58 protein-coding genes (2 of these 58 only partly in view) are annotated in these 55,518 nt (G+C 67.4%); 27 read left to right on the top strand and 31 right to left on the bottom strand.

What is annotated here, in order from left to right:
• A protein-coding gene (locus HCX50_RS08265) for an ABC transporter substrate-binding protein (RefSeq protein WP_167633746.1) crosses the window boundary here: on the bottom strand, positions 1-1,223 show its 5' portion. The gene continues 67 nt to the left of window position 1, outside the view; the window shows 1,223 of its 1,290 coding nt (coding positions 1-1,223); its start codon is at positions 1,221-1,223; its stop codon lies beyond the left edge, outside the window.
• Positions 1,224-1,361: 138 nt separating this feature from the next.
• Between HCX50_RS08265 and HCX50_RS08260 the strand changes: the two genes are divergently transcribed.
• Positions 1,362-2,078, top strand: coding sequence for a GntR family transcriptional regulator (locus tag HCX50_RS08260; RefSeq protein ID WP_140403328.1), 717 nt, complete (start codon positions 1,362-1,364; stop codon positions 2,076-2,078).
• Positions 2,079-2,136: 58 nt separating this feature from the next.
• Positions 2,137-3,639: a DUF4127 family protein gene (locus tag HCX50_RS08255; protein ID WP_167633744.1), complete on the top strand. Its 1,503-nt coding sequence runs from the start codon at positions 2,137-2,139 to the stop codon at positions 3,637-3,639.
• 34 nt (positions 3,640-3,673) lie between these two features.
• Here the strand turns inward: HCX50_RS08255 and map are convergent, their stop codons facing one another.
• Entirely contained in the window at positions 3,674-4,447 is a 774-nt protein-coding gene (gene map / locus HCX50_RS08250; protein ID WP_167633742.1) for a type I methionyl aminopeptidase, read from the bottom strand.
• Positions 4,448-4,515: 68 nt separating this feature from the next.
• Here map and HCX50_RS08245 point away from each other — a divergent pair, with 68 nt between their 5' ends.
• The 4 genes from HCX50_RS08245 (at position 4,516) to HCX50_RS08230 (ending at position 7,385) form a co-directional block, all read left to right on the top strand.
• Positions 4,516-4,794: a helix-turn-helix domain-containing protein gene (locus HCX50_RS08245; RefSeq protein WP_167633876.1), complete on the top strand. Its 279-nt coding sequence runs from the start codon at positions 4,516-4,518 to the stop codon at positions 4,792-4,794.
• A gap of 135 nt (positions 4,795-4,929) precedes the next feature.
• Positions 4,930-6,591: a glycosyltransferase family 2 protein gene (locus HCX50_RS08240; RefSeq protein WP_167633740.1), complete on the top strand. Its 1,662-nt coding sequence runs from the start codon at positions 4,930-4,932 to the stop codon at positions 6,589-6,591.
• Between the two features lie 93 nt (positions 6,592-6,684).
• Positions 6,685-7,173, top strand: coding sequence for a DUF2975 domain-containing protein (locus HCX50_RS08235; protein ID WP_167633738.1), 489 nt, complete (start codon positions 6,685-6,687; stop codon positions 7,171-7,173).
• Positions 7,173-7,385 carry a helix-turn-helix domain-containing protein gene (locus HCX50_RS08230; protein ID WP_029264006.1) on the top strand — a complete coding sequence of 71 codons (213 nt, stop codon included), beginning with the start codon at positions 7,173-7,175 and terminating at the stop codon, positions 7,383-7,385. The genes HCX50_RS08235 and HCX50_RS08230 overlap by 1 nt, the downstream gene beginning before the upstream one ends.
• Positions 7,386-7,494: 109 nt before the next feature.
• Here HCX50_RS08230 and panB read toward each other — a convergent pair whose 3' ends face one another.
• The 8 genes from panB to HCX50_RS08190 all read right to left on the bottom strand — a co-directional run bounded on the left by panB (position 7,495) and on the right by HCX50_RS08190 (position 13,755).
• Entirely contained in the window at positions 7,495-8,364 is an 870-nt protein-coding gene (panB, locus tag HCX50_RS08225; RefSeq protein ID WP_167633736.1) for a 3-methyl-2-oxobutanoate hydroxymethyltransferase, read from the bottom strand.
• Positions 8,361-8,753, bottom strand: a complete 393-nt coding sequence (gene panD, locus HCX50_RS08220; protein ID WP_167633734.1) for an aspartate 1-decarboxylase — start codon at positions 8,751-8,753, stop codon at positions 8,361-8,363. Before panD ends, panB begins: the two co-directional genes overlap by 4 nt.
• Positions 8,753-9,646 (bottom strand): pantoate--beta-alanine ligase, encoded by an 894-nt coding sequence (panC, locus tag HCX50_RS08215; RefSeq protein WP_167633732.1) that lies wholly within the window; start codon positions 9,644-9,646, stop codon positions 8,753-8,755. The genes panD and panC overlap by 1 nt, the downstream gene beginning before the upstream one ends.
• The gene (locus HCX50_RS08210; RefSeq protein WP_167633730.1) at positions 9,643-10,518 is read right to left on the bottom strand and encodes a Rossmann-like and DUF2520 domain-containing protein; all 876 of its coding nucleotides are present in this window, start codon (positions 10,516-10,518) and stop codon (positions 9,643-9,645) included. The genes panC and HCX50_RS08210 overlap by 4 nt, the downstream gene beginning before the upstream one ends.
• 222 nt (positions 10,519-10,740) lie before the next feature.
• On the bottom strand, positions 10,741-12,159 hold the full coding sequence (locus HCX50_RS08205; protein WP_167633728.1) for an MFS transporter: 1,419 nt from the start codon (positions 12,157-12,159) through the stop codon (positions 10,741-10,743).
• Positions 12,160-12,271: 112 nt separating this feature from the next.
• On the bottom strand, positions 12,272-12,838 hold the full coding sequence (locus tag HCX50_RS08200; RefSeq protein WP_167633726.1) for a TetR/AcrR family transcriptional regulator: 567 nt from the start codon (positions 12,836-12,838) through the stop codon (positions 12,272-12,274).
• A gap of 78 nt (positions 12,839-12,916) precedes the next feature.
• Positions 12,917-13,315, bottom strand: coding sequence for a hypothetical protein (locus HCX50_RS08195; RefSeq protein ID WP_167633724.1), 399 nt, complete (start codon positions 13,313-13,315; stop codon positions 12,917-12,919).
• A 137-nt stretch (positions 13,316-13,452) separates the two neighbouring features.
• A complete protein-coding gene (locus HCX50_RS08190) occupies positions 13,453-13,755 on the bottom strand; it encodes an ArsR/SmtB family transcription factor (protein ID WP_167633722.1) in 303 nt (100 codons plus the stop codon).
• Between the two features lie 82 nt (positions 13,756-13,837).
• Here HCX50_RS08190 and HCX50_RS08185 point away from each other — a divergent pair, with 82 nt between their 5' ends.
• Complete coding sequence (locus HCX50_RS08185) at positions 13,838-15,082, top strand: MFS transporter (protein ID WP_167633720.1); 1,245 nt, start codon at positions 13,838-13,840, stop codon at positions 15,080-15,082.
• 55 nt (positions 15,083-15,137) lie between these two features.
• On the opposite strand, the gene HCX50_RS08180 is transcribed toward HCX50_RS08185, so the two are convergent.
• Positions 15,138-15,653, bottom strand: coding sequence for a hypothetical protein (locus tag HCX50_RS08180; RefSeq protein ID WP_205828937.1), 516 nt, complete (start codon positions 15,651-15,653; stop codon positions 15,138-15,140).
• Between the two features lie 236 nt (positions 15,654-15,889).
• Between HCX50_RS08180 and HCX50_RS08175 the strand changes: the two genes are divergently transcribed.
• On the top strand, positions 15,890-16,813 hold the full coding sequence (locus HCX50_RS08175; protein ID WP_167633718.1) for a G5 domain-containing protein: 924 nt from the start codon (positions 15,890-15,892) through the stop codon (positions 16,811-16,813).
• Positions 16,814-16,924: 111 nt separating this feature from the next.
• Here HCX50_RS08175 and HCX50_RS08170 read toward each other — a convergent pair whose 3' ends face one another.
• Entirely contained in the window at positions 16,925-17,371 is a 447-nt protein-coding gene (locus HCX50_RS08170) for a hypothetical protein (RefSeq protein ID WP_167633716.1), read from the bottom strand.
• Positions 17,372-17,504: 133 nt separating this feature from the next.
• On the opposite strand from HCX50_RS08170, the gene HCX50_RS08165 reads away from it, so the two are divergent.
• On the top strand, positions 17,505-19,007 hold the full coding sequence (locus tag HCX50_RS08165) for a SulP family inorganic anion transporter (RefSeq protein ID WP_167633714.1): 1,503 nt from the start codon (positions 17,505-17,507) through the stop codon (positions 19,005-19,007).
• A 56-nt stretch (positions 19,008-19,063) separates the two neighbouring features.
• Here the strand turns inward: HCX50_RS08165 and HCX50_RS08160 are convergent, their stop codons facing one another.
• The 6 genes from HCX50_RS08160 to HCX50_RS08135 are packed head-to-tail and all read right to left on the bottom strand — an operon-like array spanning position 19,064 to position 25,607.
• The gene (locus HCX50_RS08160; protein ID WP_167633712.1) at positions 19,064-20,134 is read right to left on the bottom strand and encodes an ADP-ribosylglycohydrolase family protein; all 1,071 of its coding nucleotides are present in this window, start codon (positions 20,132-20,134) and stop codon (positions 19,064-19,066) included.
• Positions 20,127-21,125, bottom strand: a complete 999-nt coding sequence (locus HCX50_RS08155) for a carbohydrate kinase family protein (protein ID WP_167633710.1) — start codon at positions 21,123-21,125, stop codon at positions 20,127-20,129. The genes HCX50_RS08160 and HCX50_RS08155 overlap by 8 nt, the downstream gene beginning before the upstream one ends.
• Complete coding sequence (locus HCX50_RS08150; RefSeq protein ID WP_167633708.1) at positions 21,122-22,090, bottom strand: ABC transporter permease; 969 nt, start codon at positions 22,088-22,090, stop codon at positions 21,122-21,124. The genes HCX50_RS08155 and HCX50_RS08150 overlap by 4 nt, the downstream gene beginning before the upstream one ends.
• Positions 22,087-23,052 carry an ABC transporter permease gene (locus HCX50_RS08145; protein ID WP_105723017.1) on the bottom strand — a complete coding sequence of 322 codons (966 nt, stop codon included), beginning with the start codon at positions 23,050-23,052 and terminating at the stop codon, positions 22,087-22,089. The genes HCX50_RS08150 and HCX50_RS08145 overlap by 4 nt, the downstream gene beginning before the upstream one ends.
• Positions 23,045-24,580: a sugar ABC transporter ATP-binding protein gene (locus HCX50_RS08140; protein ID WP_167633706.1), complete on the bottom strand. Its 1,536-nt coding sequence runs from the start codon at positions 24,578-24,580 to the stop codon at positions 23,045-23,047. Before HCX50_RS08140 ends, HCX50_RS08145 begins: the two co-directional genes overlap by 8 nt.
• Complete coding sequence (locus HCX50_RS08135; RefSeq protein WP_167633704.1) at positions 24,564-25,607, bottom strand: autoinducer 2 ABC transporter substrate-binding protein; 1,044 nt, start codon at positions 25,605-25,607, stop codon at positions 24,564-24,566. The genes HCX50_RS08140 and HCX50_RS08135 overlap by 17 nt, the downstream gene beginning before the upstream one ends.
• A gap of 163 nt (positions 25,608-25,770) precedes the next feature.
• Between HCX50_RS08135 and HCX50_RS08130 the strand changes: the two genes are divergently transcribed.
• Complete coding sequence (locus tag HCX50_RS08130; RefSeq protein WP_167633702.1) at positions 25,771-26,475, top strand: UTRA domain-containing protein; 705 nt, start codon at positions 25,771-25,773, stop codon at positions 26,473-26,475.
• Positions 26,476-26,577: 102 nt separating this feature from the next.
• Here the strand turns inward: HCX50_RS08130 and HCX50_RS08125 are convergent, their stop codons facing one another.
• Positions 26,578-27,663, bottom strand: coding sequence for a type I restriction endonuclease (locus HCX50_RS08125; RefSeq protein ID WP_167633872.1), 1,086 nt, complete (start codon positions 27,661-27,663; stop codon positions 26,578-26,580).
• 96 nt (positions 27,664-27,759) lie between these two features.
• Between HCX50_RS08125 and HCX50_RS08120 the strand changes: the two genes are divergently transcribed.
• Positions 27,760-28,842 carry a hypothetical protein gene (locus HCX50_RS08120; protein ID WP_337749340.1) on the top strand — a complete coding sequence of 361 codons (1,083 nt, stop codon included), beginning with the start codon at positions 27,760-27,762 and terminating at the stop codon, positions 28,840-28,842.
• On the opposite strand, the gene HCX50_RS08115 is transcribed toward HCX50_RS08120, so the two are convergent.
• A complete protein-coding gene (locus tag HCX50_RS08115; RefSeq protein WP_337749339.1) occupies positions 28,832-29,242 on the bottom strand; it encodes a (deoxy)nucleoside triphosphate pyrophosphohydrolase in 411 nt (136 codons plus the stop codon). The two genes, HCX50_RS08120 and HCX50_RS08115, sit on opposite strands and share 11 nt — an antisense overlap.
• Before the next feature lie 70 nt (positions 29,243-29,312).
• Here HCX50_RS08115 and HCX50_RS08110 point away from each other — a divergent pair, with 70 nt between their 5' ends.
• The 4 genes from HCX50_RS08110 (at position 29,313) to drt3b (ending at position 34,886) form a co-directional block, all read left to right on the top strand.
• Positions 29,313-29,648, top strand: a complete 336-nt coding sequence (locus tag HCX50_RS08110; RefSeq protein ID WP_167633700.1) for a nucleotide pyrophosphohydrolase — start codon at positions 29,313-29,315, stop codon at positions 29,646-29,648.
• Positions 29,645-31,393 (top strand): DNA/RNA helicase domain-containing protein, encoded by a 1,749-nt coding sequence (locus HCX50_RS08105; protein WP_167633698.1) that lies wholly within the window; start codon positions 29,645-29,647, stop codon positions 31,391-31,393. The genes HCX50_RS08110 and HCX50_RS08105 overlap by 4 nt, the downstream gene beginning before the upstream one ends.
• Positions 31,394-31,465: 72 nt before the next feature.
• The gene (drt3a, locus tag HCX50_RS08100; RefSeq protein ID WP_167633696.1) at positions 31,466-32,851 is read left to right on the top strand and encodes an antiviral reverse transcriptase Drt3a; all 1,386 of its coding nucleotides are present in this window, start codon (positions 31,466-31,468) and stop codon (positions 32,849-32,851) included.
• Positions 32,844-34,886, top strand: coding sequence for an antiviral reverse transcriptase Drt3b (gene drt3b / locus HCX50_RS08095; protein WP_167633694.1), 2,043 nt, complete (start codon positions 32,844-32,846; stop codon positions 34,884-34,886). Before drt3a ends, drt3b begins: the two co-directional genes overlap by 8 nt.
• A gap of 148 nt (positions 34,887-35,034) precedes the next feature.
• On the opposite strand, the gene HCX50_RS08090 is transcribed toward drt3b, so the two are convergent.
• On the bottom strand, positions 35,035-35,643 hold the full coding sequence (locus tag HCX50_RS08090; RefSeq protein WP_167633692.1) for a MerR family transcriptional regulator: 609 nt from the start codon (positions 35,641-35,643) through the stop codon (positions 35,035-35,037).
• A gap of 70 nt (positions 35,644-35,713) precedes the next feature.
• On the opposite strand from HCX50_RS08090, the gene HCX50_RS08085 reads away from it, so the two are divergent.
• Positions 35,714-36,223 carry a DUF4188 domain-containing protein gene (locus HCX50_RS08085; protein ID WP_167633690.1) on the top strand — a complete coding sequence of 170 codons (510 nt, stop codon included), beginning with the start codon at positions 35,714-35,716 and terminating at the stop codon, positions 36,221-36,223.
• A 64-nt stretch (positions 36,224-36,287) separates the two neighbouring features.
• Entirely contained in the window at positions 36,288-37,226 is a 939-nt protein-coding gene (locus HCX50_RS08080; RefSeq protein WP_167633688.1) for a hypothetical protein, read from the top strand.
• An 86-nt stretch (positions 37,227-37,312) separates the two neighbouring features.
• On the opposite strand, the gene HCX50_RS08075 is transcribed toward HCX50_RS08080, so the two are convergent.
• Together HCX50_RS08075 and HCX50_RS08070 are read right to left on the bottom strand one after the other, a co-directional pair.
• Positions 37,313-37,471: a hypothetical protein gene (locus HCX50_RS08075; RefSeq protein WP_167633686.1), complete on the bottom strand. Its 159-nt coding sequence runs from the start codon at positions 37,469-37,471 to the stop codon at positions 37,313-37,315.
• A gap of 46 nt (positions 37,472-37,517) precedes the next feature.
• A complete protein-coding gene (locus HCX50_RS08070; protein ID WP_167633684.1) occupies positions 37,518-37,880 on the bottom strand; it encodes a hypothetical protein in 363 nt (120 codons plus the stop codon).
• Positions 37,881-38,486: 606 nt separating this feature from the next.
• Between HCX50_RS08070 and HCX50_RS08065 the strand changes: the two genes are divergently transcribed.
• On the top strand, positions 38,487-38,696 hold the full coding sequence (locus HCX50_RS08065; RefSeq protein ID WP_167633682.1) for a hypothetical protein: 210 nt from the start codon (positions 38,487-38,489) through the stop codon (positions 38,694-38,696).
• A gap of 60 nt (positions 38,697-38,756) precedes the next feature.
• Here HCX50_RS08065 and HCX50_RS08060 read toward each other — a convergent pair whose 3' ends face one another.
• Entirely contained in the window at positions 38,757-39,278 is a 522-nt protein-coding gene (locus HCX50_RS08060) for a TetR/AcrR family transcriptional regulator (protein WP_167633680.1), read from the bottom strand.
• A gap of 123 nt (positions 39,279-39,401) precedes the next feature.
• On the opposite strand from HCX50_RS08060, the gene HCX50_RS08055 reads away from it, so the two are divergent.
• Entirely contained in the window at positions 39,402-40,403 is a 1,002-nt protein-coding gene (locus tag HCX50_RS08055) for an SDR family NAD(P)-dependent oxidoreductase (RefSeq protein ID WP_205828935.1), read from the top strand.
• Positions 40,404-40,523: 120 nt separating this feature from the next.
• On the opposite strand, the gene HCX50_RS08050 is transcribed toward HCX50_RS08055, so the two are convergent.
• Complete coding sequence (locus HCX50_RS08050) at positions 40,524-40,817, bottom strand: hypothetical protein (protein WP_167633676.1); 294 nt, start codon at positions 40,815-40,817, stop codon at positions 40,524-40,526.
• A gap of 161 nt (positions 40,818-40,978) precedes the next feature.
• Here HCX50_RS08050 and HCX50_RS08045 point away from each other — a divergent pair, with 161 nt between their 5' ends.
• On the top strand, positions 40,979-41,362 hold the full coding sequence (locus HCX50_RS08045; protein ID WP_167633674.1) for a VOC family protein: 384 nt from the start codon (positions 40,979-40,981) through the stop codon (positions 41,360-41,362).
• Between the two features lie 15 nt (positions 41,363-41,377).
• On the opposite strand, the gene HCX50_RS08040 is transcribed toward HCX50_RS08045, so the two are convergent.
• Complete coding sequence (locus HCX50_RS08040; protein ID WP_167633672.1) at positions 41,378-44,044, bottom strand: ATP-binding protein; 2,667 nt, start codon at positions 44,042-44,044, stop codon at positions 41,378-41,380.
• Positions 44,045-44,119: 75 nt separating this feature from the next.
• Between HCX50_RS08040 and HCX50_RS08035 the strand changes: the two genes are divergently transcribed.
• Entirely contained in the window at positions 44,120-44,950 is an 831-nt protein-coding gene (locus tag HCX50_RS08035; RefSeq protein WP_167633670.1) for an alpha/beta fold hydrolase, read from the top strand.
• On the opposite strand, the gene HCX50_RS08030 is transcribed toward HCX50_RS08035, so the two are convergent.
• From HCX50_RS08030 to HCX50_RS08010, 5 genes are all read right to left on the bottom strand, one after another.
• Positions 44,933-45,856, bottom strand: a complete 924-nt coding sequence (locus HCX50_RS08030; protein WP_167633668.1) for a hypothetical protein — start codon at positions 45,854-45,856, stop codon at positions 44,933-44,935. The two genes, HCX50_RS08035 and HCX50_RS08030, sit on opposite strands and share 18 nt — an antisense overlap.
• A 97-nt stretch (positions 45,857-45,953) precedes the next feature.
• Complete coding sequence (locus HCX50_RS08025) at positions 45,954-46,112, bottom strand: hypothetical protein (protein ID WP_167381594.1); 159 nt, start codon at positions 46,110-46,112, stop codon at positions 45,954-45,956.
• 35 nt (positions 46,113-46,147) lie between these two features.
• Complete coding sequence (locus HCX50_RS08020) at positions 46,148-46,918, bottom strand: 3-keto-5-aminohexanoate cleavage protein (protein ID WP_237682405.1); 771 nt, start codon at positions 46,916-46,918, stop codon at positions 46,148-46,150.
• Entirely contained in the window at positions 46,915-47,142 is a 228-nt protein-coding gene (locus HCX50_RS08015) for a DUF2188 domain-containing protein (protein WP_167633666.1), read from the bottom strand. Before HCX50_RS08015 ends, HCX50_RS08020 begins: the two co-directional genes overlap by 4 nt.
• A 95-nt stretch (positions 47,143-47,237) precedes the next feature.
• Positions 47,238-48,425, bottom strand: a complete 1,188-nt coding sequence (locus HCX50_RS08010; protein WP_205828934.1) for a MalY/PatB family protein — start codon at positions 48,423-48,425, stop codon at positions 47,238-47,240.
• A 241-nt stretch (positions 48,426-48,666) separates the two neighbouring features.
• On the opposite strand from HCX50_RS08010, the gene HCX50_RS08005 reads away from it, so the two are divergent.
• The 6 genes from HCX50_RS08005 to HCX50_RS07980 form a co-directional block, all read left to right on the top strand.
• Positions 48,667-49,689, top strand: a complete 1,023-nt coding sequence (locus HCX50_RS08005) for a LacI family DNA-binding transcriptional regulator (RefSeq protein WP_167633664.1) — start codon at positions 48,667-48,669, stop codon at positions 49,687-49,689.
• Positions 49,690-49,793: 104 nt separating this feature from the next.
• Positions 49,794-50,675, top strand: coding sequence for an ROK family protein (locus tag HCX50_RS08000; RefSeq protein WP_167633662.1), 882 nt, complete (start codon positions 49,794-49,796; stop codon positions 50,673-50,675).
• Positions 50,672-52,510, top strand: coding sequence for a class I mannose-6-phosphate isomerase (locus HCX50_RS07995; protein WP_167633660.1), 1,839 nt, complete (start codon positions 50,672-50,674; stop codon positions 52,508-52,510). Before HCX50_RS08000 ends, HCX50_RS07995 begins: the two co-directional genes overlap by 4 nt.
• Before the next feature lie 141 nt (positions 52,511-52,651).
• Entirely contained in the window at positions 52,652-53,920 is a 1,269-nt protein-coding gene (locus HCX50_RS07990; protein WP_167633658.1) for an ABC transporter substrate-binding protein, read from the top strand.
• A 7-nt stretch (positions 53,921-53,927) separates the two neighbouring features.
• Positions 53,928-54,803, top strand: a complete 876-nt coding sequence (locus HCX50_RS07985) for a carbohydrate ABC transporter permease (protein ID WP_029263960.1) — start codon at positions 53,928-53,930, stop codon at positions 54,801-54,803.
• Positions 54,803-55,518, top strand: partial view of a carbohydrate ABC transporter permease gene (locus HCX50_RS07980; RefSeq protein WP_167633656.1) — the 5' portion only. Its footprint extends 97 nt past the window's final position; 716 of the gene's 813 nt are visible here — the first part of the coding sequence; its start codon is at positions 54,803-54,805; its stop codon lies off the right edge, out of view. Before HCX50_RS07985 ends, HCX50_RS07980 begins: the two co-directional genes overlap by 1 nt.

The raw sequence follows: 55,518 nt of genomic DNA, 5'->3' as shown, positions 1-55,518 counted from the left end.
AGACGGACGACCTCATCGAAGGCGGTGGCGAGGTCGGTGGCGTACTCGGCGCTGTACGGAAGGCTCGCGAGTGCCTTCGCGTTCGGGGAGGATGCCGCGTCGGCCCACACACCGAAGTCCTGCAGGCTGTCGAAGGCGGCGCTGCCGGCGAGCGACGTGCGTCCGGGCAGGTTGCCGAGCGCGACGGCGAACTTCTCCATCGGCTCCTCGCTGACGAGGTAGGCGAGGAACGTGGCCGCCTCCTCCTTGTGCTTCGAGTTCGCGGGGATGAAGAGCGTGCTGGCTGTGACCTGCGTGCTGTTCTCGAGCTCGGGCGAGGCGGCCGGGATCGCGGTGACGCCCCACTCGAAGTCCGGGGCGATCTTGGCGGCCGAGGCCGAACGCCATTCACCGTCGATGATCATCGCGACCTTGCCGCTGAAGAACGGGTCCTGCGCCGAGAGGTACTCTCCCTGACCGGAGACGAAGGTCGCCATGGCCTGGGCGCCGACCGGCTCGATCACGTTGTCCTGGTACCACTGCAGGGCCTCGAGGTTGCCGTCTTCGGCCGGGGTCGGACCGTCTTCGCCGTCCCAGCTGCCGCCGAACGCGTAGCCGAGGGTGGTCAGGGTCGTGCTGTCGTTGGCCGAGCCGAGACCGAGCTGCGTGATCTTGCCTGAGCCGTCGACGACGGTGAGCTTCTCGATCGCGGCCGCGAGCTCGTCCATGGTGGTCGGCGGCGTGACGCCGGCTTCCTCCAGCAGCTGCGCGTTGTAGAGCAGCTGGAAGCTGTGGGTGGCGATCGGCAGCGAGTAGATCTTGCCGTCGTACGTCATCTGCTCCATGGCACTGGGGATGAAGTCGTCGATCTCGATGCCCTCGGCCGCGATCGCGTCGTCCAGCGGAGCGAGGATGCCCTTCGAGGCCCAGGCGCCGACCGTGTTGCCGAAGTTGTCGGAGATGTCGAACGATCCGTTCGATGACGACATCGAGGTCAGCTGCTTCTGCGTGTCGGGGCTGGAGACGCCCTTGACCACGATCTCGTCCTGGCTGCCGTTGAAGTCGGCGATGATCTCTTCGAGCGCCTTCGCCTCTTCACCGCCCCAGAGGTACGAGAACGTGATCTCGGTCGGGCCGTCGGCGTCGCCGCCGCCTGCACCGCATCCGGTGAGGGCGACGACAGTGGCTGTGGTCAGGGCACCGGCGATCAGGGCGCGCCGGCGCATGTGCTGCTTCGTGTGCATGGGAGTTCTCCGCTCATCATTGACCTTGCAAAAGGATTGGAATAGACCAATTCGGAACCGCTGAGAACAGACATTGACACATCCGCGGGTGATCGTCAAGATTGGGTTAGTCCAAATGGGCAGACCGGAGGGGTGGGCATGTCGTCGATCGAAGGCGTGACGAAGCACGAGCGGGTGCGACGGCATCTGGAAGACGTCATCCAGCAGGGGCTCGCCCCGCACGAGAAGCTGCCGACCGAGCGCGACCTCGCCGAGTCGCTCGAGGTGAACCGGCAGACCGTGCGGCGCGCCCTCGACGAGTTGGAGCGCGACGGGCTGGTCTACCGCCTGCAGGGGGCCGGCACGTTCGTGAGCGCCTCCCGCATCAGCAAGACCTTCGAGCTCACCTCGTTCTCGGAAGACATGCACACGCGCAACATGCGACCGGGTTCGCTGTCGGTCGACGTCGGCACCGCATCCGCGGGACAGACCGCCGGGTACGCGCTGAACCTCAGCCCGCAGTCACCCGTCGTCCGCATCCGCCGGGTGCGCACGGCCGACGACATCCCGATCTGCCTCGAGGTCTGCTCGATCGCCGCCGACGCGGTGCCGGGCCTCGAAGACGGCATCGTCGGAGACTCGCTGTACGAGGATCTGCGCTCGCGGTTCGGTATCTCCGCGGTCCGCGCCGACCAGGAGATCCACGCGGTCGTGCTCGACGAGGAGCAGGCCGACGCACTGCAGACACCGCCGTTCTCGCCCGCCTTCCTCGTCAAGCGCACCACCTACGACGCGCGCAGCCGCCCGATCGAGTACGCCGAGTCGGTATACCGGGGCGACCGCTACTCGTACCTGGTCTCGATCTCGCGCCCCTGAACCCTTTCCCGAATCGCCCCCGAACTCCCCGAAGTCCCCCGACGAAAGGCACTCCCCCGTGTCCGACACGACTCTGCGTCCGCGCATCGCTCTGCTCCCGCTCGACGACCGACCGGTGAACGTGCGGCTTCCCGGCGACGTCGCCGCGGTCGCCGGAGTGATCCTCGACGTGCCGCCGGCCGAGATCCTGCCCTCGTACCGCGTCGCCGGAGACGCGACCGCGCTCGGCGCCTGGCTGCTCGACCGCGTCGCCGACCCGGCCACGGTGCATGTGGTGGTGTCGGTCGACATGCTGCTCTACGGCGGGCTGATCGCCAGCCGCACGAGCGCCGATACAACGCGCGAGGTGCTGGAGCGTCTCGACGTGCTGCGCGAGGTGCGCCGCCGTCGGCCGGAGTTGCCCATCTCGGCCGTCTCACTCGTGACGCGGGCGAGCAACTCGTACTCGGCGGCCGAGGAGCCGGAGTACTGGCGGGAGCACGGCAAGGAGATCCATGCGCTCGGCGGCGACGCGCACCGGCTGCTCGACGAGGCCGACGTGCTGCCGCTGTCGGAGCTGACGCCGGTGCCGGCCGAGATCGTGTCCGACTACTCGGCACGGCGGCTGCGCAATCACATCGTGAACCTGTCGACGCTCGCGCTCGTCGAGGATGCGACGCTCGACTTCCTGGCGATCACCGCCGACGACACCGCGCCCTTCGCCGCGGGCAGCGCCGAGCAGGTGTGGCTGCGGCACTGGATGCGGATGCTGCCGTCGGGCCGCGACGTGCTGATGTACCCGGGTGCCGACGAGGTGGGCGCGGCGCTGGTCGCCAGGGCGCTGGCCGCGAACGCCGGCGTGACCGCCTCGTTCTCGGTCGCGTGTGCGGACGCCGAGGGCATGACCCGCATCCCGCCGTACGAGAACATGTCGCTCGCGGCATCCGCGAGCCGGCAGATCCGCGCGGCCGGTGCTGTGGAGGTCGCCGACGGCGGCGACGTGACCCTGGTGCTGCACGCCCCCGACCCCGAGCGGCACGACATGTTCCGCGGCCGGCCGGATCGGGTGGATGCGGATGCCGTGGCCGGCACGGTCGCGCTGATCACGGAGCGGCTGGACGCGGGCGAGCACGTGGCCCTCGCCGACGTCCGCTACCCGAACGGCGCCGACGAGGCACTCGTGCGGGCGCTCGCCGAGGCGGGGCTGCTCGGGCGACTCGAGGCTTTCGGCGGGTGGAACACGGCCGGCAACACACTCGGCAGCGTGGTCGCCGTCGCGGCGGCCGGAGTGGTGGGCCGGGCGACGGGCACGTTCGATGACCGCGCCGCCCGCATCGCCCTGCTCACGCGACTGCTCGACGACTTCGCGTACCAGGCGGTCGTGCGCACCGACTCCGGGCCAGCCCTGTTCCCGGATGTCTACCCGATGGCCGACGACGCCCGGGTTGCGACGGCGGAGCGAGTAATCCGTGAGGAGTTGACGGCGCTGCTGGAGTCAACACTCCCCGCGGAGGACGTGCGCATCCAGGAGCTGACCCTGCCCTGGCGACGATCGTTCGAGATCGGGCTCGTGCTGAGTTAGCCGAGCGGATCGGCGGCGCCAACGGTCGGCAGCGTCACGCCGTCGGCAGTGTCAGGATCTCGGCCCCGTCCGCAGTGATCGCGATCGTGTGCTCGGTGTGCGCCGTGCGGCATCCGGTCGCGCTCCGCAGGGTCCAGCCGTCGTCGTCGGTGCGCAGCACGTCGGTGTCGGCCATGACCCAGGGCTCGAGCGCGAGCAGGAGTCCGGGGCGCAGTTTGTACCCACGGCCGGGTCGCCCGTCGTTCGCGATGTGCGGGTCCTGGTGCATGGTCGAGCCGATGCCGTGGCCGCCGAATTCGAGGTTGATGGGGTAGCCAGCGTCGTGGAGCACCGTGCCGATCGCGTGCGACAGGTCGCCGATGCGGGCCCCGGGTCGAGCGGCGGCGATGCCGGCGGCGAGCGCCCGCTCGGTCGCCTCGATCATGGCGAGGTCTTCCGCGGCCGCGGCGCCGCCGACCACGAAGCTGATGGCCGCATCGGCCGAGATGCCGCGCAGTGTGACGGCCAGGTCGAGCGTGAGCAGGTCTCCCGGCCGCAGCGCATAGTCGTGGGGCATGCCGTGCAGCACGGCGTCGTTCACGGCCGTGCAGACGTAGTGGCCGAACGGGCCGCGGCCGAACGAGGGGGCGTAGTCGACGTAGCAGGACTCGGCCCCGGCATCCTCGATCAGCTGCTTCGCCCACCGGTCGAGGTCGAGCAGATTCACGCCGACCGTGGCACGCGCTTTCAGCGCCTGCAGGATGTCGCCGACGAGCGCGCCGGTGGCCCGCGCCCGCGTGAGCTCGTCGGCGTTCAGGATCTCGATCATGGGTTCTCTTCCGTCGTGACCAATAACTATCCCGGTAATACTATCCCGGTATTAGTATGGGTATCATGATGGTCCGGATGCCGCTCACCCCCGCCGAGGTCGAACGCGGCGAGCGCCTGGGCGCCCTGCTGCGTCGCGCGCGCGGGGAACGGTCGATGCTGAGCGTCGCGCTGGACGCGGGCATCTCGCCCGAGACCCTGCGCAAGATCGAGTCGGGACGCGTCGCCACCCCCGCGTTCTCGACGATCGCGGCGATCGCCGGCGTGCTCGAGCTCTCGCTGGATGCGGTGTGGGCCGAGGTCGACCCACACACGGCCGAGACCACGGCTCGACGCATCGCCTCCTGAATTCGAGGAGCGTCTCGCCCCGCTCTGCCTGCGCGCCGTGCGAACTTCTGCACACGCCCGGCCGAAACGCAAGCCTGGTGACCCCCACAGGAAGGCGTGTTTAGCTCGAGGAACAGTCGACGTGGGGGAGACGTTTTGTCGCAGAGCATTCAGCCGGAGAGCAGCAACAGCAGCGGGAACAGCATCCGCGTGAGCGTGGTGGTGCCGGTGTTCCGGCCGGGGCCCTCGTTCGATGACCTCATCGCATCGCTCGATCGTCAGACCCTCGACCCCGCCGCGTTCGAGGTGCTCCTGTGCGACGACGGCTCGGGCGAGCCGACCGGTGAGCGCCTGGCCGCCGTCGCCCGCGACCGTCCGAACGTGCGGGTGCTGTCGCTGAAGCACTCCGGATGGCCGGGCATGCCGCGCAACCACGGCGTCGATGCCGCCCGCGGCACGTACGTGCAGTTCGTCGATCAAGACGACTACCTGTTCGACGCTGCGCTCGAGAAGCTGTGCGACTACGCGGATGCGAACGCGTCCGACGTCGTCGTCGGCAAGGAGGTGGGGATCGGCCGCCCGCTTCCGAGCAAGATCTTCCGCCACGACATCCCCCGGGCGACGCTGGGCACCGACCCGCTGCTCGAGATGCTCACGCCGCACAAGATGTTCCGCACGGAGTTCCTGCGGGCGAACGGCATCCGCTTCCCGGAGGGGCGCGTGCGGCTGGAGGATCACCTGTTCGTGATGCAGGCCTACTTCGCCGCGTCGACGATCTCGATCCTCGCGAGCGAGCCCTGCTACGCGTGGGTGAAGCAGCCGGGCAGCGCCAGCTCTGCGCGGATCGAGCCGGAGACGTATTTCCCGCATTTGGAGACCGTGCTCGACATCGTCGAGGCGCACACTGAGCCGGGGCGGCTGCGCGACCGACTCCTGCGGCACTGGTTCCGCGGCAAGATCCTCAAGCGCATCGCGGGGCCGCGCATGGTCAAGTACCCCGACGAGTATCGCGACCGCCTGCTGGACGTGGTCGTCCCGCTGACGCAGAGACGGTTCGGTCCTGGCGTGGATGCCGGCCTCGGCTTCGCGCACCGCATCCGCGCGGCGCTGCTGCGCGCCGATCGGCGTGACGACCTGGTGCGCCTGGCCGCGTTCGAGTCAGGGCTTGAGTGCCGCGCCACCGTGACAGCCGCGCACTGGTCGCGGGGCGGGGGCCTGCATCTCACCGTTCGCGTCGACATCACGCACGACGGGAAGGATGCGCTGGTGTTCGAGACGTTCGCTGCGGAGCCGTCGAACCCCGCCGCGCCGGATGCCGCCGGGCCTGCAGGCGGCGCGAAGCCCTCCGGCGCCAAGAAGACGATTCGGCTGACGTCGCTGCCGCTCTCTTCGCTCGAGGGGCTGCCGGCGAATCTCCTGGCGGTGGATCGCGAGCTGCGCAACGATCGCATCGAGCTGATCCTCCGCGACAGGTCGGACACCGAGCGCATCCTCTCCGGCCGTCGGCCCCGCGATCTCTCCGCCGTCGCCCTGTCGATCGATCCCGTCCGCTCGTTCGAGCGCACGGACGATTCCCGAGGCGGGCCGCTCTCCGTCAAGGTCCGCCGGGCGGGCTGGACGTTCGAGGTTCCTCTCGAAGCCGATCCCGCCGTACTCGCTCGCGCCGGTCGCTCGCCGATCCTGGCGGGACGCACATGCAAGCTCACGGTGGGCGAGGGCAGCACGGTGGAGCTGCAGCGGGAGTGGCCGGGCGGCGGGCTCAAGGATGCCGCGGGACGCACGGTGCGCAGCATCCGCCGTCTCCTCCGGAGGCACTGACCGCTCCGGCGCAGCCGTCGGGCGCCTGACCGCGCTTGCCCAATCGAACGAATAACGATAGATTCCTGTTGTTCTTCGATGAAGGAGTGGGCAATGGGGAAGACGACGATCGTCGTTCTGCGCATCGTGATCGCGGTGGCGCTGCTGGGTTCGCTGGTGGTGCAGGCACTCATCGTGCCGCTGCTGTGGCTCGACCTCGCCGAGGACGAGCTGTGGGGCCGGATCGTGCTGGTGTCGATCGTGGTGCTGGGCGTCGGAACGCTGCAGGTGTTCGGCGTGTGCGTGTGGATGCTGCTCACGCGAGTGCGGCGCGGGTCGATCTTCGCGGAGTCGTCGTTCCGGTACGTGAACGTGATCATCGGGGCGATCCTGGTGGCGGCTGCGCTCACCTGGATCCTGGCCGCGCTGCTCGCGCCGGGGTCGACGGCGCCGGGTGTCGTGGCGCTGATCGGCGGCGCCGGGGTCGTGCTCGCCGGGATGGCGCTGCTCGTGGTCGTCATGAAGGCGCTGCTGCGGCAGGCGATCGACCGCGAGGCCGAGGCGCGAGCGCTGCGCTCCGAGCTGGACGACGAGGTGATCTGATGCCCGTGGTGGTCGACATCGACGTGATGATGGCGCGGAGGAAGATGAGCGTCGGCGAGCTGGCCGAGCGGATCGGCATCACGCCGACCAACCTCGCCGTCTTGAAGAACGGGCGCGCGAAGGCCGTGCGCTTCACGACACTCGATGCCCTCTGCGCGGTGCTGGAGTGCCAGCCCGGCGATCTGCTGCGCTGGGAGCCCGACGCCGGCTGACGCACGAAGCCCCGGTGGCGTTGAGCGAAAACGGAGACGCCTCGCGCTACACGCGGCGCGCCGCGAGCCGACACGCCGTCGGATGCCGTGAGCGTCTCCGTTTCGGCCCTCAGCGCCCCGCGAGCAACTCCCCGAGCCGCGCCGCCTCACCCTCCGGCATCGCATACCCGTGCTCGACCGCGGGATACACACCACCGCGCACCTCCGCCGCATAGGCTCCCACGCCGGCCACCGCAGCCGTGCGCAACTCCGCGTACCGCTTGACGAACTTGGCCGTGCCGCCGTCATACAGCCCGAGCAGGTCGTGGAACACGAGCACCTGCCCGTCGGCATCCGCTCCGGCTCCGATGCCGATCACGGGAATGTCGAGCAGCGGAACCAGCGCGGCGGTGACCTCTGACGGCACCGCCTCGATCACGAGCATCGAGCACCCGGCGGCCTGCAGGGCGAGGGCGTCGTCGATCACGGCGAGCGCCGCTTCGGCGGTGCGGCCCTGGGCACGGTAGCCGCCGAGCGCCGTGGCCGTCTGCGGGGTGAGTCCGACGTGTCCGACCACGGGGATGCCGGACTGCACGAGCGCCCGCGCGCGGTCGACGGTCGTGCCGCCGCGCTCGATCTTCACCAGGTCGCAGCCGGCTTCCTTGACGAAGCGCTGTGCAGTCGCGATGGCGAGCTCGTCCGAGGCCTCGTACGACCCGAACGGCAGGTCGCCGACCAGCAGCGGCACCGTCAGCCCGCGGCGCACGGCCTTCGTCAGCATCAGCATCTCGTCGATCGTGACGGGCACGGTGCTGTCGTAGCCGAGCACGGTCATCGCGGCGGAATCTCCCACGAGCACGATGTCGACACCGGCAGCCTCGACGATCTGCGCGCTGGGGTGATCGTAGGCGGTGACCATGACGATCGGCTCGCCGGCTTCCTTCTTCGCGGCGAGAGAAGCGAGCGTGACGCGCTTACGCGGGGCGGCGTGGGCACTCATGCGCGGGCCTCCGTCAGCAGGCGGTCGACGGCGTCATCGACCTGGATGATCGCGTTGTCCCGGTCGACATGCACCACCACCGGCTCGTACCTCTCGAGGTCTTCGCGCGCATAGTCGGCATAGGAGATGACGATGATCGTGTCGCCGGTGTGCACGAGGCGGGCCGCAGCGCCGTTGACCTGGATGACGCCGGATCCGCGCACGCCGGTCAGCGTGTAGGTCTCGAAGCGGGCGCCGTTGTCGACGTCGACGACGTGCACCTGCTCGTGCGGGAGGATGTCGGCGGCCTCGAGCAGAATGGGGTCGATCGTGATCGAGCCGACGTAGTGCAGATCGCTGGCGGTGACGGTCGCGCGGTGGATCTTCGACTTCAGCATCGTGCGTCGCATCAGGCGTCGCCCTTCGGGTCGGTGGCCTGCAGGTCGGCATCCGTATCGCCGACGGTCAGCACATGGTTGTCGATCAGCCGGGCGGCGCCGACGCGTGCGGCGACCGCGAGCAGCGCGTCCCGCTCGACGCGGACGACCGGGTCCAACGTCTCGGCATCGCGGAGCTCCAGGTACTCCACAGCGATCCGGGCGTCTTCGAGCACGCGCCGTGCCGCCGACAGGATGCTCGCCCCCTCGCGCTCCCCCGCCGCGAAAACCTCGGCCGCCGCATCCAGCGCCCGGTTCAGCGCGGTCGCCTGCAGCCGCGCGGCATCGTCGAGATAGACGTTGCGCGAGCTCATGGCGAGCCCGTCGGCCTCTCGCACGATCGGGCACGCGACGATGCGCACGTCGAGGTCGAGATCGCGCACGACGCGGCGGACGACGAGCACCTGCTGCGCATCCTTCCGCCCGAAGTACGCGGAATCCGGCCGGACGATCCCGAACAGCTTCGTGACGACCGTGGCGACGCCGTCGAAGTGGTGCGCGCCGCGGCTCGCGCCGTCGAGCACGTCGGTGAGGCCGGCGACGTGGATGTTCGTCGCGAACCCGTCGGGGTAGATCTCGGATGCCGCGGGCGCGAAGAGGATGTCGACGCCCTCGGCCTCGGCGAGCTCCGCGTCGCGGGCTTCATCGCGCGGGTAGGAGCTGAGGTCTTCGTTCGCGCCGAACTGGGTCGGGTTGACGAAGAGCGAGACGACGACGAGATCGGATGCCGCACGCGCGGCCCGCATGAGAGAGAGGTGCCCGTCGTGGAAGGCGCCCATCGTCGGAACGAGGCCGACCGTGTGGTTCGCGAGCCGAGCCTCGCGGACGGCCGCGCGCACCTCGGGGATCGTGCGGAGGATTCTCATGCGGAAGGCTCCTTCGGGGCGGCGGCCACTTCGCCGGTCGCTTCGCCGTTCACTTGTGGGGAGACGGGGCGGATGTCGGGCGGATCGGCCGCGTTTCTCCCTGCATCCGTCCCTTCTCCCGACATCCGTACCGGGTCGTCGGCGCGGGAGGTGATCGCCCGGGTGGCGGCGGCGAGGGCGTCGAACAGTTCCTGAAGGTCGAGTTCCGCGGCGGCCGACCTCTGACGGGCGACCGTCTTCGCGTCGCCACGGGCGATCGGTCCGGTGAGGGCTTCCTGCGCGCCGGCATCCGCCCAGTTCTCGACCGACCGCCGGACGAGCGGGGCGAGGAGTTCGCGAGCCTCAGCCTCCGGGATGCCGGCGGCCGAAGCGAGCTGCTCGGCCGCATCGAGCACCGTCAGCACGAAGTTCGAGGCGAAGGAGGCCGCCGCGTGATAGCCCGCGCGGTGCTCGTCCTCGACCGTGAACGGGCGGGCACCGAGTGCGTGGGCCAGCTGCTCGGCCACGGCGCGGGCGTCGTCGGTGCGCCCGGCGACCGCGGCGCCGATGCCGTGGAACACATCGGGAGTCTCCGCACCCGTGAAGGTCTGCAGCGGGTGGAGGCTGAAGTCGACGTCGTCGAGCGGCGTGGCACCCGAGACGTGTCCGACGAGCCGCACATGCGGTCGCGCGACGAACGCGACGGCCGGGATGGCGGAGTCCGGGACGCAGAGCAGCGCGATGTCGACCGTCGGCATCGACTGATCGCGGCGGAGGGGGCCGAGGACGTCGAGTCCTGCCGTGCGCAGCGACCGCGCGAGCACGCGCCCGAGCCGACCGGCGCCGACGATGGCGATGGTCGGTCCTGGCGGGAGCGAAGAGGAGGTCTGCATGTCGATTCACCGGCCGAGTGTGGGCGGTCCGAATGCGAGAAGTATCCGCCCATCGCGGCATCCGCTCCAAATCTGGGAGCAGAACGACAATCCGTTGCCGTCAGTCATTTGTCATTAGCGTGATAATCAGCAGTCAGGAGATGGCATATCGCTCTCACTCCAAAACGGACGGGCCCGCGGAGCGCAGCACGACGCACTCCACGGGCCCGCACATCAGGGACCTCAGTCGCGACGCCAGACCGCGACGATCCCCGCGCCGACGACCGCCAGTCCCGCTGCCCCGAGGAAGAGCCAGGAGAATCCGCCGGTGAGCGCCTCCGCAGACGAGGCGCCCTCTGCCGACAGTGCCGCCGTGCGCAGACCGGCGACGGTGCCGAGCACCGCCAGTCCGATCGCGCCGCCGATCTGCTGGCTGGTGTTGACGAGTCCGCCGGCGAGTCCGGCCTCTGCACCTTCGACGCCGTCGACCGCGAGCTGGGTGGTCGCCACGACCGCGCCGCCGAGTCCGACCCCGATCAGGATGGTCGGGCCGAGCAGGTGCGTGAGGAACGCGGCATCCGCCGGGGATGCGGCGAGCCAGAGGAGCCCCGCGGCCAGGATGAGCAGCGCCCCGATCAGCACCGGCCGCGTGCCGACACGGGCGATCAGTGCGGGCACACCGCCGGCGACGATCACGAGCACACCGGCGAGGGGCAGCTGCGTGAGGCCCGCGGTGAGGGCGTCGTAGCCGAGCACGGCCTGCATGTAGACCGAGAGGGCGAAGAAGAGCGCGACCATGGTGGCGCCGCCGAGCAGCATGACGATGTTGCCGAGGGCGAGGTTGCTGTTGCTGAACACGCGGAGCGGGACGAGGGGCTCGGCAGCGCGGCGCTCGGTCGCCACGAAGGCGACGCCGAGGACCAGCGCGAGGGCGAGCAGGCCCAGCGGGAGCGGGTGCACGAAGCCGACCTGCTCGACTGCGCTGAGGGCGCCGACGAGCGCGACCAGTGCGGCGGTGACGGTCACGGCGCCGGCGGCATCCAGGCGCCCGGGGGTTCGCATGCCGTCACGGGTGATGAGCAGCGGAATCGCGATGAGCACGAGCGCGCCGACGGGCACGTTCACGAAGAACACCGACTGCCAGCCGAGGGTCGCCGTGAGCACCCCGCCGAGCAGTACCCCCGCGGCCGATCCGATGCCGGCGACGGCTCCCCACACACCCAGCGCCTTGGTGCGCTCGGCGTCGTTCGGGAACAGCTGGGTCAGCAGCGCGAGGGCGGCCGGAGCGAGGAGCGCAGCCGAGACGCCCTGCAGGGCGCGGGCGGCGAGGAGCATCTCGCTCGACACCGAGAGCCCGGCGAGGGCGGATGCCGCCACGAATCCAGCCGTTCCGATCAGGAACACCCGGCGGTGTCCGTAGCGGTCGGCGAGGCGTCCGCCGAGGAGGAGCAAGCCGCCGAACGCGAGCACGTAGGCGGTGATGACCCAGGCGAGGGCGGCGGTATCCATGCCGAGCTGCCGGCCGAGGACGGGGAGGGCGATGTTCACGATCGAGGCGTCGAGCACCACGAGGAACTGCGCGAGCGCGAGGACGCTGAGGGCGAGCCACCGGCGCGTACTGCGCGGTGCGGCGAGGGCCGGGAGGGAGGTGAGGGTGGTCATGACGTGCTCCTTTTCTGTGTTCTTGTCCGTGCTGCTTCGAGGCCGATTGGATGAGTGACTACTCACTCACTCTGACGGGCATGAAGAAGTGCCGACACCCCGGGAGGGTGGATCAGTCGGGGTGCGTGATCCCCGTGGTCAACAGGGCGACCCAGTCCCCCGGCCGTCCGTCGAGCTGCGTGGTGACGATCAGGTGGCACAGCTGCCCGTAGGCGATGAAGCGCTGCACGTCGTCGTCGCCCGCCCGCGAACGGGTCTTCGCGAACGTCGTGACGCGTTCGAGCCCTGCGCGCAGCGCCTCCCCGATCGCGGGGATCTCGGCGACCGACTGCGCGTGCACCTGCAGCATCAGCAGCTTCCGGTCGGAGATGAGGTGCGCGTAGGCGTCCCCCATCGCGTCGAGCACGCCTTCGGGCGAGGTGTCGGCGGCAGCATCCGCCCCTTCTTCGAGGGCGGAGACGATCGCGTCGAAGCAGGCCTCGAGGGCCACGACGAACAGTGCCTCCTTGCCGGAGTACAGCTTGAAGACGTAGGCCGGGGAGATCTTGGCCTCGCGCGCCACGTCGGCGACGGTCGTGCCGTGATAGCCGCTGCGCGCGAACGCCGCCAGCGCCGCCGCGGCCACGACAGGCCGGCGGGCATCGGCCGTGGAGAGGATGGAACTGCGGGTGGCGGGCATATGAGTGACTGTACACTCACTCTTCCGATAGTCGCAAGGGGGATGCCATCAGATCGATGCCGAGGCCGGGCAGGCCAGTCAGGCCGATGCCGGGACCGGTCGAGTCCTGATCGCAGAGTTCAGGGAGAAGGCCGACAGCGTCAGCGCCACGACAGCACCGACGAGGGCGAGTGGCGGGTTCGACAGGGTGAAGACGCCGACGGATGTGGTGACGCCCTGAATGAAGAACAGCGCGGCGAGGAGGATTCCGCTTCCTCGCGTGCTCGTCATCTTCCACCAGGGTCGAGGAGCGTCGGATTCTCCTGCGCCGCGGAAGGTTCGAGCTGCCACGACGACAGCTGCCACGAGGGCCAGGACTCCCCACGCGAACCCGAGGTCAAGGTTGACGGCCGCGAGCGGAACGGTCGTGAGCGTGAGCCCGATGGCGACGGCGACGACATAACCGAGCTTGGCGGCCGGTTCCTTGATACGCATCATGCCCCTCCTGGTCTGCTCATCCCCGGACACCAACGTACTAACGCTCTACCTTGCGCTGCCAGAGATGGACCGAAGTCGGCGCCGAGGTCGGAGGAAGAGCTGATCACGTCCGGCACTGAGGCGACGGATCTCGTCTCTCAGCGCAGCACCGAGTCCAACAGCCCGGGGAAGAGCGCGTCGAGGTCGTCGCGGCGCAGCGTCAGCATCCGTCGCCGGCCGTTGGGCTCGTTGCGGATGATGCCGGCTTCGCGCAGCACCTTCATGAAGTGCGACTTGGTCGACTTCGGGAGGTTCGGGTCGGTGGAGTGGCAGGCGGCCATGTCGAGGGGGCCGTCGGCGAGCTGGCGCGTGATGGCGAGGCGCTCGGGGTCGCTGAGCGCGAAGAGCACGTCGGTGAGTTGGATCTCGGAGCGCTCCGGGTGCGGAAGATCGCCAGGCATGGTTCGAGAATAGTTGAACAATCGACAGATGGCGAGTACGCTCCGATAGTTCGATGATTCTCGAACCATAAGAGGAGTCGCCATGACCAGCACCGAGCCGATCGTCCGCCCGTCGGCGCCCCTTCGACGGGCCCACGGACTCGGCGGGAGCACCGTCGTTCCTCGCGCACGGTTCGGGTTCGTGCTCGCGATCGTGGCGCAGATCCTGATGATGGTCGGGGCGAGTGCGCCGTCGCCGTTCTACCCGGTGCTCGCACAGAGCATCGGGTTCGAGGCGATCGTGATCAGCGCCGTGTTCGCGGTCTATGCGGTGGCGCTGCTGCTCACGCTCCTCACCGCCGGTTCGCTCTCGGACCACGTCGGCCGTCGTCCGGTCGCGATCGCGGGGTTCCTACTGCTGGCGGGGAGCATGTTCCTGTTCTGGCACGCGGATGCCGTCGCGATGCTGTTCCTCGCGCGCATCCTGCAGGGGGTCGCGAGCGGTCTGCTGATCTCGGCGCTGTCGGCGACGGTGCTCGACTTCGCGCCGGTTGGGCGCGCGGGGGTCGCCGCGCTGTGGAACGCGCTGAGCCCGGGGATCGGACTCGCGCTCGGTGCCCTCGTGTCGGCCGTGGTGCTCGACGTCAGCGGCGAGGCGCTGCTCGATGTGTTCGCACCCTTGAGCTCGGCGTACATCCTGCTCGCGGCGCTGTTCTTCCTGGTGCCCGAGACGGCTCCGCGCAAGCCGGGGGTGTGGGCGTCGCTGAGCTTCCGGCTGTCGATCCCGCCCGCGATCCGGGCGGACTTCTGGCGTGGGGCTCCGGCCGTGATCGCCGGATGGGCGACGGGCGGACTGTTCCTGTCGCTGGGCGCGAACATCGTGCGGGGCGAGCTCGGCGGCGAGGCGCACGTCTGGCAGGGGCTCGGAGTCGTGCTGCTCGCCGGGGTCGGCGCCGTCACGGCGTTCGTACTGCGGAAGATCGCCGCGCGGTCGATGGTGCTGTTCGGCACGTCGGCGCTCGCGGTCGGGACTCTGCTGTCACTGATCGCGCTGGGCGTCGGGTCGCTGCCGTTCTACCTCGTCGCGGCCGCCGTCACCGGAATGGGCTTCGGCACCGCGTTCTCGGGAGTGGTGGCGTCGCTCGCCCCGCGGATCCCGGCGACGCAGCGCGCCGACACCTTCGCCGTGATCTACCTGCTGGCTTACCTGGCGTTCGGGGTGCCGGCGGTGATCGCCGGAGCGCTGGTCGGGGTGGTCGGGCTCGAGGCCGTGTGCGTCGGGTACGGGATCGTGGTGATCGCGCTGGCGGGGGTCGCGTTCGGGCTGCGGGTGCGGGCCGGGCGGTAGGGGCGAGCCGATCAACCCGGGTTGATCGGCTCCCGCTACCCCTGTGGTTCGTCCGTCAGGGCCCCGTTATCGGGTCGGTCGAGACGTCGATGACCCCGAGCGGGAACGGACTGAAGTAAGACCACGAGCCGGAGGAGAAGTGCTCGAGCGGGGTCAGCTGGAACCACACGTGCGACACGACGAGGGCGATGGCGACGAGCAGGCCGGCTCCTTGGATCGCACGCTCCAGGGTCCGCAGGGCCGCGCGCTCGTCGGATGCCTTGGCGACGCGGCCGATCGCGAGCAGGACGATCAGCGCGATGCCTGCGTAGACGAACACGCTGGGGCGGATCGTCAGCGTGACGCAGAGCGGAGCCTGGTCGACCGACCGGCCGTCGGCGTCAATGAAGCCGCCGTTGGCGTCGATGCCGCCCGGGCAGAGGCCCTTGCTGCCGGTCATGAAGGTGGCGTACACGAGTCCCGCGACGATCGTCCAGATGAGCGTTCGACGGATGCCCGCGATCACCGCGGCGAAGGGGAGCCCGGTGACGGCGGTGTCGGCCTGCGGCGCCGGGGGCGGTGTGAGTGACACGGAGGGCTCCTTCGAGGTCGGTCCTCTTCATCATGTCGGAGGAGGCCGCGGGAAGGAAGGGCGGAGGAGCCCCGCATCCGCAGCATTCATGTCGCCGAAACGCCTCCGGCGCCTGTACTACAGGAGCTTTGAGCGACGCTTCTGATACATCCATGAAGAGACGCAAACTCGGTGCGCGCAGCCTCCGGAATATCGGTAGGGTTCGGCGAGAGAGCCCGAAGAGAAAGACGGCGACGATGCCCGAAACACCTCAAGGTTGGTACCCCGACCCGCATCAACCTGCGCAGCAGCGTTGGTGGGACGGAGTGCAGTGGACGACCCACACCGCCCCTCTGGGGCAGGCGCCCGCAGCGGCCGTCGCGGCGACTCCGACAGAAGCGAAGTCGTCGCGGATGAAGGTCATCATCATCGTCGGCGCCGTGATCCTGGCGGTGACGTTGCTCACTCGCAGCTTCGGTGTGATCGTGATGTTCGCGGGGCTGTTCTTGTTCTTCATCGCGATCTATGCGCTCGTTCGGGGCTCGGCCAAAGTGTTTCGCGTACGCTCCCGCGGTGCCGCCTGGGCCGCACTCGGGATCGCCTTCGTGCTCATGTTCATTGGTACGGGAGCGAATGCCGCGCTAGGCGGACCGGGATCGAACACCACCGGCTCGGAGCAAGCGTCGACCGAGGCCAAGCCCTTCGTCTCAACTCCGACAGAGAAGCCGACGCCCTCTCCGAAGCCGACGACATACGAGGAAGTCGACGTGACGACGGTCGTTCCCTTCGAGCGGACCACGGTCGACGACCCACAGTTGGACGTCGGCAAGACAGCTGTCACGACCGGTGCCGACGGAACCAAAGTCACCACGTACCGAGTGACCTACGTCGACGGAGTGGAGGTCGCGCGCGAGTCGGTCAGCGAAGCAGTCACCGTCGCTCCGGTGAACGAGGTCACCTCGAACGGCACGCGGCCGCCCGCTCCCGCACCGGTGCCCCTCGTCCAACCGGCCAACGACTGCCACTCGAGCTACGCCGGCGTGTGCGTTCCGATCGCGTCAGACGTGGACTGCGAGGGTGGCAGCGGCAATGGTCCGGCGTGCGCTCGCGGTCCGCTGCAGGTTGTCGGACCGGATGTGTACGACCTCGACCGCGACGGGGACGGGATCGCCTGCGACTGACGCGGATGGGGCAGCCCACCGCGACGACTGGCTCCGGCGACTGGTGACGCTGCCCTGAGCAGCCCCCACCCCCCGCGGCATGCGGGTGCGGTCAGGGGCGCTGAGCGGCCGTCAGGTGAAGGTGAGGGTGAGGGTCGGCACGGACGACGCACGGGGCGTCAGCGAAGCGACGAGCACCTCGGTCGCGGGCGGCGTGCGCGTGAAGTAGCCGAGGAACGGGGTGGTCAGCGATCCCTGCGCGGGGATGGTCGCCGTGCACACGACGGTGGTCGACGTGAGCGAGACCGCCCAGGAGCCGAACCCGTATCCGTAGAGTTCCACCGAGCCTTGCGACCTGGGGGCGACGAAGACGACGTCGATGGGGTCGTCGCTGGAGTTCGTCGCGGTGAAGTAGGTCTCCGCCTGTCGGGTCGTGGCCATCTGGGCCGTCCATGTCCACGTCAGGGCCTGCGTGCTCGCTGCGGCCAGCGGGGTCGCGGCGGCGACGGCGATGACCGGCGCGGCCCATACGGCCGCTCGCAGCACGGTGCGTCGATCCGGTGCGTTCGTCTCTTCCACGGTTCTCCCCTTGCCGCGTCGCCGAGCCCCGCGCCCGATCGACTCTGAGACTAGTGGAGGTGACGCGCCGCTCCATGACGGCTCTACGCTGGAACGTCTGCCTCATCTCGAGGCGCCTTCCCCTGGAGCATCCATGTCTGCAACGACGATCGACGATCGTGCCCGGTACCGGGCGAACCCCTCGGTCCTTCAGGCGCTGAAGAATCCGCGGATGCTGACCCGCGAGGTGCTGGCCGGGCTTGTCGTGGGGCTCGCGCTGATCCCCGAGGCGATCGCGTTCTCGGTGATCGCGGGCGTCGACCCGAAGGTGGGGCTGTTCTCGTCGTTCATCATGGCGGTGTCGATCGCGTTCCTCGGCGGGCGTCCGGCGATGGTCACCGCGGCGACCGGGGCCGTGGCTCTCGTGATCGCACCCGTCGCGCCGACTTATGGGCTCGACTACTTCATCGCGACAGTCATCCTCGCCGGCATCTTCCAGGTGATCCTCGGGGTGATCGGCGTCGCGAAGCTGATGCGGTTCATCCCCCGCAGCGTCATGGTCGGGTTCGTGAACGCGCTGGCGATCTTCGTGTTCAGCTCGCAGTTCCCGCAGCTGATCGACGTGCCGTGGCTGGTGTATCCGCTGGTCGCGCTCGGGATAGTCGTGATGATCCTGATGCCGAAGATCACCAAGATCGTGCCGGCGCCGCTCGTGTCGGTCGTCATCGTGACGGGTGTCGTGCTCGCGTTCGGCATCACCGTGCCCACCGTCGGCGATCAGGGCGAGCTGCCGAAGAGCCTGCCAGAGCTGTTCATCCCGAACGTTCCGCTGACGTGGGAGACGTTCACGATCATCGCGCCGTTCGCGCTCGGGGTCGCGCTGGTCGGGCTGATGGAGTCGCTGCTCACCGCGAAGCTCGTCGACGAGATCACCGACACCCACTCGCGCAAGAGTCGTGAGGCGTGGGGGCAGGGCGTCTCGAACGTGCTGTCGGGGATCTTCGGCGGCATGGGTGGCTGCGCCGTGATCGGTCAGACCATGATCAACGTGAAGGCCTCGGGCGCGCGGACCCGCATCTCGACGTTCTGCGCCGGCATCTTCCTGTTCCTGCTGGTGGTCGTGTTCGGCGACTTCGTCGGGACGATCCCGATGGCAGCCCTCGTGGCCGTGATGATCATGGTGGCGATCGGAGCATTCGACTGGCACAGCGTGCGTCCATCGACGTTGAAGCGGATGCCGAAGAGCGAGACCTTCGTGATGGTGGCGACAGTCGTTCTTGTCTTGCTGACGCACAACCTTGCCGTCGGAGTCGTCGGCGGGGTGCTGGTCGCGTCGGTGCTGTTCGTGCGGCGGGTGGCGCACTTCGTGTCAGTCACGCGCGTTCTCGGTAAGGCGGGAGACGTGGTGACGTACGTCGTGGAAGGGGAGCTGTTCTTCGCGTCGAGCAATGACCTGACGACGTTGTTCTCGTACTCAGACGATCCATCTCGGGTCGTGATTGATCTTTCGGGGTCGCATGTGTGGGATGCGTCGACCGTTGCCGCGTTGGATGCGATCGAGACGAAGTATCAGGCGTTGGGGAAGACGGTGGAGATCGTCGGGATGAATGAGAGCAGTTCGCGGATGCGCGGGCGGTTGACGGGTGGGTTCGAGTAGGCCGACAAAGAAGGGGCCGGACCGCAGCGGCCCGACCCCTCTCTGTCCGCTGCAGGTCAGCGAACGGTCTCGTACAGTCGCTTGGCGACGTCGGCGATGTCGATCGGGTTGGCCTCCAGCACCTGCGCGTACTTGTCGCGCGGCACTGCGGCGAAGCCCGAGAACGCGCCGGCGATCGATCCGGCCATGCACGCGACCGTGTCGGTGTCGTCGCCCGCGTTCGCGGCGGCCTGCACCGTGAGCCATGGGTCGCCCGCAGCGGCGACGAAGAAGCCGAGTGCGGCGGGAACCGCTTCGGCGGCCGGCAGACCCGTGCCGATCTCGGCGGCGATGCGCGTGACGAGTCGGTCCTGGTCGCGCTCGGTGATCGCGATCTCAGCGGCGCGCTTGGCCCGCTCGTAGACGCTGGGGGCCGGGACCTCCCGGCCGAGCTCGCGGCCGAGGCGCTCGCCTTCCAAGGCGGCCCAGAGGAAGGCATCCACGACATCGGTCACGGTCGCGTCGTCGACGAGCGCCGCGGAGACCGCACCCGCGACGGCCGCGGCTCCGGCGACACCGACTGAGGTGAAGTGACTGGGGCGGGCCGTGATCAGCGCCGCCTGCACCGCTCCGTTCACGTCGCCCGGGTGGGCGAGTCCGGCCGCACCGGCGCGCATCGCGGCACCGTTGCTCGCCCCGGTCGTGGCCTCGTCACCCGCAGCGCCGATCGTTTCGGGGTCGGCCCCTTCCTTGAGCGCGGCCACGGCACGACGGGTCGTGGGGCCGGCGAAGTGCGGGAAGTAGTCGGTGTTCGTCGACCACTCGAGGATCATGTCGGCGACGTCGCGCGAAGTGATCGCGGTGCCCGTTCGAATGAAGACCTCGGCGAGCATGAGCAGCTGGCTGCTGTCGTCCGTGATCTGCGCGGCGTGACGCCCCTTGGAGTAGGGCGAGTCGGCCAGCGGCTTGTGGAACTCGGTCACCGGTCCGCCGAAGAGCGCGCGGATCTGCGGGATGCTCCGCGTCTCGGTCGGCGCGCCGAGCGCATCACCGATCACCGCGGTCGCGAGCGATCCGAGGATCTTGTCCTCGAGGCGGGTGAACCGCGTCGGGTCGGTCTGCGGGGTCGTGGCGGTCGGTTCAGTCATGGATGTCTCCTCTTTCTTGTGAGTCGTGGGAATGCGGCCACCCGGGTAACCCGCCGGAGCGGGAGCCGAGGTGGCTGATGGCGCGGGCCGCGTGGGCGGCCGCGGCCGTGAGGGCGTGGTCGACGCCGCGGTCCGCGAGCAGTGCCGCGATCACCGTGCCGGCGAAGGCATCGCCCGCTCCGGTGGTGTCGACCACGCGGGGTACCTGCACGCTGGGCTGCGACCAGATCGTGATCGAGCCGTCGCCGCCGGATGCCCCGAGCAGGGATCCTCCGGCGCCGCGGGTGAGCACGACCACGCGGTGCGCCGTGTCGTGTAACAGAGCACGGAGCGCGGCTTCGTCATCGGTGGTGCCCGTCAGCGTCTGGGCGGCGCCGGTGTTCACGATGGCCAGGTCGGCCAGCGCGATGAGTGCTCTGGCCCGGTCGGCATCCTCGGCGACGAAACTGCCTTCGACGTCGACGCTGGTCCCCGCTCCGGCCGCTCGCGCGCGCTGGATCAGGTCGTCCGAGCCGGGCACGTCGGCGAGCACGTGCAGCCAGCGGGTCGCGGCCAGCACGTCCGCCCCGACGCGTGAAGCGTCCGGCAGCGAAGCGGGCGTGCGACCGCCGAGGAGGCTCTTCTCCCCGTCGGCGGCGACCGCGACGGCGCACCACCAGGTGAGTTCGTCGGCCATCACCTCGACGTGGTCGGTCGCGATCCCCGCGCTGGCGAGGGCGCGGATGCACCCGATGCCGAACGGGTCGTCGCCGACCCTCGAGAACAGCGAGACGCGCAGCAGAGGTTCGGCCAGCCCCGCGGCGACCGCGAAGTTCGCGCCCATGCCGCCGGGGTGGATGCCGAGGCTCCGGCCGATGGACTTCGCGTCGCGACCGGGGAGGGTGTCGACGTCGACCATGAGGTCGATGCCGGTATCTCCGACCACGAGCAGGTCGATCGCCCGCTCGCCCCGCGCCGGGGTCGAGGGGATGAGGGTGCTGAGCTCGCTCATGTGCGCTGCCTCCGTACTCGCAGGGTGTCGATCAGGACGCTGACGATGAGGACGGCGCCGAGGAGCCCGATCTGCCAGGTGTTGCTCACACCCGCCAATTGCAGACCCGAGTTCAGGATCACGACCAGCACGAGGCCCAGCAGTGTTCCCGACACCCGGCCGATGCCGCCGGTGATGACGATGCCGCCGAGGACCGCGATGGTGATCGACTGCAGCTCCATCCCCGCGCCCGCCGCCGCTTTCGCGTTCAGCAGCCACGAGGCGTTGACGACGGCCGCGAGACCGGCGAGCGCACCGGAGGTGATGTAGAGCCCGGCGCGGGTGGCGCGCACGTTCACTCCGGTGAGGAGAGCTGCCTGCGCGTTGTTGCCGGTCTCGTAGATCCGGCGTCCGGTGGGCGTCCGCGACAGGATGATCGCGGCGATGACGTAGGCGGGCAGGAGCACCAGGATGACCTGCGTCGGGAAGCCGGCGATCTTGCTCTGGCCGAGGAACGCGAAGCCGGAGCGGTCGAAGCCGTTGATGTCGATGCCGTTCGTGAGCACCAGCGCCGCGGAGGCGAACAGGTACAGCGTGGCGATCGTCGCGATCAGCGGCGGGATGCGGAGCAGGGTGATGAGCGCCGCGTTGACGCCCCCCAAGAGGGCTCCGGCCGCGATCGCGCCGAGCGCTGCGACCCACGGGTCGAGTCCGACGTTGACTGCGAGGAGTCCGAAGACCACGCCCGACAGGCTCATTGTCGAGCCGACCGACAGGTCGATGCCACCGCCTCCACCGAGGATGACGATGCTCTGCCCGAGGGCGAGCAGGCCGAGCACGGCGCCGTACTGCGTCATGGAGAGCAGGTTGTCGGGGCGCAGGAAGTACGGCGACAGCAGGCTCATCACGACGACGGCGATGACGATGAGCAGCGCCAGCGAGACGCGGCGGTCACTCCACGGAACAGACCTCATCACGCGGTTCATGCGAGACCTCTCAGGAGGGGGCGGTTGGCCTTGCGGGCCGCGAGGACGTCGATGGCCACGGCGAGGATGATCGTGGTGCCGACCATGAGTCCGTTCCACAGCGGCGGGACGCCGGCGAGAACGATCCCGTTCTGCAGCACGACGATGAAGACGAGGCCGCCGAGCGTGCGGAGGACGGATCCTTCGCCGCCGAGGATCGAGGTGCCGCCGACGACGACCGCGGCGATCGCGAGGAGCGTCAGCTCGTTGCCGCTCGAGGCCTGCACCACGCCGACCCGGCCGACGTAGATCAGGCCCGCGAGTCCGACGAGCACACCGATCGTGAGGTAGCTGAGGAAGGTGAGGCGGTTGACCCGGATGCCGGCGAGGCGGGCGGCCTCGGGGTTCGAGCCGGTCGCATACAGCTCGCGGCCCGAGGGGCGCTTGTGCATGAACCAGGCGAGGAAGGCGTAGACGACGATCACCAGGCCGACGACCATGGGCACGCCCAGCACGCGTTCGCCAGAGAAGATCGGGGCGATCGGGCTGGCGAACAGGTCGTTGCTGTTCCAGAGCGCGAAGAGTGCGGTCTGGAAGATCGCGGCAGTGCCGAGCGTCGCGATGATGGGCGGCACCTTGCCGAACGTGACGAGGCTGCCGTTGATCGCGCCGAGCAGGGCGCCGACGACGAGGGCCGCGAAGACCACCACGAAGGCGGGGAGGCCTGCGCCGCTCAGCTTCGCGACGGTCCAGGCGACGATGCCGACCGCGAAGCCGGTGGAGACGTCGATGCCGCCCAGGATCACGACGAGCGTGACGCCGGCGGCGACCAAGGCGAGGTCGGCGGAGTTGTAGGCGATGTTCGCGAGGTTCTCCGGGGTGAAGAAGCGCGGCGACAGCAGCGAGAAGACGATGAACTCGACGACGAGGAGCACGGGGAGCAGCGCGAGCTGCACGCGCCGGAGGGTGCGGGAGTCAGCCACCTGCGCTCACCCCCGCTCCGACGGCGGCGCGCAGCACGGCATCCTCTGTCGCCTGCTCGCGGGTGAACGAGGCGGTCATGTGCCCCTCTCTCAGGACGTGGACGTGGTCGGACAGAGCGATCAGCTCGGGCAGCTCACTGCTGATCACGAGCACGGCGACTCCGGTCGCGGCGAGCTCGCGGATGTCGCGGTGGATCTCCGCCTTGGTGGCGACGTCGATGCCGCGGGTCGGCTCGTCGAGGATCAGCAGCCGCGGCTCGGTGGCGACGGCGCGGGCGAGGAGCGTCTTCTGCTGGTTTCCGCCCGAGAGGGTGAGGATGCCGGCGCGGCTGGTCGCGGTCTTGATCGAGAACTTCGTGATCCAGGACGAGACGAACCCCTGCTCCTTGGCGACGCGGATGACGCCGGTCGTGGTGATCTTCTCGTGCGTGGACGCCGTGAGGTTCTCGGTGACGTTCATGAACGGGAAGACGCCCTGAGTCTTGCGGTCTTCCGGGACGTAGGCGACGCCGTGGTTCAGCGCGTCGCGGGTGCTCCGCGGGGTGAACGGGCGTCCGCCGAGGGTCATCGCGCCGGAGGTGACGCCGGTCGCGCCGAAGATCGTGAGGGCGACCTCGCTGCGGCCGGCGCCGACGAGTCCGTACAGACCCGTGATGCGTCCGGGGAACACCTCGAACGAGATGTCGGCGAACTGCCCGTCGACGGTCAGACCGTCCACGGTCAGCGTGGGCGCGGTGCCCTCGGGAAGGGGCGGGCGCTCTTCGGCGGCGAGCGGGGCCAGGGCCGCACCCGAGCGTCCGCCCATCATCTTCAGGAGCGGCTCCTGTGCGGGGTCGTCGGTCTCGCCGACGTACCGGCCGTCGCGGAGCACGATGAACCGGTCGCCCAGGCGCTCGAGTTCGTCGAAGCGGTGGGTGATCGAGACGACCGAGGTGCCTGCGGCGATCAGCGTGTCGACGATGTCGAACAGGCGCTCCGACTCGGCTCGGGTGAGGATCGAGGTCGGCTCGTCGAGGATGAGGATGCGCGCGTCGACCCGCACAGCGCGGGCGATGAGCACCTGCTGCTGCTCGCCGAGCGACAGCTCCCCCATCTTGCGGTCGAGGAGCTTCTCCGGCAGGTGGAGTCGCCGGAGCAGCGCGGTGGCCTCGCGGCGCATCGCCCTGGCGTCGACGGAGCCGAGTCGGGTGCGGGGCAGGTTGCCCATGAACAGGTTCTCGATCACCGAGAGGTGGGCGAAGAAGGCCGGCTCCTGGTACACCGTCGAGACGCCGAGGGCGAGGGCGGCGTGCGGGTCGGCGGGGGCGTAGGTCTCGCCGTCGAGGGTCATGGTGCCCTCGTCGGGGCTGTAGACCCCGGCGAGGAGCTTCATGAGCGTGGACTTGCCGGCACCGTTCTCACCCATGATCGCGAGGCGTTCGGCGCGGCGCACCTCGAGGGAGACGTCTTCCAGCGCGACGACCGCGCCGAACCTCTTCGAGAGGCCGCTGACCGCGAGGAGCGGGGTGGGGTCAGAAGTCGAAGTCATCGACATTCTCCTTGGTGAACACGGTCGGCTGGCCGAGCAGCAGGGTCTGGGTGGCTTCGTCGTAGCGGACGGGCTCATCGAGTCCCGGCACGTCGTTCTCGGCGGCGAAGTCCTTGCCCTCGATGACCTGCGTGAGCGCCCAGACGGTGAGGTAGCCGAGGTCTTCGACGTTCCACAGCACGCTGGACTTCATGACGCCCGAGGCGATGAAGGGGGCGACGGTCTTGGGACTGCCGAATCCGGTCACGGCCACGTCGCCGGCCTTGCCCGCGTTCTGCACGGCCTGGGCGACACCCGGAACCGCAGTCGAAGGGACGGCGATGATGCCGGCGAGGTCGGGGTAGGCGGTCAGCAGGTCCTGGGCCTCGCGCAGGGCTTCGGCGCTGTCGGCGGTGTGGCGGATGCCGCCCACGAGCTCCATGTCGGGGTACTCGGATTCCTGGCGATCGACGGCCGCCTGCGACCAGGAGTTGAAGGTCGCGACATCCGCTGCGCCGGAGACGATCGCATACTGGCCCTTGCTGCCGGCCTGCTCGGCGATCTGGTCCATGGCGGTCTGGCCGAGTTCCTCGTCGCTCGCCTGCGAGACGAAGACGCTGCGCTTGCTGTTCGGGGCGTCCGCATCCGAGGTGATCACGGCGAGGCCGGCGGAGGATGCCGCGGCGATCGATCCGTCCATCGAGGTGGGGTCGAGCGGCGAGATCGCGATGCCGTCGTAGCCCTGGGCGACGAGTCCGTCGACGATGCGCTTCTGCTCGGCGGAGTCGGCCTTGGCGGGCCCGGACTGCGTGTACGAGACGCCGAACTCCTCGGCGGCCTTCTCGGCGCCGGTCTTGAAGCCGGAGAAGTAGGGGATGCCCTCGACCTGCGAGACGAAGGCGATGCGGGTGTCGCCGTCGCCGCTGCCGGAGGTCGCGCCGGGCGACGTGGACGAATCGGGGGCCGTGCAGGCGGCGAGGAGGCCGAGAGCGGCGAGCAGAGCGGCGGCCGTCGCTGCGGTGCGGCGGAAGTGGGTGCGTCGTTGCATGATCTCTTCTCTTCGTTGATCGAGGGGTGGCTCGCCTGGCTTGTATGGTGACGTCGGGTGCGAGCGTGAAAGCGACGATACCAAGTTGTGGGTACAACTTCAATAGGTGTAGGTACATTTGAAAATATGTGTAGGTACATCTTCGGTGTGGCACAGTGACAGGGTGACGAAGCCGGCCTACCAGCAGATCGCCGACCAACTGCGACAGGAGATCGCGGACGGCCGGTGGAAGTCCGGTGAACGCCTCCCCGGCGAGCTGGAGCTGGGCGAGCTCTTCGGTGTTAGCCGCAACACGGTTCGCCAGGCCCTCAACGTGCTCACGCAGGTGAACCTGCTGCGTCGTCAGCGCGGGTCAGGCACCTACGTCAGCGAGCAGGGCATGACGCACACACTCGGCGACCTGCGCAGCTTCACTGACGTGATGCGCGACCTCGGCCTGCGGCCCGGCATCCGCGACATCGTGATCGAGCCCGACCCCTCGCCGCCTCTCAACGCCACCGACTTCCTGCCCGGAGCACACCTCTGGCGCATCTCCCGCGTGCGCATGAACGACGACCGCCCGTTCTGCCTCATGGTGTCGTGGGTGCCCGACGAGATCGGTGCGCGACTCAAGGCCTCGGAGCTGGAGCGGACCCAGTCGCTGTATGCGCTGTTCGCGGAGCTCGGGATCTATTTGAAAGAGGCGAGCGAGAAGATCCGCGCCGAGGCCGCGACGTCGGAGCAGGCATCTGCGCTGGGAGTCGCGGAGGGGTTCCCGCTGTTGACGATCAACCGGTGGACGAGCGATACGTCTGGACGGCCGGTGGAGTACGTGTCGAGCTCATCGCCGGGTGACCGGTATGAGTACTTTGTGAAGCTGACGCAGTAGTAGGGCCTCAGGTACTCGTCCTCAAAAGACAGCGGAGCACAAGAGAAATCCCTTGCGCTCCGCGTCAACCGGCAAAGCGGGGCTGCTGCCCGTTTGCATGCGTTAGTCCTTATACCTGCGAACCGCCTCGCGAATCCCGTCGGCGTGCGCGTAGATCTCGTCAAGCTCTTCGATCGCGTGCCGCGTCTCGACCTTGTCCTCGTCCAACAGCCCCAAGTACTTCTGCTTGCCGTTGAAGTGAAGACGCGCTACAGGCTTCCGATTGTTGTCATCGAGCAGCACAGCGAAGTAGCTCTTTGCATCACGGTGCGTGACGCGCTGCGGCTTAACCTCGCCACAGGCGATCGCCTTCACGATCTGGTAACCCTCGAGCTCTTCAAGAGTGGTCTCAATCTCGGTGTCGCGATCGAGGTCTGCTTCCGCGACCTCTGCGCTCGTGGCCGGCGACGGGTCCGATGCGTGCGTGATTCCGCTCACGCCGAGAGCAGTCTTCAGGCGATCATTCACGCGCTCGTTCAGGAACTGGTGCGCAGCCTTGCCGACCAGCCCCGTGAACTGCTGCCGCACTTTCTGCGTGTACGAACCGTCGTAGACACGCGTCGCGAAGAACTTGATCCACTCGTCAGTCGGCTCGCGGAACTGGCTCGCGATCTCTCGCTTGAGGGCGCCGATGTACTTGAGTTCCTCGGCCGCGCTGATGATCGAGTCGAGGTCGAAACTCTCCTTGCTCAGTTTCTGAATCTCGGGGATCAGGGTCTCGTCGATGTCGAGCAAGTCAAGGACGAGGAACGGCTTCGCATCCATCCGGTTCGGAGCATCGAGGTCTGTGTAGAAGTGCCAGACGACGCCGTTAGTCAGAACGGCGATGCGCGCGTTGGTTACGGCGAAGTAGCGGAAGAGCTGAGAAGCGTGCTCGATCTTGAGCGAACCCATCGACGGCTTGCACTCGATGAGGATCTGAACCTCGCTGTCGCGCATGATGGCGTAGTCAATCTTCTCGCCCTTCTTGGTCCCCACGTCGGCCGTGAACTCAGGGACGACCTCCAGCGGGTCGAAGACGTCGTAACCAAGAATCGTCGAGATGAACGGCATGACGAACGCATTCTTCGTCGCCTCCTCGGTCCCGATCGCCGTCGCCTGGTTCTTCACCTTCGTTGCGAGGGAATCGAGACGCTCTGAAAACTCCACCGTTACTCCGTTCGTCCTTGAACACGCTTTGATCCAGACGATAGCGGACATGGGAGCGGAGCATGGGTGGTGCAGCATATCGATATGCTGCGTCGCGTGAGCACTACGACGCCGGCCCGACTCTCGCTCGAACTGAACGTCAACCAGAAGCGCATCCGCGGCTTCCTCCGGGAGCAGTACGGCAGGCTGCCCGAAGGCGTTGACCGATGGGAGCTCGAGGATAGTCAGGCCGACGCCGTGCGGACTCGGTTCGCCCGGCAGCTCCGACCCACCGATCCGGCGCTCTGGACTCTCGAGATCGGCGACACCGTGCTGCGACGAGAGATTCACGCCGCTTACGGAGGCCAGGAACAGGGGGGAATCATCACGCCCAGGTCGATTCCCGACATCCTCGTCATCACCAGTCCGGAAAGCGGAGCGAGGCACGGATATGACGCGTTTGAAGGACTGCAGGAAGATGGCTCTTTTCTCTACACGGGCGAAGGCCAGCGCGGCCCTCAGATATTCGCGCGTGGAAACACAGCGCTTCGAGACGCGGCCAAGAATGGGCGTCCTATCCGCCTGCTCACGAAACAAGGCACCTACGTCACCTATGTGGGGGAGTTCACGACAGGCGAGCCAGCGTTCAGCATCGAGACGATCCCGGACTCCGACGGGAATCTTCGAGAAGGAATCATCTTCAAACTCGTGCCAGTTGACGCCGATGTGGAAGCACTCGATGCGCCATCCGCGCCCCTCACGGAAAGCGCACAGGCCTCATCGTGGACACCTCCCGAGTCCTCGTCGTACATCGTCGGAGCACCACTCATCCCTGGTGAGCGCGTCGTCTCCCGAATCGAGTTGGAGTTGCAGAAGGACTTCGGGCAGTGGATTAAGTCCCGTGGTGAGACTCCTCAGCGCCTTCGCCTGGGCTCCGCAGGCGCCACGATCGAGCCGGATCTCTATGTCTCGGAGTCTGGCTGGATCGTCGAAGCGAAGAAGTCGCCCGCTCGTGAATATGTCCGCACCGCGATTGGGCAGGTCCTCGACTACTCGCTACTCGCTCGGAAATCCGGCAGGCCCGCGATTCCCGTCGTCTTGCTTCCCAGTCGACCGATCGCACATCTCGAGGCCTTGTTGTCCGAATTAGGAATCCTCCTGATCGTCCGCGACGACGAGGGGTTCTTGGTCATCGAGTAGGCGATCCGGCCGCAAGTTCCGTGACAGCTGGCAGGTCCGGGGCGGCCCAATCGAGATCCGGCAGATCGCTACGACGAACCCAGCGCAATTCATCATGATCGAGGCTCTGGGTCGGTGGCTCTCCGAGCAACCTGGCGCGAAGACAAATGAGGCGGATGGTGCTTTCGCCGACCACGGTGTCATCCGTTCGAAGCGGGGCGGTGACCTCGATTGAGGTGCTGAGCTCTTCGCGTATCTCTCGTACCAAAGCCTCGCTGTGCGTCTCACCCATTTCGAGTTTGCCCCCGGGGAACTCCCACTTTCCCCCTGCCGCCTTCTCAGGTCGACGGCGGCACGCAAGGATCATGCCTTCATGCTCGATGACGGCTGCAACGACCTCGATAACGCGGCTCTCGCTCACTATGCCTCCGAGAGCAAGCTAACAGGGAGTGTCCTCGGGGCCCCTACCCCGACCCTGCTAGCGTCGCATCATGCCGTCGCCGCAGACTCTCGCCGCCCTTCGCGCCTTCGTAGCCGAACGGGACTGGGACCAGTTCCACTCGCCGGAGAACCTCGCCAAGAGCATCTCGATCGAGGCCGGCGAACTCCTCGAGTGCTTCCAGTGGTCCGCTGACTTCGACCAAGAACAGGTCGAAGCGGAGCTCGCAGATGTTGTCACCTACTGCATCCACCTCGCGAACAAGATCGGCGTTGATCTCGACGAGATCGTCATGAAGAAGTTGGAGTCGACGAAGGCGAAGTATCCGGTGGAGCTCGCCAAGGGCCGGATGACGAAGTACACCAAGCTTTCCGAGGCGCCGGAGTGACAGATTTCAGCATCCAACGCCTTCCTTTCCGCCGTGACGCTGTTGATACGTGGGCGCGCGGCGACACCCGGCACACCAACTGGCCGGTTGTCTATGTGATCGAAGGCGACGCCAAGCGCAGTTCGCCCGGGCTCTACGTAGGTGAGACGGTGAGCGCCGCTACACGGATGCGTCAGCACCTCGCCGGCTCGAAGAAGAACGAGTCCCTTGAATCGATCCGCGTCGTCGTGGATCACACGTTCAACAAGTCAGTCTGTCTCGACCTTGAATCGCATCTCATTCGCTGGTTCTCGGGCGACGGCCAATACCGCATCCTCAATGGCAACGACGGTCTGACAGATGCTCAGTACTACGACCGCGCCCTCTACCGCGAGTCGTTCCGCGATGTATTTGAAGCGCTGCGAGCAGAGGGGCTCTTCTCGCGCAGCATCCCACAGATCGAGAATTCCGACCTCTTCAAGCTGTCGCCCTTCAAAGCTCTTACCGACGACCAAGGCATCGCGATCATGGACATCCTGGAGGGGTTGCTCGAAGACCTCCAGGACCCCGGCGCTCAGTCCACGCTCGTGGTCCAGGGCAACCCGGGAACAGGGAAGACGATCATCGCGATCTTCCTGATGAAGTTGCTCGCCGACATCCGCGATTACGACGACCGCGACGGGGCTGAGCCGGACTCGATGTTCTCGGAGTTCTTCGTCCCCGAGAATCGCGAGCTGCTCAAGTCACTCCGTATGGCGCTCGTGATCCCGCAGCAGTCTCTCCGGATGTCGGTGAAGAAGGTCTTCAAGAAGACGCCCAAGCTCGATGCTGGGATGGTGATGTCGCCCTTCCAACTCGGTGAATCGGACGAGGCTTACGACCTCGTTCTCGTCGACGAGACGCACCGACTCGGGCAGCGAGCCAATCAGGCGTCGGGGGTGCAGAACAAGAAGTTCCGCGAGATCAACGAGGCTCTGTTCGGGAGCGATGACCCTCGCTACACCCAGCTCGACTGGATCAAGGCTCGCAGCAAGCATCAGCTCCTACTCGTCGACGGGGAGCAGAGCGTGCGGCCTCACGACCTTTCTCCGGCGGCACTCAGCGCGGAGATCAGCGGGGCAAAGGAAGCGCATCGTTTCTTCCGTCTGACGACCCAGATGCGCGTGCAGGCTGGCGCCGACTATGTCGAGTTCGTCCGCGCCCTCTTGCGGGATGAAGCGCCATCGCTCCCCGACCTCGGTGAGTATGAACTCCGCCTCTTCGACGACCTCGGAGAGATGCGCGATGCCATCCGCCAGAAGGATGCCGAGGTCGGTCTTTCCCGCCTCGTCGCAGGCTACGCGTGGGATTGGGTCTCGAAGAAGAACCCGGACGCATTCGACATCGAGCTCGATGGCGAGCGAATGCGGTGGAACGGCACGGATAAGGACTGGATCAACTCGAAGGGGTCGCTCGAAGAGGTCGGCTCGATCCACACCGTGCAGGGGTACGACCTGAACTATGCCGGCGTCATCATCGGACCGGACCTCCGCCTCGACCCGGCAACCGGGCGAATCATCGCGGATCGTGAAAGCTATCGGGACAAGAAGGGCAAGGAGAACACCGGGCACCTGAAGGATGCGTTCGGGGACGACGATCTGTTGACGTTCATCCGGAACATCTATGGGGTGCTGCTAACACGTGGGATGCGCGGCACGTCCGTCTATGTGTGTGATCCAGCTCTTCGAGCTCGACTGGCTTCGACTTTGGCCGATGAGGGCAATTGAAGAACCACGAGACTGAGGTTGCCAGTCGAATGGCGCGAGACACGAGTCAGACTGAGGATGAAGAGAAGACACATGGCACGTCACCTTGAATATACCGCGGCCAGCTTCTTCAGAATTGCGACGCTGGAGGCACGGCGTGGGCACTCGGACCCCGGTCGCATGTTCGCCTCAGTCAGCAAGATCATCAACGAGCTACGCACACTTCATTCGATTCGGAAGAAGACATGCGCTCCGCTATGGAAGTCCAATCCGGAACTTGCTCTAACCGAATACGCAAGTTTCAGGCCAGCGATCGCCGAGAAGCAAAAGGCCAAGCGTGACGCTCTCCAGGCGGAGCTCTCTGTCCTGAGCGACGAGCTGTCGGCCATTTTGGATGAATCAAGTTTTAGTTGGCAGCTAAGTGCGGGCGCGGTTGTCGGCACTCGCCAGACTTACGCCACGACCTCAGACCCATTGCGCTACTTTGCCATGAAACAATTGGAGTCGAATCTAAAGACCGCGCACGGCCTGTCCGCCCCTAATCGAAATCGATTGATAGCGCAGCTCAAAGACGCGCTCGCAGGCAAGCTGCCACGCCATATTCTACGAGTCGATATTCAAGCGTTCTACGAGTCGATCGAGCACACCCGACTGATGAGTCACCTTCGTGAGACACGCGGGCTGTCCAGAACGTCCATCGACCTCATCGAACAGCTCCTCAGAGAATGGTCCAAACTCACATCACGAACAGTCGGTATCCCTACGGGGGTCGGGGTCTCTGCGTACCTTGCAGAGATCTACGCGCGCCAAATTGATGCCTCAATTATTGGCGACCACGGAGTGCATTTCTACGGTCGCTATGTCGACGACATTGTCATTGTCGCGCGGAACAGCCAAGACAGAGACAGAGTTGAAATTCTGATTAACGAGTCGATCGCGCAACTCGGCCTGTCCTTGAGCAATTCAAAGACCCAGCGGATCGACCCAGTGCCCCATGCAGTTCCAAAGAAGGATCCCTTCGATATTTCGACTCCAATCGATTTTCTCGGCTACGCGTTGACCAAGAATGGAGGCGCCGTTCGCACGGAGATGTCACAGCGAGCGATAGATCGATACCTGCACCGATTGGACGCATCTTTCAAGAGGTGGGGTTCGACTTCTTTCGCTAACGCCGGACATGAGGGACTCCTGACGGATCGCGTCCGTTTCCTCACCAGCAACACCAAGCTTGCGAACAGTAAAGGTCGGGCAGTTACCGGCATCTACTTCAACTACCCGCACCTATCACCGGACTCTGTCTCGCTTGCGGACCTCGATACCGCGCTGAATCAGCTGGTCGATACATATCGATCCATGCTCCCGACCCGCGTCCACAACCGGCTGAGCGGGATGTCTTTCGTGAGTGGATTCAATGAGAAGATCTTTAATCGATACAATCAGCATCAATTGAAGCGACTAGTGGCGGTGTGGCGTGGTTAGGACCAACAAGAACAAGGTCTCGTCGCGGGCTGAAAGGGCTCTACTTTCAGACGTGCTGCCTTACGAACTTCCGGTCTCGTTCGACAACGCAGGTTTCGTTGCCCTACTTTCCGAGCTGAAGATTCGAATCAGCGGCAGAACTGTTACTGCTCAGTGGATCGGTGAGTCGACGTCCTCGGTCCTCTCATTGATCTTCGGGGGAGTTGTATCCGTATCGCGCCCCGCTCAGGGTACGTCCGTTACATTTTGCGATCCGCGCCTCGGTCGTGAGCAAGAGTTCCCGCGAACAAAGTCGCTTTCCTTCAACATTGGCAAAAATGCGAGCGGCATACGTTCAGTGTCGATGATGCACCCGCGATCCCAGCTCGCTGTCGTCGATTTTTATGCGCGACACGCCGACTCGATTCTGCACTATACAAAGAGAAGTCCCTTCTCGATCCGGCACGCCTCCGATGTTGCGAGATTCTCAGTGTTCAGGGACGCCGTCTTTTCGAGCAATTTGGATCACGAGCCCACCGGCGTCGAGGAAGACGATAGGGAATATGAGAGACTCCGTTCCTTCTTCACATATGGGGGATATTCACATATCTATAAGTTCCACGAATCGCCGGAAATGAGAACTCTCGAGCGGAAATACGCGCGCCTCGTTCATGTGGACGTGACGAGATGTTTCGACAGCATTTATACCCATGCCATATCTTGGGTGACGAATGGCCTGGAGGACAGCAAGACACGGACGAACAGTACCACCTCGACATTTGGCGGACGCTTTGACAAACTGATGCAGAGCGCCAATGACTTGGAAACTCACGGTATTCTCATCGGCCCGGAAGTCTCCCGGATTTTTGCAGAAGTCATGCTGCAAGAGGTCGACGTGCGCGCCGAACGAGCCCTCCGTTTAAGTAACGATCCTTTGCTTCATCGTCGCGACTACGAGATCCGTAGATTCGTAGACGATTTCTTCATATTCTGCGCCTCAGATGAAGACGCAGCTCGAATAGTGAACGTTCTAAGCGAGGAGCTACGGAAGTTCCGACTTTACCTTAATGACGCCAAGCGAAAGGACCAATTAACACCCCTAGTGTCCGAACGCTCCATAGCAAAGTACAAGTTCAAGTTGTCGATTCGTAGACTCATCACGGCGGAGGTCGGAGATGGCGATCCGGGAAACCTCCCCATCCTCGTCACGTCCACCGAGGCACTACTGCTGGAGTATAAGGATGCCCTCCTCAGCACGGGACTGAGCCACGGCGATCTAGCAAACTATGCCCTTGTACAGGTCGAGTTCGCTTTCGAACGCGCGCTGCGCCGCTGGCAGTCGATAGCAACGGACGAAGACGCCCCAGAACACCGACCCCGGCAGGCGGACTGGATCGGCGTCGCACGCTTTCTCACCAACACGATCGATGTTGCGGTCTCGCTGTTCGCCGGGGGCGTTGCTGCGTCTCACAGCGTCAAACTGGCTCGCATCGCCCACACAGCGCTCCGCTTCATGTCTGTCGCCGGAATGCCGAGGGCGATGCGTGCGGTCGTGGAATCTAAGATCGCCGAGGAGCTCTCTCGTCAGATACATCGACCGCCCGCCACTTCAGGCGCACCGATGCACTCTCTCATCCTCCTCGATGCCCTCGCGTCCATGCACGAAGACGGTGGTGTTTCAGCGCCGGAACTACGGAAGTTGCTCAACTTGAAGGAGAGCTCGCCAGACGCGATCGCGCTTCTGACGACGCTTCGCTATTGTCGACGACGACCGGATCTCGACGACCTTCGCGCTGAACTCGAAGATCTAGCCATCGAGTCGGCTAGTTTTGCCACGGAGGATGGGACGCCCGAGACCGGGGCTACCCTTCTTGCTTGCGCCCTTCTGGACTCGCCCTTCTTGTTACGGCAGCGAAAGCGTGACCTGGCGCGCAAACTTCGGCTCCCCTCAAACTTCCGGCCGGGTGGCTCGACACCGTGGACTCGCTTCTTCCAATGGGAGGTCGACGACTACTACGACTCGTTGCAGCGCAAGCGCGGTGGCGACGTATATTGATAGATGCGCCCAGCGGTAGCAGCCCGCGCTTGCGGGCCACACACCGGCGTTGCAGAGAAGGACCGCGCGACTCCGCCCGGGGCTTCACTCCGCGTTCGCGTTGGGTGAAGCCCTGGTCCCGCGAAGCGAAGGATGGGAGCCTAGTTCCTCAGCCTCCCCCAAACCTCTCCCCCGAACTAACCTGCTGCGCCACCCGCCGCAACGCCAGCAACAACGGCTCGACCAACACCGACCCCAACACCACGTACCGCACCGCCGCTTCCGCAGACTCCTCCGGCACCCCCGCGATCTCCGCATCCGCGATCCGCCGCATGCTCGCGAGGTACTCCGCCATCGCCGCATCCGGCACGGTGAACCCGACCCGCTCCAACCCCTGCAGCGCCCGCGCGACCGCGTACAACACTGCCTGGTCACACATCCCCGGCTTCCACCCGAGCCCTGCCACAAGAGCCCCAGCGTCCGTCAAGTCCAAGGAATCGTCCACCGGCGGAGTGATCGCCGCATGCGCCATCCCGAGCAGGTTGTGCGCGTTCTCCGGCGGCTCATCGAGCGCGGCCAGCACCCGCCGCGTCTCGGCGATGCTCACCCCCGCATCGAGCAGCGCCCGGATCACCCGCAGCCGCTCCACATGCTTCTCGCCGTACGCGGCCTGAGTCGGAGCACTGCGCTCGCCCTCGGGCAGCAGCCCTTCGCGCAGGTAGTACTTGATCGTCGGCACGGTCACGCCGGTCTGGGCTGACAGTTCGGAAATTCTCATGGCCACCTCTTGACTTCGATAGTAGCGCTATCCATTATGGATAGTGTCGCTATCTAACCAAGGAGTCATCATGTCGAAAGTCGTCACGGGCCGCATGACCCACCGCCACGAGGGCGAGCTCGTCGTGTTCCACATCGGGATGCAGATCAACCGCTGGTGGCGCCCCGACCTGTGGATGCCGGCCTTCTTCGCCATGCCGGGGATGCTGCGCGAACTCAGCACCGACCCCGATTCGGGCATGCTCGGCTACCACCTGCTCTTCGGCTCGGGCGGACCCTACGTCGTGCAGTACTGGTCATCCGTCGACAAGCTCTACGCCTACGCATCCAGCCCGAACCAGCAGCACCGCCCCGCCTGGACCGCCTTCAACCGCGCAGCCCGCAAGGCTCCCGGAGCGGTCGGTGTGTGGCACGAGACCTTCCGCGTCGACACCGCCGAGAGCGTGTACGTCTCGACGAAACCGATGGGGCTGCCGAAGGCGACGGAGCTCGTCGAGGTGGGGAGGCGTCAGGACCGGGCGCAGGCGCGGTTCGCGGAAGGACCTACGAAGGCGCAGCCACATCCGACCACCGCGGGCTGACGGGGAGTGAACGCGCCCGGAAAAGGTCTACCCGGGCACCCCGCGCTCTGCCACCATGAGGGCCATGACCCCCAACGATGCTCCGCCCGCAGTGCCACCCAAAGGCGAACGGACGACGCTCGAGAAGCTCCACGACGGGCTGACGAGCCCGGGTGGACGACTCATCCGGTACATCCTCGTGCTGGTCATCGTCGGGGCCGCCGTGTACTTCTCCCTCGCGGGATGGTTCCAGGTCTGCGAGGTCGTCGAATCGGAGAAGGAAGGACTCACCCGCACCTGTTCGGGACCAGACCTCACGAGCGCCGGCGTGCTCGCAGCCGTCATCTTCGTGTTGCTGCTCCTCTGGCCCGACCTCTCGGAGTTCAGCGCCTTCGGAGTCACGCTGAAGAAGCTGGTTCAGAAGGTCGACGAGAAGATCACGGATACGCGCGACAAGGCGACCCATATTGACGGGACGACGACCGAGACCAAGTCGCGCCTGGAGAGCCTGAGTTCCACCGTCGACAGTCAGGGCGGCGACGTCCGCGCACGCCTCTCCCTCATCCAATCGAACCTGACCCGCCTGAGCGAAAGCGGATGGGGCCGCGAGACCGCACCCCCACGGACCAGCGCGTCACAGTTGACGCCTTCACCACGCTGGGACCAGTTCGACCGCAACAACTTCCTGAACGCGTGCCGCGGACTATCCGGCCCCGACGAGCTCGACGCGGCCATCAGCGAACTGCACGACATGATCGGCGAACCGTGGTGGCCTGACGCTCTCGAGTTCGGCGTCAGCGGCTACACCGCGAGTTTCGAGGGCCTCATCCTCGAACTCCTCCGACGATTCCGGGGACGGTGGGACGACCGCGCCGTGGAAGACCCCCACCGCGCCGCCGAGATCGACGCCATCCTGCGGGCCATCGAGAGGATGCTTCTCGCACTCATCAGCGGCAAGACGGTCGACGACGATTCGATCCACACCGCCGCAGGAGTTCTGGTCCTCCTTCACCGAATCGCCTGAGCCGCATCGAGCGCGAGGGTTCGTCTCCCGCTGCTCGCTCGACGAACGGGATACTCAACCACCGTCTCCCCAGACCCGCCGCCTGCTCATTCCGGAGAGGAACTGGGCGGCCCCGGCTGCTCCGGCCTGCGCCGCAGGAAGAACCGAACGATCCCCCGCACGACGAAGAACACGATCGCCAGGATCACGACGAGAACGACCACGCTGATGAGGAGACCCCACCAGCTGAACATCGACCCGGTCATAGTTCGCGCCCCTCAGGAAAGGCCGAATACGCAACGGCAGATTCGTTCACAGTTCAGGATCCCGCACATTGCGGCCGACTTCGTCAAGGGGCACGCCGCGCCGCACATTGAGCACCGCGATCACGCGGTTCCAGAAGGTCTCGTTTGCGAACGCCGACTCGTTCCTCTTCTCAGCCGCAGCCGCGAGCGTGCTGGTCAGCAAGGAAACCATGGCGAAGATCGGGCCCATCCACGGTGCGCGCGCCCCGAGAGCGAAGCCCACCACGACGACCACTCCCATGATCAGAAGACCTGGGATGAAGCCCGTCCTCTTATAGGTCGTCAGTGGCGCCCCTCCGAGCACAAGGCCCGCGCTCACGGCCAGAGCAGCAGTCAACACGTACGTCAGAATCGCGCCTTCGATACTCATCGTCACGATCGTCCCCCAATCCATCAGCAGGTCATTGCTCCCTACGGGCGCTCCGCGAAGCTCCGGCCCCGCTAGCGAGGTTCGATCCGACAAAGAAAGCAAGCAGCCCGATCACAAGGTACGCGGGAAGCGCATCTGCGGCTGGGGCATCAAGGCCTCCTGTCCATCCGAACCACGCCAGGAAGCCGAACCACACCGCAATGGGGATGAGTGCGAGAACAGTGCCTGCCCTCCGCCCCGCTCGTCCAGCCAAGGCTCCCCAGAGGAGAAGAGCTACTCCTACCGCGACGTAGAGCATGGCTTCGGGCTCAGCAGTTCCGTACCCGGACGGCCCACCGACGCCGACCGCGCACTGGACCGAAATGCATCCGCGGGCTCCGAAGTCGCCTGCTCACCTTCATGCGACCAATCAAAGCATACATATGAGGACAGTCCGATATGCTTCGTCTGCGGCGGATCCAGGGGCACCACCATCGCGTCGCTGAGCACTCGGGACAGCGATAACGTCTTAACGGTTAGGGCGGGGTCGATCAACGAAGGAGTAGCAATGACGATTTTCGAACCTTCCACGACCGGGGAATGCGCAGCGAAGGCGATGGTCTCGTGATGACTCAGCGCGTCCGCGGCACGGCGCGTGAGCGTGCGGTCGTCGTGGCAATGATCCTCGTCGGCGGGGCGCTGCCAGTCGCCGCCAACGCGCCCCTGTTCCAGGACGTCGTGTGGGTGTTCTGGCTCGCAGGCCTCGTGCTCATGCTCGGCGCGCTGACTCTGGTGCTGCGCATCATCTGGCGCGAACGACGCTCCCGCGAATCCTAATTCCGGATCCCAGAACCCGTCCCGCCCACTCACTCAGTGGCGGGGCGGGTCACCGTCCGCCTACCCCGCAATCCCCCGCAACAACCGCACCACCGTCTCCTCGACCCGCTCTGCACTCAACGGCTGTCCGATCAACGCGAAGTACGACGCCATCGCGATGAACTGGTCCGCGATAGCGGCAGCGTCCACGTCCGCCCGCACATCCCCGTCGGCACGCCCGCGCGACACTCGCTCGGCGACCCACTCGCGGATCGGCGCGGCCAGCCGCTCGTTCAAGATCAACCCCAACTCGGGATCGGCCGCCGTCACCTCGATGAGCGCCCGCGCCAGCGCCACTCCCTCGGGCCGAGCCAACCCGGCGGACATCGCCGAGAACCACGCCCGCAGATCCGCCCCGAGGTCGGCCGTCATCGGCACCGCGACATCCGCCCCTGGCACTGATCCCTCGAGCAGCGCCTCGCCAAGGATCGCGGCCTTCGACGGCCACCACCGGTAGATCGTCTGCTTCGACACCTCCGCAGACTCGGCGAGACCCTCGATCGTCACGGCCTCGTACCCGTCTGCGGCGAGCGCGCGCCGCATCGCCTCCAGCACGGATTGACGGGCTTTTTCACTACGAGGACGGGGCACCTTTCGAGCGTACTCAGGCGTACACTGGAATATAAGTAGACGCACCGTTGCGAAACTCGAACAAGGAGAATGAGCATGGCCCTCACCGCACACTCCACCATCGGCGACTGGATGAACGACCCGACCGGCGGGCCCCTCATCCGCGCACTCTTCGAGCAGACCGGCGCCGACCCCGAACTCCTCACCCCCGTGCTGGGCCTGCCCCTGCAGCAGCTCGTCGCGATGAGCCAGGGCCAGCTCCCGCAGTCGGTGGTCGACGACCTGGTGCGCGCGGCCAACGGCGGCGAGATCCCCGAAGACGACGAGTCCGCGGGCTGGAACGAGAAGGTCACCTCCGGCCGCTTCGCCGGCAAGACCGTCATCGTCACGGGCGCCGCCTCCGGCATCGGCAAGGCCACCGCCTCGCGCATCGCCCGCGAAGGCGGACGCGTGATCGCCAGCGACATCGCCGCCGAGAAGCTCGACGCCCTCAAGGCCGAGCTCCCGGATGCCGACATCGTCACGGTCGCCGGCGACCTCACGAAGCAGGACGCGATCGACGCCGTCATCGCCGCCGCGGGCGACCGCATCGACGGCCTCGCGAACGTCGCCGGCATCAACGACGACTTCTCCCCCGCGGGCGAGACCCCGGATGCCGTCTGGGACCGCGTCATCGCGATCAACCTCACCGCCCCGTTCAAGCTCATGCGCGCGGTCATCCCCGTCATGGAGGCCGCCGGTCGCGGCGCTATCCTCAACGTCTCGAGCGAAGCGGGCCTGCGCGGAAACTCCTCCGGCAACGCCTACACGGCCAGCAAGCACGGCATCATCGGCGTCACCAAGTCGGCCGCCTTCATGTACGGGCCGAAGGGTATCCGCGTGAACTCCGTCGCCCCGGGCGGCGTCGCCACCGGCATCCCGATGCCCCCGAACATGTCCGAGTACGGCTCCGGCCGCCTGGCTCCGTTCCAGCAGGCGATCCCGACCGTCGCGACGGCCGAGCACCTGGCGGCATCCATCACGTTCCTGCTGTCGGACGATGCCGTGAACATCAACGGCGCCATCCTCGCCTCCGACGGCGGATGGTCGGTGCAGTAACCCGCACCCGCGAAACCAACGCCCCCGCCGACCCGAACGGCGGGGGCGTTTCGCGTTCCGAGGCAGGCTCTTTCGGCACGCCCCGACGACTGCCGTGCCCGCCTCGCGGCGGAGCGATGTCTACGAGTAGGTCAAGCCGAAGAAGGTGGACCCGAGCATGAGGGTCAGGACGGCGACGATCGCGCTGACGGCTCTCACCCACGCCGTTCCGCGGCGCACGGCGACCACACCGGAGAGGACCGCAGCGATCATCGTCGCGAAACTCAGGTAGCGGATGGTGAGATCCGGCAGTGCCGCCGCTGTCGCGATGCCCGCAAGAAGTGCGAGAACGGCGGCGACCGCAGGGACCACGAGGCGACTCACCACGTGCGGTCGGGTGCGGATGACCCCACTCCTCTGCCCTGAGACGCTCATGCTCGCTCCCCCCATCAGCCTGACAATCGACGCGGCCAGGATCCCATGTCGTCGGCGCGGTGGCAACAGGCGGTCATGGTGGGACGCCGAGGACTCCGCACCCTATCGACCCGGATACAAGGGGACTGAGGCCCGCACTCGGCGCCCCTACACTCGACCGCATGCTGAAGCTCGCATCGATCGTGATCCGCGTGAACGATCTCCCCGCACAATCCCGCTTCTGGAAGGCCGCCCTCGACTACGTCGAACGCGACCCGGCGGAAGACGACTGGGTCGTGCTGAAACCCCGCGACGCCGACGCTCCCTGCATCGCCCTCGACGCGCACCACTCCGAACGCGTGCTGCCGCCGCGCATCCACCTCGACATCTACGCCGAGGATCAGGCGGCTGAAGTGCGCCGCCTCACTGAGCTGGGCGCCCGCGAGGTGCACTGGGACAACCTGCCGGTCGACGCGGACTACGTGATCATGGAAGACCCGGAAGGCAACCGGTTCTGCATCGTCGACCGCCCCGACTGGTCGGGATGGGAACGCGCGCGCGACTGACAGCCGCTCACTGCCTCACACCCGGACGAGCGTCTCCGCCATCTCGACCAACTCGTCCATCTCGCAGAGCAGCCCCGAGGCATACGCCCGCCGCCACTCCTCCGCCGTGAGTCCCTCGCGCACCCGGCGGCGATACAGCTCGAAGTCGGCAGGCTCGTTCGCCCGCGGGTCGAAGCCATAACGCCTGCCGATGGCATCGACCGCTCCGATGATGCGGGCTCCCGTCGCATCTGCACCGAGCGCGGCCGCCGCCCCCGCAGCAACCGACACGGCGATCAGGAGCGACACCGGATCACCACCGGTCGCGCTCCGCCGCACCGCGGGCAATAGCGTGGCCATCGCCGCCGCCCCCTGACGCAGGTCGAGCTGAACCTTCGCGGCCACCACCGGAGCCATGAGCATGACCCACTCGTGACCGCATCGCGACGCGAGCGCCCCGGCACGACCCAGCAACTCGATCGCCTCCCGCGATCGCCCCGACGCCCGCTGCACTTGACCGGTGATGAGCAGGATCATCGCCGCCGCCGCATCCGGCATCTCATCGACGTCGGCGAGCGCGACCGCCACCTGGGCCACCGGGTCACCCGCTGGCTCCGGACTGAGCGTGAAGAGGTAGGCGGAGAACGCCGCGGCGAGTCCCCGCAGCGCACGATCTCCGGAAGCTTCCGCCGGGATCCGCGCAGCCGAGATCCACGTCGCCGCCTCGGACATCTGACCCAGTTGATACGCGAGGAACCCCCTCGTGAGACTCAGCGCCGCCTCGAGGGAAGGAGCGGCTGACAGCGCCGACGCCCGGCGCACCATCTCGAGCAGCTCCTGCTGCCTCCCCGCCCGCACGCCGAACCAGAGCAGACCCCCGGCAATGGTCGCCGCGGTCTCCCCGTCGTCGGCGAGCACCGCGGAGTCGAACGCGGCCACGACATCCGGCCACTCGATCCGCAGCCGAGAGATCACCGCCCCGGATCCCTCGGCCGTCAGAGCGACGGATGCCTCCGCAGCCTGCGACGCGAACCATGCGCGATGCCGCCGATGCCACTCCTCGTCCAGAGGCTCCCCGCCCACGGCGGCCCGCCGGATGAGCGGAGACACGCGGAAGACCGGCTCCGCCTCTCCCTCCTCCGCCGAGACGAGCGAGAAGGCCACGAGCTGATCGAGGTCGCGATCACGCGGCCTCTCCCCGCACACGGCCGCGGCGGCACCGCGGGTGAACGGCGCCGCGAACCCGGCGAGGCAGCGCAGAGTGTCGTGCTGCTCGCTCGTCAGGAGCGCCAGTGACGACCGCAGGGCCGCGGCCAACCGCGGTTCGCCGGCCTCCTCCGACCGGTCGATCTCGCGCAGCATCGAATCGCCGACCTCGGCGAGCGGCATCACGGCGGTCCGCGCGGCCGCCAGCTCGATCGCCAGCGGCAGCCGGCCCAGCATGTCGACGAGCCGGACGATCGTGACGGCATCCGCCGCGCGCGCCGCCGGAGGGAGCCTCGTCTCGAACAGCTCGTGCGCGTCCGCCGCGGGCAGAGGATCGACCCGCAACACACTCTCGCCGGGAACGCCGAGTGTCCGCCGCGACGTCGACAGCACGGCGAGTCCGCGCGCCCGCGCGAGTACGGCCACAGCGACGGCTGCCACCTCGGCGCTTGCCCCCTCCGCCCCGTCGATCACGAGGATGCCGCGCCGGTCGGCCAGATGCTCAGCGATCGCCTCCGGCGCCGCATCCGGGGCACCGACGGCAGACGCGATCACCTCGGCGACGGTCGCATCCGGTTCGCCTCCGACATCGACACCAACGCCGACGTTCACGAACCAGATGTGGTCCTCGCCGGCGACCGCATCACTGCCCAGCCAGTCGACCGCGAGCCTCGTCTTGCCCACGCCCGCTGCGCCCGTCAGCGTGACGAGGCGCGCGACATCGAGCGCGGCCGTCAGCGCCGCACGCTCCTCCCGACGCCCCACCATCGGCGCGATCGGCGCCGGCACACCGAACATACGGCCTGCGGGCACCGCGGCATTCGACACCGGGTGAGCTCCACGGCTGCGATCACGCTCCGACACGGCACCTCCGCCCAGGCGCGCCAGCGCTCGATCCCCCGCGTCGGCCCGCGCCCGCGCCGTGTGCAGCAACGCCAGAACGTCGTCGTCATCGGGATGCGCCGCGCGCAGACCCTGCAGCGTCACCAGCGCACGCGCGTTGTCGCCGGCAGCCAGGTCGGCACGAACACCGAGCAGCCGAACCCTGTCGACGACACTCCGCACCCGCGCGCGAGCGAGAGCGGCGAAGGGCGGATCGCCGATCCCCTGCAGCGGCGCGTCCCGCCACCGCAGCAGCAGCGATCGCACCTCTTCGGAGTCGGGCGGGGAGGCCCCGGCCAGGACATTCCCCAACGCCCAGAGGTCGACATCCATCCCAAGATCGTCGACGAGACGATAGCCGCCCCGCCCGCCCTCGAGCCACAGGCCGAGAGGCGTCGAACGCAGGCGCGACATGTACGCCCTCGCGGTCATCCGCGCCTGCGCGGGCGGCTCGGCCCACAGGTCATCGATCAGGTCGTCCAGAGCGACCGGCGCGCCGCGCTCGAGAGCGAGCCGAGCGATCAGGCCGCGAGGAAGCGGCCCGCCAATCTCGATTCGGGTGCCGTCGACGGATACGTCGATCCGGTCGAGAAGCTGCACGCGCGCGGTGGCCACAGCCGATCATTGCACGAACGTTGCAATCGGTCGAGACCCCGGATCGCGGACGGGTGCGACCCCCAGGCTGGAGACATGAATCACACAGATGCCCCTGTTCAGACCCGGTTCCGCACCTCGCTCGGCGACATCGCAGCGACCGTCATGGGCAGTGGCCCCTATGCGGTTCTCTGGCACGGCATGTTCGTCGACGGCGACTCCTGGGGTTCGGTCGTCGAGGCACTCGCTCCGCACCGGACGCTCGTCGTGCTCGACGGCCCCGGTTACGGCGCGAGCACCCCGTTGTCACGGGTGAGTTCGATCGAGGAGTGCGCGGAAGCCGGCGCGCAGATCATCGAGCAGCTCGGGGGAGACGGACGCGTCGACTGGGTGGGTGCGGCCTGGGGTGGTCACGTGGGGATGACCATGGCCGCGCTCTTCCCGGACACCGTCCGCTCACTGGTCGCGGTGAGCTCGCCGGTGGAGCCGATCGACCCGGTGTTCCGGATCAAGCTCATCATCGCCAACCAGATCCTGGCCCACTTCGGACCCATCGCCCACCTCCGGCACGTGATCCACGATGCCCAGCTGATCCCGCCGCACGCGAAGGACCGGTCGATGACCGACGTGATCGACCGCGCCTTGAGGCGCGCACCGCGGCGCAGCATCGCCGCCACCGTCACCTCGTTCATCATCAACCGCGGCGACGCCTCGCACCGCCTGCCGCGGATCACCGCGCCCACACTGCTCATCACCGGCGACGACCGCGGCGAATGGACGCCCGAGGTGATGGATGCCGCAGCCAGCCGGATCCCCGACGCCAGGACCCTCGTCATCGAAAGCGCGCGCACCCTCGTGCCGGTCGAGCAGCCCGCGGAGCTCGCGGCAGGCATCGTGGAGTTCTGGCAGTCACTGGATGCGCGCTGACTGTGCCGGCGTCCGATCCCGTTCCACGACCATCCGCACCACCGTGCCGACCACGCCGATCACGAGCGCCACGATCACCGGCTGCCACACCTCGGCGAGCACCATCGGGAACACCCCCACCGACGCCCTCATCATCTCGGGAACGTCGCCGTCGAGCACCCGCATGCCGAGTCCGTACTGGATCGCCGTAAACAGCGCCGGTACGACCCACACCGCAAGGAGACCTGCGACCCAGACCACGATCCGCCACGCCGGCCGCACCCCGCACCACACCAGCGCCGCACCGACGACGATCGCCGGCAGCCAGGGCGACAGATAGGGCAGGAACACCGGCGGGAACGCGTCGCCCGTGACGGCCAGGAAACAGCGGCCCACCCAGTTGGCGAACGGCACCGCCGCGAGCACGACACCGAGAGCGACCACTCCGACCGAGCGCCTCGACGTCATCCAGAAGCCGAGCTGCGCCAGGAGCACCGCCGCGATGACACCGCCGAGGAGCCCGGCGAAGTAGAGCGTCACTCGACTGTCACCCCCGCGACCGAGCCCGAGCCCTCCTGCCAGCACAGCGAAACTCTGCACCACCGCGATCACGTGCACGAGCAGCACCCCGAGCGCCGCCGGCCACACGGCGACCGCGCGACGGCGCGCCACGAAATGCACCGCAAACCCGGCGAAGACCCCGCCGAGCAGCAGCACCGAGAAGAGCAGCGTCGCGAAGTACTGACTCAGCGGCAGCAACACGATCGGCATGTCCTCCGGCATCGTCGCCGACGCCCACAGGTTCTGCAGCGGAAGGATGCCGCCGCCGATCAGCCAGGGCAGAATCCCCAGCACACCCCCGCCGACGCCGATCGCGAAAGGCAGGGCGCGAGCGCGCGCATCGACGGGTGGCGATATTTCGGTCATGGGGAGACGTTGGCATACGGATGCCGACGGCCGTGGAAGGCGCGACGAAATCCGCGAGCAGACGACGACGCCCGTCGCCCGTCGATTCGGCCGACGGTCAGACCTGGCCGGGTCGTCCGTCTCGCGCCATCGCCTGTCGATGCGAGGTGAGCGCGGCACGCACGGCCGAGTAGATCACCAGCCACGTGACGAGGATGCCGATGAGGATGAACGCGAGGTTCATGAGGAGGAAGGGGAGGAGCGAGTCGCCGAACATGGCCTCAGGATGCCGCAGTCACGCCGCCCCGGGCGTCAGACTCCCCGCATCCGCTGCACAGCCGCCCGCACCAGCGCCGCATTCCCCGGCGCACTGCTGCCGTCAGGGAGCAGCAGAGTGTCTTCCAAGCCGATCCGCGAATCCAGGCCGAGCTCGACCGCGAGGTCGAACACCGGCCACGTCGAACCCTCCTCACCGTGCAGCAGGACGGGCAGGTCGGGCTCCTCGAGCGACACGTGCGCGATCATCCCCTCGGCGTGCTCGCGCACGGTCTCGGCCGGCTCATCCGGCAACTCGATCAGCACCCGCAGGCTCCGGTCGCGCACGGGCGAACGCTTCCACACCTCGAAGCCCGCCGCATCCCACAACCCCGCCTCGACCGCCACCCCGCGCCGCAGCAACAGGGCCGCCACCTCGTCGGCACCGGATTCATGCCAGTTGACGGATGCGTGGTCGGGCAGCTCCGTCCACGCCTCGATCGCCGCGAGACGACGCTCGACATCGGGCTCGGCCCACTCCCCGGTCGTCACTCCGACCGGCACGCCAGGCGCAGCTTGACGGACAGCCCACACCCACCGCGCCACATCATCGGCGGCCAGGCTGTCGCGTCCGGCCGCATCCTTCGGGTGCACATGCACCTCGCGGGCGCCAGCGGCCACCGCCCGTGCGGCATCGTCGGCGACCACGGCCGGGTCGAGACTCAACCACGGATGCTCCGCCGGATCCCTGGCACCGTTGACGCATGCCTGCAACAGCATCCGTCGCTCGGAACCGGCCGCGCGCGCACCCTCGGACGGCACGCTCATCCGATCAGGTCGCGCGGGTGACGCTCGTACGCGCTCTCATCCTTCGAGGGGCCCTCCTCGGTGCGCACCGTGTGCGCGACCTGGCGCGCCATCGCCGCGCCGCGACCGGCCTTCACCGCCTCGGCCTCGGTCTCGAAGCTCGCGCCCAACGTCTGCGATTCGCCCTCGATGCGGTTGAACCAGATGCCATTGCGATGGAACGTCTCGATATCACCTGCGGCCATGCGGGATCCCTTCTCTCGACTCCCTTTCTACGGCACACGGCCGACAACGGCAGAGCCCCTTGACACCCTCCGCAGAGGTGTCCGACCCGGTCGCCTCAGCCGCCGACGCCGGCCCGCCGCACCGCATCGCCCATCGCCGCGAACGCCTCTTCGAGGATCGGGCGCGGGGTTGCGAACACGACCCGGACGAAGCCCTCCGCACCACGTCCGAGCAGCCGTCCCTCGGTGAGCACGACCCCAGCCTGCTCGCGGAAGAACTCCGCCGGCGGACCGGGGATGCCGAGCGCGCGGGTGTCGATCCAGCCGATGTAGGTGGCATCGGGCACCCGGTACACGGCTCCGGGCAGATGCTCCGCCACGAGTGAGGTGAGCTTCCGCCGCGACCCGTCGAGGTACTCGAGCACGTCCGACAGCCAGGGTTTGCCCTCGCGATACGCGGCCGTCGAGGCCACGACGCCAAGGGTCGACGCCCCGTGCTGCACCGCGAACCCGAACCGCTTGTACAGCTGCTGATCCGCCTCGTTCGAGGTGATCAGCTGCGCGGTCTTCAGCCCCGGGATGTTCCACGCCTTCGACGCGCTCGTGCCGGTGACCGTGTGCGCGGCCGTCGCCTCCGACACCGACGCGTACGGCACGAACGGCGCCCCGTCGTAGCGCAGCGGCGCGTGGATCTCGTCCGCGAACACCCGGCCGCCATGCCGCTCGACGATCGCGGCGATGGCCTCGAGCTCATCGCGCCCGACGATGGTGCCGGTCGGGTTGTGCGGGTTGCAGAGCACGAGCGTCCGCGCCCCCGCGGCGAACGCCTCGTCGATACGCTGCAGGTCGTGCTGCCAGCGTCCGTCGACCTCGACTCCGGGGACCTCGATCACCGGATGCCCGATCGCCGGCAGATATGTCAGGAACGGCATATATGCCGGAGTCGGCACGATCACCGGCGAGCCAGCGGGTGCATACTCCTGCACCGCGACCCCGAGCGCGGCCATCACATCCGAGACCGGATGCACGCGCTCCGGGTCGACAGCCCAGTCGTACTCGCTCCGCATCCATCCCGCAGTTGCCTCCCCCAGCTCCGCGGCCTGCGGCGGTGAGAGGTACCCGAGGTTCTCGTCGTCGACCGCCCGGTGCAGCGCCGCCGCGATCTCGGGCGCGATCCCGAAGTCCATCTCCGCCACCCATGCCCCGATACGACCGGGGTGCAGACTCCACTTGCGGCTTTGCGGCCTGTCGAGGAACAGGCGGGTGCGTTCGTCGAACGGATGCGGGGAGGCGTGTGCGGTCATGGTCGTGGGTTCGCGCCGGCTCAGCCGACAGCGTCCGTACAGGACAGGTGCGGGGCACAGATCTCGGGCACGGGAAACTCCATTCACAGCGGGGTCCGACCAATCTACGGACGCCCCGCCCCGGTCGCACTTCGCGTTTCCATCCGTGACGACGGGCGCGGCATCCCGCGACGGCCCCGCGGATCCCGGAGCCCGCTGGTAACGTTCCCTAGATCGCACGCACGACATCCGGAGGGCAGTGATGAGCGAACGAGCGCGCCGCCCGACCGTGAAAGAGGTCGCGACCCGAGCGGGCGTCAGCCCCATGACCGTCTCGCGCACGCTCTCGGGCGGACTCAACGTCAAGCCCGACGTGCAGCAGCGCGTCATGGAAGCCGTCGCCGAACTCGGCTACCACCGCAACGAGAACGCGCGCAGCATCCGCCCCGGCCACAGCAGCGGACTCATCGGCGTCGCGATCACGAACATCGCCAACCCGTACTACAGCACCTTCGCGCTCGGCGTCGAAGAGGAGGCCGCACTCACCGGCCGCCGCATTCTGCTCGGCAACACGTCGGAGGATGCCGCGCGCGAAGCCGACCTCGTCGGCGACTTCCTCGGCCGCCGCGTCGACGGACTCATCGTCGTGCCCGCCGGCCCCACTTCGGCCCACCTCGCGCACTCGCAGAGCCAGGGCGTGCCCGTCGTCCTCGCCTCCCGTCGCATCGACGGACTCGCGGTCGACAGCGTCGTGCTCGCCGACGACGACGGGGCCTACCGCGGAACGATCGCACTCATCGACCACGGCCACACCCGCATCGGCTACCTCGGCAACGCGCTGTCGATCTTCACCGGCGAGCGTCGGTACGCCGGGTTCGTGCGTGCACTCGAAGAGCGCGGGCTCGCCGTCGACCCGAGCATCGTCGCCGCCAACCAGCAGACCGTCGACCAGGCCCGCGAAGCCACGCGGGCACTGCTCGGCGCCGAGCATCCGCCCACCGCGATCTTCTGCGCCAACAACCGCAACGCCATCGGTGCGCTCAAGGAGATCAGCGCCCAGCTCAATGCCGGATCCCGCGCCGCGGCCGACTTCCCCGAGATCATGAGCTTCGACGACTTCGAGCTCGCCGAGCTGTCGCCCGTGCCGATCAGCGTGATCGACCACGACCCCCGCGAACTGGGCCGCACGGTCACCCGCCTGCTGCTCGACCGCCTCGACGGCGGGGACCGGGATGCGGCGCCGCGCGAGGTCGAACTCCCGGTGTCGCTCCGCTCCGTGCGCTGAGTCCGGAACTCCCCATATCTGGCCGGGTGTTGACACCCCCACACCTCATTGATAACGTTACCAATCATCGACGAGGCGGTCGGACGAGGCGACGAGGAGGCCGGATGGAGCTGTGCATCGATTTCGGGGGCACCGAGATCAAGCTCGCCGTGATCGACGGCACCCGTGTCGTCGCCTCGGGCAGCATCCCCGTGCTCGGCAGCCCGGCCGACCTGGCCGCCGCCGCCACCGAAGCCCGCCGGCTCCTGACCGAGACCACCAGCCCCGCGGATGCCGTGGGCATCGCCGTCCCGGGGGTCGTCGACCCGACCAGCGGACGGATGCTGCACGCCAACGCCAAGTACGACTTCCTCGAGGGGCTCGACCTGAACGTCTGGGCGCTCACCGAGTTCGGCCTCTCCGCGGTGGTCGAGAACGACGCCAGGGCGGCCCTGATCGGCGAGACCTCGACGGGCAGCGCAGCCGGCGAGCGCGACGCCGTGCTCGTGACCCTCGGCACCGGCATCGGCACCGCGGCCATGATCGACGGCATGCCCCTGCGCGGACGCACCGGGCACGCCGGCATCCTCGGCGGACACCTCACGGTCGACCTCGACGGACCGATATGCCCGTGCGGGAACATCGGATGCGGCGAGGCGCTGGCGAGCACCTGGGCGCTCCCCTCCGGCACCACCATGACCGAGGTCTTCACGACCGACGCTCACCCCGAGATCCGCGGCCGCTTCCTGCACGTGTGGGGCGCGGTCGTCACCTCGCTCGTGCACTCGTACGACCCGGCGGTGGTGATCCTGTCCGGCGGGATCCTGCGCGCGGGCGACGCGGTCCGCGCCCCGATCGAGGCCCACGTGCGCGCACACCTCTGGCCCTCGATGACGCCGCCGCACTTCGTCGTCCCGCCCGAGCCCGAACTCTCCGTCGCCCGCGGACTCAGCGTCCTCGCCCGCGCCACGACCATTCACACCGCCACACCGCAGGAGGAACAGTGACCACCCCGATCAGCGACATGCACGAAGGGCACACGACCCGAGGTCGCTACGACACCCAGCCCACCGTGGCGCTCCCCCCGGGCGAGCGCATTCTCCGCGGCACCGAGGGCTGGACCGACGCCGCCGAGCTCGCCGAGGCCTGCGCCCGCGTGACCGGTACCGCCCCCGTGCTGCTGGTGGATGCCTACCCGGGAGTCGACATCCCCGCCCTCACGACCGCGGTGCGCGACGCCCTGCCGGAGTGGACCGTCGTCGACGTCGAGACCGCCGCCCGCCCGGTCGCCGAGGTCGAGCAGCTGATCGCCCCGAACCTCACCGACGACCGCGTCTTCGGCGTGATGAGCCACTTCACCCTGACCGACTTCTACGACGCCGCGAAGCTCGACGCCCTCGCCGGCGGCATCACCCAAAGCCCCACCGTCGTGATCGGCTGGGGTGCCGCGCTCCTCGCCCCGCGCCTCGACGGCGCCTCCGCGACCGTGCTCGTCGACATGGCCCGCTGGGAGATCCAGCTGCGCCAGCGCAAGGGCGCCACGAACTGGCGCGCCGACAACGCCTCGGAAGACAACCTGCGCAAGTACAAGCGCGGCTTCTTCGTCGAGTGGCGCGTCGCCGACCGGCACAAGCGCAGCCTGTTCGACACGGTCGACTTCGTGCTCGACGGCAACGCGATCGCGCCGGCCGAACAGCATCCGGACTCCCCCGAAGCCGGCATGATCACCGGCACCGCATTCCGCCAGGCACTGAAGGATGCCGCGCATCGGCCGTTCCGCGTCGTGCCGTTCTTCGACCCCGGAGTCTGGGGCGGCCAGTGGATGAAGAACCTCATCGGCCTCGACCCCTCGAAGGACAACTACGCGTGGTGCTTCGACTGCGTGCCCGAGGAGAACTCGCTGCTGTTGGAGGGAGAGGGCGGCGTGATCGAGATCCCCGCCCTCGACCTGGTCTTCCGCCGCCCGGTCGACCTGCTCGGCGCGAAGACGTTCTCGCGCTTCGGCGCCGAGTTCCCGATCCGCTTCGACTTCCTCGACACGATGGACGGCGGCAACCTCAGCCTGCAGGTGCACCCGCTGACCGACTACATCCAGAACACCTTCGGCATGCACTACACGCAGGACGAGAGCTACTACATGCTCGACGTCGGCGACGACGCGGTGGTGTACCTGGGCACCAAGGAGGGCATCGACCGCACCGAGATGCTGCAGGATCTGGCGACGGCGCAGGACGGCGAGCATCCGTTCCCCGCCGACAAGTACGTCAACTCGTTCCCGGCCCGCAAGCACGACCACTTCGCGATCCCGGCCGGCACCGTGCACTGCTCGGGCGCGAACTCGATGGTGCTGGAGATCTCGGCGACGCCGTTCATCTTCACCTTCAAGCTCTGGGACTGGGGCCGCGTCGGCCTCGACGGCATCCCCCGCCCCGTGCACCTCGACCACGGCGCCCGCAACATCCAGTGGGACCGCGACACCACGTGGGTCGGCGACAACCTCCTCGGCCAGGTGAAGACCATCCGCACCGAGGGCGACGTGACCGAGGAGAGCACGGGCCTGCACGAGCTCGAGTTCATCGAGGTGCGCCGGCACTGGTTCACCGGCGGCGCCGACCACGACACCGAGGGCACGGTCAACGTGCTCAACCTCGTCGAGGGGGATGAGGTGCGGGTCGTCAGCCCGACAGGTGCCTTCGAGCCCTTCGTCATCCACTACGCCGAGACGTTCATCGTGCCGGCCGCGGTGGGGGCGTACCGGATCGAGCGCACGGAGAACTCGCGCAGCGCCCGCTTCGCGACCGTCAAGGCGTACGTGCGCGGCTCGCGCACGAGCGACAACTGAACACGGAAACCGCACACAGCAACCCGAATGCAGCACCCATCGCGACGGATTCCCGCGGGAATCCCTTGCACCGCACTCATCACCTTGGTACCGTGAAACCAGATTTCTGGTAACGATACCAAACGAACAAGGGAGTTCTGAATGATTTCGCGACGCACGATCGCCGCTGCCGCGGCCGGTCTCCTCCTCGGCACCCTGGCCCTCGCCGGGTGCTCCGGCGACTCCGGATCCGGAGACGCCGGAGAGGTGACCGGCACGCTCAACTTCTACACCGACAAGGCGGCGTGGAAGCCCGACTTCGAGTCGCTCAACGAGGTCAGCGGCGAGGCCGTCGACATCACCCTCAAGACCACCGGCTACTCGGACGCGAACCAGTACGACGCCTTCATCAAGCAGTCGTTCCGCACCGACAAGTCGCCCGGCCTGTTCACCTGGCACACCGGCGACTCGCTCAAGCAGCTGGTCGACGAGGGTCTGGTCGCCGAGACCACCGACATCTGGACCAAGGCCGTCGACGAGGGCTGGGTGAGCGAAGACCTGCGCGACAGCTACACCTACGACGACAAGCAGTACTGCGTGCCGATGAACATCGCCTACTGGATCATGTTCTACAACAAGGCCGCCTTCGCCGACAACGGCATCGAGGTTCCCACCAGCTGGGACGAGCTGAACGACGCCGCCGAGACGCTGAAGGATGCCGGGGTCACCCCGTACTACCAGACCAGCGTGCTCTTCACCTTCCAGTGGTTCCAGCACCTGGTCGCCTCGACCGACCCCGACCTGTACGCCGGGCTCACCACGGGCGACGTGAAGTACACCGACCCCGAGATCGTCGACGTCATGAACGTGTGGCTCGAAGAGCAGGAGGCCGGCTGGTTCAGTGACGCGGGCAGCACCACCGATCCCGCGGTCGGCCTCAAGCAGGGCGACTACGCCATGATCAACTTCGGCACGTTCTTCGCGGGCAACCTCGAGGGCGCGGGCATGACTACCGACGACTACGGGATGTTCGCGATCCCGGCCGTCAACGATGACCTCGACGCCACCCCGGTGGCCGTCGAATCGGGCCCGATCTGCACGGCCGAGAACTCCAAGCAGCGCGACCTCGGTCTCGCCTACGCCGAGTGGTGGATGTCGCCCGACGCGCAGACTGCCTGGAACGACGCTCACGGAGACGTGGCGTTCAACCCGAAGGCGAAGGTCGCAGACCCCGCTCTCGCCGAACTCGGCACCACCATCGCCGGTGACGACTACATGCTGTACGACCGGTTCTTCGAGGCCATGCCGACCGAGATCGTGACCACCGCGATCGAGCAGTTCGGCGCCTTCAACGCCAACCCCGGCGACCCGATGCCGTTCCTGGAGAAGATCCAGGCCACGGCTGACAAGTACTGGGCAGAGCAGGAGTAAGCGTCGGATGGCGCATCAGAAGTCGCCGTACCAGTGGTCCGCCCGGGGCTTCATCGCCCCGGGCGTGATCCTGGTCGCGATCCTGCTCTACCTCCCCCTGCTGTGGACGGTGTTCCTCAGCTTCACGAAGTACAACGGTCTCGGCAGCCCCGACTGGATCGGGCTCGACAACTACGTCGAGATGTTCACCGACGGCGACTTCGTGGGCTCGGCGATGAACACCGTGCTCTGGGTGATCGGCACCCTGATCATCCCGGTCGGCATCGGCCTGGCGATCGCCCTGCTCACCTGGAACCTCGGCGGCGGCATCTGGCTGCGCCTCCCCTTCCTCATCCCCTACGCCCTCTCCGGCATCGGCGTCGGCGTGGTGTGGTCGTTCATCCTCTCCTCGGGCGGAGCGCTCGACCAGGCCCTGGCCGCGTTCGGCGTGACCGACCCGCCGCGGTGGCTGCTGGATGCTCCGCTCAACACGATCGTCATGATCATCGCCTCGTCGTGGCAGGGCGTCGGCGTGAACGCGCTGCTGTTCACGATCGGCCTGCAGGCCATCCCGAAGGAGCCGCTCGAGGCCGCCCGCATCGACGGTGCCGGCGGCGTGCGTCTGTTCACCAGCATCCTCTGGCCGATGCTCCGCCCGCTCACGGCGGTGGTCGTCGGGCTCTCGATCGTCGCGAGCCTCAAGACCTTCGACATCGTCTGGGGCATGACCAAGGGCGGACCGGGCACCGTCTCGGAGACCCTCGCGCTGACGATGTACAAGGAGACGTTCGTGAACAGCGACTACGGACTCGGCTCGGCGATCGCGGTGTTCCTCACCGTCATCACCCTGGTCGCGTCGGTGCTGTACCTGCGTCAGCAGCTCTCCCCGAAGAAGGAGATGTGATGTCGAAGATCATCCGCACCGCCGTCCTCGTCATCCTCGGAATCGTGTGGCTGCTGCCCGCGTACCTCCTCGTCGTGAACGCGATGAAGGACCCGATGACCTTCACCTCGAAGGAGTCGTGGATCCCCACCGAGTTCCACCTGTTCGAGAACTTCGCCGACGCGTTCGAGCTCTCGGGCCTCGGCGACAGCATCCTCAGCACCCTCATCTACTCGATCGTCTCGCCGACCATCGCCGTGCTCGTGGGCGCCGCGGCCGGGTACGCGATCGTGGCACTGCGGCTCAAGCGCGGCTTCCTGTGGTTCGTCGTGATCTTCGGCGGCACGGTGTTCCCGCTGCAGATGGTGCTGCTGCCGCTTTTCGACGCCTACTCGCGCATCGGACTCTTCGACACCCGCGTGGGCATGGTGATCATCTACACGGTGATCTCGATCCCGTTCTCGGCCTTCGTGATGCGCAACTTCTTCACCGGCGTCGCGCACAACGTGTTCGAAGCCGCGGTGCTCGACGGCGCCACCACCTGGCGCATCTTCGTGCGGCTGTACCTGCCGATGGCGTCGAGCGCGCTGGTCGCGATCTTCATCCTGCAGGCGACCTTCGTGTGGAACGACCTGCTGCTCGGCCTCACGCTCAGCCAGTCCGACGACATCCGCCCCATCATCACGACCCTGTCCGGCATGCAGAGCACCTATGGCGGCGCGCAGATGTCGGTCGT

Origin of the sequence: Microbacterium sp. B19(2022), from assembly GCF_012030385.1 — a bacterium.
In the GTDB taxonomy this organism is placed as follows: domain Bacteria; phylum Actinomycetota; class Actinomycetes; order Actinomycetales; family Microbacteriaceae; genus Microbacterium; species Microbacterium oxydans_B.
The sequence above is the reverse complement of the archived record's forward strand: the minus strand, read 5'-3'. Positions and strand labels throughout refer to the sequence as shown.

Excerpts from the sequence above, each read along its gene's own strand:
- panD (WP_167633734.1), bottom strand. The coding sequence starts at position 8,753 with ATGCGACGCACGATGCTGAAGTCGAAGATCCACCGCGCGACCGTCACC.
- HCX50_RS08010 (WP_205828934.1), bottom strand. The coding sequence starts at position 48,425 with ATGACCGCACACGCCTCCCCGCATCCGTTCGACGAACGCACCCGCCTG.
- HCX50_RS07990 (WP_167633658.1), top strand. The coding sequence starts at position 52,652 with ATGATTTCGCGACGCACGATCGCCGCTGCCGCGGCCGGTCTCCTCCTC.
- HCX50_RS08070 (WP_167633684.1), bottom strand. The coding sequence starts at position 37,880 with ATGAGTATCGAAGGCGCGATTCTGACGTACGTGTTGACTGCTGCTCTG.
- HCX50_RS08000 (WP_167633662.1), top strand. The coding sequence starts at position 49,794 with ATGGAGCTGTGCATCGATTTCGGGGGCACCGAGATCAAGCTCGCCGTG.
- HCX50_RS08015 (WP_167633666.1), bottom strand. The coding sequence starts at position 47,142 with ATGGCCGCAGGTGATATCGAGACGTTCCATCGCAATGGCATCTGGTTC.
- HCX50_RS08260 (WP_140403328.1), top strand. The coding sequence starts at position 1,362 with ATGTCGTCGATCGAAGGCGTGACGAAGCACGAGCGGGTGCGACGGCAT.
- HCX50_RS08140 (WP_167633706.1), bottom strand. The coding sequence starts at position 24,580 with ATGACTTCGACTTCTGACCCCACCCCGCTCCTCGCGGTCAGCGGCCTC.
- HCX50_RS08110 (WP_167633700.1), top strand. The coding sequence starts at position 29,313 with ATGCCGTCGCCGCAGACTCTCGCCGCCCTTCGCGCCTTCGTAGCCGAA.
- HCX50_RS08065 (WP_167633682.1), top strand. The coding sequence starts at position 38,487 with ATGACTCAGCGCGTCCGCGGCACGGCGCGTGAGCGTGCGGTCGTCGTG.
- map (WP_167633742.1), bottom strand. The coding sequence starts at position 4,447 with ATGATCGAGATCCTGAACGCCGACGAGCTCACGCGGGCGCGGGCCACC.
- HCX50_RS07985 (WP_029263960.1), top strand. The coding sequence starts at position 53,928 with ATGGCGCATCAGAAGTCGCCGTACCAGTGGTCCGCCCGGGGCTTCATC.
- HCX50_RS08035 (WP_167633670.1), top strand. The coding sequence starts at position 44,120 with ATGAATCACACAGATGCCCCTGTTCAGACCCGGTTCCGCACCTCGCTC.
- HCX50_RS08030 (WP_167633668.1), bottom strand. The coding sequence starts at position 45,856 with ATGACCGAAATATCGCCACCCGTCGATGCGCGCGCTCGCGCCCTGCCT.
- HCX50_RS08200 (WP_167633726.1), bottom strand. The coding sequence starts at position 12,838 with ATGCCCGCCACCCGCAGTTCCATCCTCTCCACGGCCGATGCCCGCCGG.
- HCX50_RS08090 (WP_167633692.1), bottom strand. The coding sequence starts at position 35,643 with ATGAGAATTTCCGAACTGTCAGCCCAGACCGGCGTGACCGTGCCGACG.
- panB (WP_167633736.1), bottom strand. The coding sequence starts at position 8,364 with ATGAGTGCCCACGCCGCCCCGCGTAAGCGCGTCACGCTCGCTTCTCTC.
- HCX50_RS08175 (WP_167633718.1), top strand. The coding sequence starts at position 15,890 with ATGCCCGAAACACCTCAAGGTTGGTACCCCGACCCGCATCAACCTGCG.
- drt3a (WP_167633696.1), top strand. The coding sequence starts at position 31,466 with ATGGCACGTCACCTTGAATATACCGCGGCCAGCTTCTTCAGAATTGCG.
- HCX50_RS08160 (WP_167633712.1), bottom strand. The coding sequence starts at position 20,134 with ATGACTGAACCGACCGCCACGACCCCGCAGACCGACCCGACGCGGTTC.
- HCX50_RS08085 (WP_167633690.1), top strand. The coding sequence starts at position 35,714 with ATGTCGAAAGTCGTCACGGGCCGCATGACCCACCGCCACGAGGGCGAG.
- HCX50_RS08055 (WP_205828935.1), top strand. The coding sequence starts at position 39,402 with ATGGCCCTCACCGCACACTCCACCATCGGCGACTGGATGAACGACCCG.
- HCX50_RS08025 (WP_167381594.1), bottom strand. The coding sequence starts at position 46,112 with ATGTTCGGCGACTCGCTCCTCCCCTTCCTCCTCATGAACCTCGCGTTC.
- panC (WP_167633732.1), bottom strand. The coding sequence starts at position 9,646 with ATGAGAATCCTCCGCACGATCCCCGAGGTGCGCGCGGCCGTCCGCGAG.
- HCX50_RS08185 (WP_167633720.1), top strand. The coding sequence starts at position 13,838 with ATGACCAGCACCGAGCCGATCGTCCGCCCGTCGGCGCCCCTTCGACGG.
- HCX50_RS08165 (WP_167633714.1), top strand. The coding sequence starts at position 17,505 with ATGTCTGCAACGACGATCGACGATCGTGCCCGGTACCGGGCGAACCCC.
- HCX50_RS08050 (WP_167633676.1), bottom strand. The coding sequence starts at position 40,817 with ATGAGCGTCTCAGGGCAGAGGAGTGGGGTCATCCGCACCCGACCGCAC.
- HCX50_RS08195 (WP_167633724.1), bottom strand. The coding sequence starts at position 13,315 with ATGATGCGTATCAAGGAACCGGCCGCCAAGCTCGGTTATGTCGTCGCC.
- HCX50_RS08205 (WP_167633728.1), bottom strand. The coding sequence starts at position 12,159 with ATGACCACCCTCACCTCCCTCCCGGCCCTCGCCGCACCGCGCAGTACG.
- HCX50_RS08155 (WP_167633710.1), bottom strand. The coding sequence starts at position 21,125 with ATGAGCGAGCTCAGCACCCTCATCCCCTCGACCCCGGCGCGGGGCGAG.
- HCX50_RS08230 (WP_029264006.1), top strand. The coding sequence starts at position 7,173 with ATGCCCGTGGTGGTCGACATCGACGTGATGATGGCGCGGAGGAAGATG.
- HCX50_RS08150 (WP_167633708.1), bottom strand. The coding sequence starts at position 22,090 with ATGAACCGCGTGATGAGGTCTGTTCCGTGGAGTGACCGCCGCGTCTCG.
- HCX50_RS08135 (WP_167633704.1), bottom strand. The coding sequence starts at position 25,607 with ATGCAACGACGCACCCACTTCCGCCGCACCGCAGCGACGGCCGCCGCT.
- HCX50_RS08245 (WP_167633876.1), top strand. The coding sequence starts at position 4,516 with ATGGTCCGGATGCCGCTCACCCCCGCCGAGGTCGAACGCGGCGAGCGC.
- HCX50_RS08190 (WP_167633722.1), bottom strand. The coding sequence starts at position 13,755 with ATGCCTGGCGATCTTCCGCACCCGGAGCGCTCCGAGATCCAACTCACC.
- HCX50_RS08020 (WP_237682405.1), bottom strand. The coding sequence starts at position 46,918 with ATGAGCGTGCCGTCCGAGGGTGCGCGCGCGGCCGGTTCCGAGCGACGG.
- HCX50_RS08235 (WP_167633738.1), top strand. The coding sequence starts at position 6,685 with ATGGGGAAGACGACGATCGTCGTTCTGCGCATCGTGATCGCGGTGGCG.
- HCX50_RS08075 (WP_167633686.1), bottom strand. The coding sequence starts at position 37,471 with ATGACCGGGTCGATGTTCAGCTGGTGGGGTCTCCTCATCAGCGTGGTC.
- HCX50_RS08005 (WP_167633664.1), top strand. The coding sequence starts at position 48,667 with ATGAGCGAACGAGCGCGCCGCCCGACCGTGAAAGAGGTCGCGACCCGA.
- HCX50_RS08210 (WP_167633730.1), bottom strand. The coding sequence starts at position 10,518 with ATGCAGACCTCCTCTTCGCTCCCGCCAGGACCGACCATCGCCATCGTC.
- HCX50_RS08045 (WP_167633674.1), top strand. The coding sequence starts at position 40,979 with ATGCTGAAGCTCGCATCGATCGTGATCCGCGTGAACGATCTCCCCGCA.
- HCX50_RS08080 (WP_167633688.1), top strand. The coding sequence starts at position 36,288 with ATGACCCCCAACGATGCTCCGCCCGCAGTGCCACCCAAAGGCGAACGG.
- HCX50_RS08060 (WP_167633680.1), bottom strand. The coding sequence starts at position 39,278 with ATGCGGCGCGCGCTCGCCGCAGACGGGTACGAGGCCGTGACGATCGAG.